Source organism: Streptomyces sp. NBC_01190, from assembly GCF_045039895.1.
Lineage (GTDB): Bacteria > Actinomycetota > Actinomycetes > Streptomycetales > Streptomycetaceae > Actinacidiphila.
Genome location: NZ_CP108580.1, coordinates 1,494,559 through 1,551,830, shown reverse-complemented (window position 1 = coordinate 1,551,830; position 57,272 = coordinate 1,494,559). Strand labels below are relative to the sequence as shown.

The following is a 57,272-nucleotide window of genomic DNA, read 5'->3' as shown; positions in this document are numbered from 1 at the left end:
CAGCCGCGGCAGCACTCCGGTGGCGAGGCGCAGTCGCCTTCGGCACCGGGCGACGGGGACGCGCGCGGGGACGGGTCGCGGCAGGACGGCGGGCACGACGGCGAGGCGGACCCGCGGTCGGGCCGCGCCGCCGGATACGACGGCGGCCGGGACAGTCGTGACGACCGCAATACCCGGGACGGCCGGGACGGTCGTGACACCCCGCCCGCCCCCCGCAGGCAGCAGCTCACCGCGGAACGCGCCGGGGTGCAGTCCGCGGCGGCCGGTGTGCCCACCGTGACCGCCACCGTCACCCCGCAGATCCCGTCCCCCTTGCCGGGCCAGAGCCAGGGCCCGAGCCAGGCCCAGCAGCCTTCCGCCCAGGCGCGGCGCAAGGCGTCCCGGCAGAACCGCCGCCCCAGCGGGCGCGAGCGCCACGACGAGAAGATCACCGTCTACGTCTCGGCCGAAGAGCTGATGGACCTGGAGCACGCCCGCCTCGTCCTGCGCGGCGAGCACGGGCTCGCCATCGACCGGGGCCGTATCGTCCGCGAGGCCGTCGCCGTCGTCCTCGCCGATCTGGAATCGCGCGGCGACGCCAGCATCCTGGTCCGCCGGCTGCGCGGCCGCTGAGCCGGCCGGGTCCCGTCACGCGGTTCCGGGCCGCCGCCCGGGCGCGGGCTCCTCGTTCCGGCGCCACCGGGGCGGATAGCCTGCCGTCCTGACCTCCCGCACCTTGGACCCCGATGCCCAGCACCTCCGACGAACCGGCCCGCCCCCGCCGCCCCCTGGGCCGCGGCACCGCACTGCCACCCGTCACGCCGCCTTCTCCGGCCGAGCCGCCTCTTGAGCCGGCGCTGCCCGAGCCTGAGCCCGATCCTGCGCCAGAGCCAGAGCCCCTGCCCGCGCGAGTGCCGGAGCCGGCGGCTGAGCCAGAGCCGGCGCCCGAGCCGGTTGCGACGCCCACACCGGCGGTAGCGGCGCCCGGGCCGGCCGACGAGGCAGGGCAGGCACCGCCTGTGGCGGCCGGGAAGCCACCGCCGGCGGAGGCCGCCGAGAGCGGGAACCGCTTCACCGTGCGGCTGGCCAACTTCGAGGGGCCGTTCGACCTGCTCCTCCAGCTCATCTCCAAGCACAAGCTGGACGTCACCGAGGTCGCGCTGTCCAAGGTCACCAACGAGTTCATGACCTACATCCACGCCATGGGCCCCGACTGGGACCTCGACCAGACCACCGAGTTTTTGGTGGTCGCCGCCACCCTGCTCGACCTGAAGGCCGCCCGGCTGCTGCCGTCCGCCGAGGTGGAGGACGAAGCCGACCTCGCCCTGCTGGAGGCGCGTGACCTCCTCTTCGCCCGGCTGCTCCAGTACCGCGCGTACAAGCAGATCGCCGCGATCTTCGCCGAACGCCTTGAGCGGGAGGCGCTGCGCCACCCCAGGACCGTCGGCCTGGAACCGCAGCACGCCGAACTCCTGCCCGAGGTCGTGCTGAGCATCGGCCCCGAACGCTTCGCCCGCCTCGCGGTGAAGGCGATGCAGCCCAAGCCGAAGCCGCAGGTGTACGTCGACCACATCCACCCCCCGCTGGTCAGCGTGCGGGAACAGGCCGAGCGGGTGATCGCCCTGCTGCGCGAACTCGGCGCGGTCAGCTTCACCGAGCTGACCCGCGACGCCCCGGACACCCTGACCGTGGTCGCCCGCTTCCTCGCGCTGCTCGAGCTCTACCGGGAGAAGGCGATCGCCCTCGATCAGGAGGAGGCGCTCGGCCTCCTCCAGATCCGCTGGACCGGCGCCGCCGAGGCCGGCGCACCGCTGGTGACCGATGAATTCGACCGGGAGCCCTCGGCGGAGTCCGGGCCCGCGGGCAAGCCCGAGCCCGCGGCGAAAGGAGCACAGTGATGACCGACACAGCCGACCTGGCGGGGCGCGCCACCGAGTTGGACCCGGGCAACCCGGAGGGTACGGCCCCGGCGCCGGCCGGTCTGCTCTCCGCCGACGTGGCCGGTCTCGACCTGAAGCCCGCCCTGGAGGCGGTGCTGATGGTGATCGACGAGCCGGCCACCGAGGAGCACCTGGCGAAGGTGCTCGACCGGCCGCGCCGCACCGTCACCAAGGCGCTGCGTGAACTCTCCGACGACTACACCCGCGAGGGCCGCGGCTTCGACCTGCGGCTGGTGGCCGGCGGCTGGCGTTTCTACACCCGGCCCGCCTTCGCGCCGGCCGTGGAGAAGTTCGTGCTCGACGGCCAGCACGCCCGCCTCACCCAGGCCGCGCTGGAGACGCTGGCGGTCGTCGCCTACCGCCAGCCGGTCAGCCGGTCCCGGGTCTCCGCGGTGCGCGGGGTGAACTGTGACGGCGTGATGCGCACCCTGCTCCAGCGGGGGCTGGTGGCCGAAGGTGGGACGGAACCCGAGACAGGTGCGATCCTGTACAGGACGACCAACTACTTCCTGGAACGTATGGGCCTGCGCAGCCTCGATGAGCTGCCGGAGCTCGCCCCGTTCCTGCCGGAGGCGGACGCGATCGAGGCGGAGTCCCAGGAGGGGCTGCCGTCCTTCGATCCGGACGCCCCGGACGAGACAGTGACCACCTCGATTACGGAAACTTGATGCGAAGCAGCGACAGGAACAGCGGCGGCGGCCGGAACTCCCGCGGCGGCAGCGGCGGCAGCGGCGGCGGCACCGGCGGCGCCGACCGGCGCGGAGGCGGCTCCGACCGCCGGGGCTCCGGCGACCGTTCCGGGGGCCGGGCCGGCGACCAGCGGCGCGGTGACGGCCGGGGGACAGGGCAGGGCTCGGCCCAGGGCCAGGCTCAGTCTCAGGGCCAGTCTCAGGGCCAGGGCCAGCAGCGCCCGAGCAAGCCGCGTCCGGAGGAGCGCCGCTACGACGTCGGCACCACCGGCCAGTCCGGTGCCAACAAGCCCGGCGGCATGCCCCGCACCAAGACCGAGGGCCAGCCGGGCAACCGCGGCAAGCGCGGCGGCAGGAGCCTGCCCGCCCGTCCCCGGGAGCTGGACGCGCAGATCGAGGAGCGCAACCGGGAGCGGCACAGCAAGCCCAAGCTGAACCTGCCCAAGACCTTCCCCGGCGCCGAGCAGGAGGGCGAGCGGTTGCAGAAGGTGCTGGCCAGGGCGGGGATGGGCTCGCGCCGGGCGTGCGAGGAGCTGATCGAGCAGCGGCGCGTCGAGGTGAACGGCAAGATCGTCACCGAGCAGGGCCTGCGGGTGGACACCGACAAGGACGAGGTGAAGGTCGACGGGCTGACCGTCGCGACCCAGACGTATCTCTTCTTCGCCCTCAACAAGCCGGCCGGCGTCGTCTCCACCATGGAGGACCCCGACGGGCGCCAGTGCCTCGGCGACTACGTCACCAACCGCGAGACCCGGCTCTTCCACGTGGGGCGGCTGGACACCGAGACCGAGGGCCTGATCCTGCTCACCAACCACGGCGAGCTGGCGCACCGCCTCACCCACCCCCGGTACGGCGTGCAGAAGACCTATCTGGCCGCGATCCAGGGCCCGCTCCCGCGCGACCTGGGCAAGCAGCTCAAGACCGGCATCGAGCTGGAGGACGGCTGGGCGCGCGCCGACCACTTCCGCATCGTGCAGAACACCGGCAAGAACTACCTGGTCGAGGTCACACTGCACGAGGGCCGCAAGCACATCGTGCGGCGGATGCTGGCCGAGGCCGGCTTCCCGGTCGACAAACTGGTCCGCACCAGCTTCGGCCCGATCCCCCTGGGCGACCAGAAGTCCGGCTGGCTCCGCCGCCTGACCAACACCGAGGTCGGCATGCTGATGCGCGAGGTCGACCTGTAACACCCGCCGCTGACATCCCCCGCCCGCCAACTCGCTGGCGATCCGTCCCCGCGGCGGCTTGGATGATCCCATGCGCATCCAAGCCGCCTTCCGCCCCGCCGCTCCTGTGCCCCAACGCGCGTATGCCGCCTGTTGCGCGGGTGGCACCGGTGACCTCGTCCGCGGGGCCGCGGTGGTGGTCCGATGACCGGCGGGAAGCAGGCGGCGACCGGCGCGATGATCGGGCTGGCGCTCGGGGACGCGCTGGGATTCCCCACCGAGTTCAACACGTTGGCGATGATCGAGGCGAAGTCCGGGCCGTGGCGGGGCATGGAGCTGCCCCGGCCGGCCTTCGTCACCGACGACACCCAGATGACCCTCGCCTTCGGGCGCGCCCTGCGAACCGGGGCGGAGCGGGGGCGGCTGACCCCGCTGCGGCTGCTCAGGCCGTTGCGGGAGGAGTTCGTGGAGTGGTGGCGGTCGCCGGAGAACAACCGGGCGCCCGGCCGTACGTGCCTGATCGCGTGTCAGCTGCTGAGCCTGCCGGACCGGATCTGGCAGCAGGCCAGCCAGATCGGCTCCAAGGGCTGCGGCGCCAATATGCGGGTCGCGCCGGCCGGCCTCGTGCCCGGCCTCGATGAGCCGACGCGGGCCGGGATCGCCCAGTTCCAGGCCGCGCTCACCCATGGGCATCCGACCAGCCTCGCCGCCTCCGACCTGACCGCGTACACGGTACGGGTGCTCGCGGAAGGCGTCCGGCCCGCCGAAATACCCGCGCTGCTGCGGGGGTACGTGGCCGCGAACCGGTCGGTCTACCGGCACGACTGGCTCGGCGACCTCTGGGCGTACTCCCACGACCCGACCCCCACCCACTTCATCGAGCGCGGCTGGGACGAGTGCGCCGACGCGCTCGACCGGCTGGACGCGGCGCTGCGGGAGCGCGACGAGGAGGCGGACCCCTGTCTGGTGACCGGCGCCGGGTGGGTCGCGGAGGAGGCGCTCGCCACCGCGCTGCTGTGCTTCCTGCTCTTCCCCGAGGAGCCGCTCACCGCGCTGCGCCGGGCCGCGTACAGCTCCGGGGACTCCGACTCGCTGGCCTGTCTGACCGGCGCCTTCGCCGGGGCGTACCTCGGTGCCGACGCGTGGCCCGCGCCGTGGGCCGAGCGGATCGAGTACGGGGCGGAGCTACGCGCGCTGGGCGGTCTCTGGGATGCCGGGGCCGGCGCCGAGGTGGGGGCCGGGGACGGCCGGATCGGCTGAGAGGGCGGCCCGGCGCACCCGGAGCAGGAAATCCTCCACCCGGCCCCGGTCCGGCTCGGCCGGCAGCGGGGTCCGGGTGACGGCCGCGTCCACCTCGTCGTGCAGGGTCCGCACCCGGGCCCTGACCTCCTCCCAGCTCCGCTCCCCCCGCTTCACCGCCAGCAGCTCCTCCCGGTGCTCCCCGACCGCCACGGTCAGCTTCCCGGTCCGCAGCAGATCCCGCGCGCTGATCAGCAGCCGCAGCAGATGCATCGCGTGTTTCCAGCGCACCTCCCCGCGCGAGCGCAGCTCCTGCTCCAGCCTGGCGAGCTGCTGGGCCGCGTAACCCCGGAAGCTGCCCTCCACCCGCCGGGACAGGAACGCCTCCCGCAGATCGAGCAGTTCCCGCCCGGTGGCGTCCGCGTACTCGATCAGCGGGGAGTGCAGGCATTCGAGCAGATTGGGGTTGGCCCGCAGCGCGAGCCCGCAGAACCGCTCCAGCTCCCAGGAGAACTGCTCGTCCCCCGGCCCGGTGACATGCGTCGGCGGCTTCTCGAACCGCCAGAACAGCGGCGTCGGCGCCACGAACACCCCGCGCCGATCGGTGTCACTGGCTTCTGTCGCCAGTCCGAAGGCCCGCGAGCCCATCACACAGGCGTAGACCGTGTGGTCCCTGACGAGCCAGTGGCCCAGCGAGTCGCGCATGAGGGCGATTATCGCCATACCGTACGACCGCCGCCGGGAATTGCGCCGCTTCCTCTGATGGGCGCGGGGAGCAAGGGGCCGACGAGGACCCTGAGCCGTACGGTGTCCAGGTAATCAGCGGGGCTCCCGGGGCTCGCAGCATTCCCGGGGTCCGGGGTCCGCCGCGCCCCACCGCGTGATCGACGGGCCGTCCCGCCCCCCGGCTGTGACTTACCCTGGGGACCGATCAGCGGCCAGTCCGGCGGCTGTTCCGGCGCGCGTCCCGGCAGCACGGCTGTGCCGGCCGGCCGGGCGGCACCGTACCCCCGCACATCCGTACTCCCGCAGTGAGGACCACCAAGGTGAGGACCGCGCTCGTCATCGGAACCGGGCTGATGGGCACCTCCGCGGCCCTCGCGCTCACCGCCCGCGATGTCGCGGTGTACCTCGCCGACCACGACGACTCCGCCGCCAGGACCGCCGCGGCGCTCGGCGCCGGCGTCGTGGAGAGCCCGCGGGAACCGGTCGACCTGGTGGTCGTCGCCGTACCCCCGGCCCATGTCGCAGCCACCCTCGCCGACGCCATCGGCCGCGGCCTGGGGCGCGGCTACCTGGACGTCGCCAGCGTCAAGGGCGGCCCCCGCCGCGACCTGGAAGCGCTCGGCTGCGACCTCGGCCGCTACATCGGCACCCATCCGATGGCCGGCCGGGAGCGGTCCGGGCCGCTCGCCGCCACCGCCGACCTGTTCGAGGGCCGCCCCTGGGTGCTCACCCCCACCGCGGGCACCGACACCGCGGTGCTCAACCTCGCCCTCGAACTCGTCGCCCTCTGCCGCGCCGTCCCGGTGGTGATGGACGCCGACGCCCACGACCGCGCGGTCGCCCTGGTCTCGCACACCCCGCAACTGGTCTCCAGCATGGTCGCGGCCCGGCTCGAACACGCGGAGGAGGCCGCCGTCCGCCTGTGCGGGCAGGGCATCCTCGACGTCACCAGGATCGCCGGCTCCGAGCCGGGCATGTGGATGGACATCCTCGCCGCCAACCCCGGCCCGGTCGCCGACGTGCTCGCCGACCTCGCCGCCGACCTCGCCGAGACCGTCACCGCCCTGCGCGCCCTCCAGAGCGCCGACGACGACAAGCGCCGGGGCGGCGCGGCCGGCATCCAGGACATCCTCCGCCGGGGCAACGCGGGCCGCGCCAAGGTTCCCGGCAAGCACGGCACCGCCCCCAAGCCGTACGAGATGCTCGCCGTCCTCATCGGCGACCAACCCGGCGAGCTGGCCCGGCTCTTCGCCGACGCGGGCGCGGCCGGCGTCAACATCGAGGACGTCCGGATCGAGCACTCCACCGGCCAGCAGGCGGGCCTGGTCCAGCTCATGGTCGAGCCCCGCTCCGCCGCCCGCCTCTCGGCGGCCCTGCGCGAGCGTGGCTGGGCCCTGCGGGCCTAGGAAGGGGCTGGTCGCTCGGTGCCGGAGGGCGGCCGGGGGACCTTGGTGGGCGGCGCGGGGCTTGTCGGGCGGCCGGGCGAAGCCCGTGGCACGGTGCCGCCCGTGCGGCCGGTAACCTTGGGGGATGGCAGCCGGCCCCCGCCGGGGAGCCGCGACCCCGCGAACCGCGACCGACGTGCACGAGGAAGGCCCACCCCTGTGGAAAATCCGGTAAGTCCGGTGAACCCGGTGATCGTCGCCATCGACGGCCCCTCCGGCACGGGCAAGTCCAGCACCTCCAGGGCGGTGGCCGCCAAGCTCGGGCTCAGCTATCTGGACACCGGGGCCCAGTACCGGGCGATCACCTGGTGGATGCTGAGCAACGGTGTCGATGTGAACGACCCGGACGCCGTCGCCGACGCCGTTGACAAGCCGGTGATCATCTCCGGCACCGACCCCGGCAACGCCGCGATCAGTGTGGACGGCGTGGACGCCGCCGGACCGATCCGTACCGCCGCCGTCACCGCCGCGGTCAGCGCGGTCAGCGCGGTGCCCGAGGTCCGCTCCCGGATGGTGGCCTACCAGCGTGAGGTGGCCGGCGCCGCGCTCACCGGCATCGTCGTGGAAGGCCGCGACATCGGCACCACCGTGCTGCCGTCCGCCACCGTCAAGATCTTCCTCACCGCCTCCGCCGAGGCCCGCGCGGCCCGCCGCAGCAGCGAGCTGAACGGCGCGCAGAGCGTCGCCGACACCCAGGCCGCGCTGATCCGCCGGGACGCCGCCGACAGCGGCCGCAAGACCTCACCGTTGGCCAAGGCCGACGACGCGATCGAGGTCGACACCACCGAGCTCACCCTCCAGCAGGTCATCGAGCGGGTCGTGGCGCTGGTGGAGGAGAAGCGGGCGATCCGGTGACCCCTTCCTCGCGGTCCACCGCGCCATCCGCGACACTCGCGACACCCGTTCCGCCCGCGACACCCGTTCCCCCCGGCCCGCGCGGCGCCGCCGTCGGACGCGGCATCGGCATCGGGCTGATGAACAGCCTGTGGCGCCCCCGGGTGCTGGGTGCCTGGCGGGTGCCCGCGCAGGGCCCCCTCATCCTGGCCGGCAACCACAGCCACAACGTCGACGGCCCGATGCTGATCGGCACCACTCCGCGTCCGATCCACTTCCTGGTGAAGAAGCAGGCGTTCGTCGGCCCGCTCGACCCCTTCCTGCGCGCCATCGGCCAGATCGAGATCGACCGGGAGAGCGTCGACCGCGCCGCGATCGCCAACGCGCTCGGGGTGCTGGAGCGCGGCGGCGTCCTCGGGATATTTCCCGAAGGCACCCGCGGGGTCGGCGACTTCGCCCAGCTCCGGGCCGGACTCGCGTACTTCGCGGTGCGCTCCGGCGCGCCCGTGCTGCCGGTCGCCGTGCTGGGCAGCGCCCGCAAGGGCCGGGTGGTGGGGGCGCTGCCGCCGCTGCGGAGCCGGATCGACGTCGTCTTCGGCGAGCCCTTCCTGGCCGGGGACGGCAGCGGGCGCCGCACCCGGACCGCCCTCGACGAGGCCACCGCGCGTATCCAGGAGCGGCTCACCGCGCATCTGGCCGAAGCCAGGAAGGCCACCGGCCGCTGAACCCGGGGCCCGCCGGACCGGGGCCCCAGAACCCCCGGCCCTCGGACCCCCGCCCCGAACGCCGGCCGCCGCATCCCGGCGGCCGGACCTCCGGGCCCCGAAGCCCGGGCCCCGGACCCCGGCCGACCGGGCCCACCGGCCGCCGTACCCCAGCGGCCCGCCGCCTCACCGCGGCACCGCACGGGTTGCCGCCACACTGGTTACGGCAGCCACCACTGTTGACCGACGGAGAGAACTTCATGGACCAGCACGACGAGCACGGCGACCTCGGCGACGCCGAATACGCCGAGTTCATGGAGCTTGCCGCCGAAGAGGGCCTCGACCTGGACGAGGTGGCCGGCGACCTCGCCGAGATGGGCCACGGCCCGCTGCCGGTGCTGGCCGTCGTCGGCCGGCCGAACGTCGGCAAGTCGACTCTGGTGAACCGCATCATCGGCCGCCGCGAGGCCGTCGTCGAGGACCGCCCCGGCGTCACCCGTGACCGGGTCACGTACGAGGCCAACTGGAACGGCCGCCGCTTCAAGATCGTGGACACCGGCGGCTGGGAGCAGGACGTGCTCGGCATCGACGCCTCGGTGGCAGCGCAGGCCGAGTTCGCCATCGAGGCGGCCGACGCGGTGGTCTTCGTGGTGGACTCCACGGTCGGCGCCACCGACACCGACGAGGCCGTGGTCAAGCTGCTGAGGCGGGCCGGCAAGCCGGTGGTGCTGGCCGCCAACAAGGTGGACGGGCCTTCCGGCGAGGCGGACGCCGCCGCGCTGTGGAACCTGGGCCTCGGCGAGCCCTTCCCGGTCTCCTCGCTGCACGGGCGCGGCACCGGCGACCTGCTGGACGCCATCTTGGCGGCGCTGCCCGAGGCGCCCTCGATGACCTTCGGCGACCTGGCCGGCGGCCCGCGCCGGATCGCCCTGATCGGCCGCCCCAACGTCGGCAAGTCCTCCCTGCTGAACCGGGTCGCGGGCACCGACCGGGTGGTGGTCAACGAGGTGGCGGGCACCACCCGGGACCCGGTCGACGAACTGATCGAGCTCGGCGGCGTCACCTGGAAGTTCATCGACACCGCGGGCATCCGCCGCCGGGTCCACCTGGCCGAGGGCGCCGACTACTACGCCTCGCTGCGGACGGCGGCGGCGCTGGAGAAGGCGGAGGTCGCGGTCATCCTCATCGACGGCAGCGAGACGCTGGCCGAGCAGGACACCCGGATCATCACCATGGCCGTCGAGGCGGGCCGGGCCGTGGTCATCGCCTACAACAAGTGGGACCTGCTGGACGAGGAGCGCCGCTACTACCTGGAGCGCGAGATCGAACGCGATCTGGTCCAGGTGCAGTGGGCGCCGCGGGTCAATGTCTCGGCCATGACCGGCCGGCACATGGAGAAGCTGGTGCCCGCGATCGAGACCGCGCTGGCCGGCTGGGAGACCCGGGTGCCCACCGGGCGGCTCAACGCCTTCCTCGGCGAACTCGTCGCCGGGCACCCGCACCCCATCCGCGGTGGCAAGCAGCCGCGCATCCTCTTCGGCACCCAGGCCGGCACCCGGCCGCCGCGCTTCGTGCTCTTCTCCTCCGGCTTCCTGGAGGCGGGCTACCGGCGCTTCGTGGAGCGCCGGCTGCGCGAGGAGTTCGGCTTCGCCGGCACCCCGATCCAGGTGTCGGTGCGGGTGCGCGAGAAGCGGGGCCGTAAGAAGTAGTCACCGGCCGGTCCGGGAGCCGGCCGGGGGAGCCTCGCCCGGCGGCTCCGGCCGGCGGCTCAGCGGAGCCGGTTGTCGCCGCGGCCCGGCGGCAGCGCCGCCGGGCCGTTGTTGCCACGGTGCCGACCGCCCGGCGCGAACCCCCGGTACTCGGTGTGCCAGGCCGAGAAGCCGCCCAACTCGACCTGTTCCTCACCGGTGCGGTCGCCCGGCAGCGTCCGGAAGAGCCGTCGGTACTCCGAGCAGAGCGCGTCGTAGATCGGGGTGCCGCTGCCTCCTGCGGAGTCCTGCGCGGTGCGCATGGACGGGATGTAGCGCTGATAGGGGGCCCGGGCGGAGGCGTCAAAGGTGTGCACGTATCTGCCAACGACGTTCCGTGCCTGCGGATGCGGGCCATCCGGCTGAATTGCCGATCTTTGACCCCGTGCGGGCCATGCCTCCCGATATAGGGGGCCCGAAGGGGCGCCCACCGCCCGCAGCGCACACAGAAGGTACCTACACAAGAAGGGGCGTGCACGGCTCACCGTGCACGCCCCTCACTGTTTCGAGCCCCGGGATGCCGGGATGCCGGGATCAAGTACCGGCGAGCGGCATCGTGGCCGCCACCAACTGGCCACGCGAGCAGGCGCGCGCCAGCGCGTCCCGCATCAGGTCCTCGCGCGGCTGCCGCCCGATCGAACCGGCCGGACCGGCGTACACGTACACCTCGTTGCTCCGGCTGCACGCCGCCCGCCAGCCGTCGCTGACCTGGAGCGGCTGATGCGCCTGCCACCACGCGGTGGCCGGCCCACCGGCCGCCCCCGGCTGGAGCACCGCGTGCAGCTTGCCCATCGCCAGCAGCACCGACCAGCCGGCCAGCGGTGTCGGCCGCACCTCCAGGTCGAGCTGCGGTACGAAGCCCTGCTCGATCAGCAGGGGCAGGAAGTCGTCGCCGCCGACGGTCGAGCCCACCCGGGAGACCGGCCCGGTCGGCTCGACCACCAGCGCCGGACAAAGGGTGTCCTCGACGATGATCAGCCCGCAGGTGATGCCGAGCACCGCCTGCCGGGGCGCGGTCTCGACCGGCGGCGGCGCGGTGTGTCCACCGTGCTCCCAGCCGCCGCCGAAGCGCTCCTGGCCCAACGAGACCGTGCGCACGGCGCCCTGCAACTGCTCCTCGGAGACCGGCACCACCTGTGACGGGATACAGGCCGCGTGGGCGAACGCCAGCACCGCCGTCTCGTCGCCGACGAAGAGCACCGTGCTGGTGGGCTCCTGGCCGGTGTCGCCGGGGGTGCGGCAGGAAGTGCAGTCGTAGGTGCCCGGCGCGTTCTCACCGGCGAGGAGTCGTTCGGTCTCCTCGTCGCCGATCTCGGCTCGTACCTCGTCACTCACGTCGAGCATGGGCGCCACGGGAGTCTCCTTGAAGTCCGGTACTGCGGTCACTGAGTGACAACGGCCGGTCTGTGGTGGGAGTCACGGTTTGTGGCGTATCTCATTCCGCCGGCCGTCGCCGTCGGTGAGAATTCCGGCAATCCGCTCACCCAGCGTCGAACGAGCGTATGAGCGAGACCAATTGTCGCTGTGAGGTAACTCACTGTCAGAACCCGGAGTATGCGGACATCACATGATATGTGCATGGTGAGAAGCGCCATTCTCTTGATCCTTACTGCTGGTAACAACCAACTGGCCTGCGGCGAAAGAGAATTGTTTGCCCCTTGGCGCCGGCGCTGCCTAGATTCGCCCGCCGTGTGCAGAGTGCACCGCCCGGGTTCGGACGGGTGCCGCCTCGTGAGGGAGGCGACGCCCGTTCTTGATGCGTGAACGGGGACCCCCGGGTCCGTGGAGAGGGAATCCATGGGTTTGAGCTGCAAGTACCGGCAGACCGCACTGCTCACCGGGGTCGCCGTCCTCGCACCGCTGGCCGTGCTGGCCACCGCGGGCGGGGCATCGGCGGCGGACAGCGCCGTGTGGGACCGCATCGCCCGGTGCGAAAGCGGGGGCAATTGGCACATCAACACAGGCAACGGGTACTACGGCGGGCTCCAGTTCTCCGCCGGCACCTGGCGGGCCTACGGCGGCGGTGCGTACGCCTCGACCGCCGACCGTGCCTCCCGCGAGCAGCAGATCGCCATAGCGACAAAGGTGCAGCACGCCAGTGGTTGGGGCGCCTGGCCGGTGTGCGCCCGCAAGGCCGGCGCCTATGGCTCGGCGCCGGCTGCTTCGAGCCGACCGAGTCATTCCAGCAAGCCGGCCGCCGTCAAGCCGTCGAAGAGCTCGAAGTCCGGGAAGCCGGGCACGTCTTCGACGTCGACCGGGTCCGCCACGCACCGCACGCACCGGTCGAAGACCGGCGTGTCCGCCGAGCGGACGACGGTGCGGCCCGCCAAGCGGCGGCACACCACGGCGTCCCGGCACATCTCCTCGTCCGCCAAGGCCCACCCGGCCACGCCGCGCCCCGCGTCGGCCGGCGCGGTGCGTGGCACGGGCGTCCGCGCGCCGCTCCCGCTGCCGGCCTGGTGGCCCAACTGGTACGCGGTGGCGGGGTGATCCCCCGACGCGACGCGACCGATTGATCGATATGACCATATGACCGTGTGGCGATCAGTTGGATCGTGTGCCCGGCCCGGGTGTGGTCCACCCGGGTGGGGCACACGCCGCGTCGGGCCGCGTTTCCCCGGGACCCGGGCGGGGACGTGCTTAGCGTGGCCCGATGATCGAACCATCGAACTATCGCCAAGGCGACACTGTCGGTGATCGGCCCGTGCAAGACCGTACGACCGGCGGCCGGACGATCGGTGTGCGTGCCGCCGCCACCCTCGCCTCGCTGGGGGCGGCCGTGCTCCTCCCGCTCGCCGCGTCCGCCGCGCAGGCGACCACCCCGCAGCGGGCCCCCACCCGGGACGCGTCGGCATGGGACGACGTCGCGAGGTGCGAGAGCGGCGGCGACTGGCACACCAACACCGGCAACGGCTACTTCGGCGGCCTTCAGTTCCGGCAGAGCACCTGGGAGGCGTTCGGCGGCCTGAAATACGCCCGCCGCGCCGACCTGGCCACCCCGCAGGAGCAGATCACGGTCGCCCAGGCCGTACTACGGTCGCAGGGCCGGAGCGCCTGGCCCGTCTGCGCCGGCCGGGCGGACCTCTCCGGCGCCTCGGGATCCGGCCAGACCGCTCAGTCCGGCCAGACCTCCCAGCCCGCGCAGCCCGCCCCGACCTCCCGACCCGCCGGACCGTCCCAACCATCCGACCCGCCCGGCCTTCCCGACCGCGCGGACTCCTCCGACTCCTCCGACCCGACTGGTGGCACCCAGCAGACCGACCAGGCCGGGCGCGACGTCCACACCGTGCGGGCGGGGGAGACGCTCGACGGCATCGCGCGCGACCTCGGCATCGACGGGGGATGGCCCCGGCTGTACAAGATGAACAAGGAGCTGATCGGCCCGGACCCGGACCTGGTGATCACCGGAGCGGTGCTCACCATCTCCTGACCGAACCCGCTCGCGCCTCGGGACGCCCCTGAAATATGGTGGGCACGTTAAATCTCGATGAACGACGCGTGGTTGCCGGGGTCGGCGGCCTGCCCGCCGACCCTTGGCCCGCTCGGTGACCCGGCACCCGTCCGACGAGGGGTCCGGCACCGCGATGCGCATATCGTTCCTGCTCAACAACGCCTACGGCATTGGTGGCACCATCCGTACCACCTGCAATCTGGCGGCGCGGCTCGCCGTCGAGCACGAGGTCGAGATCGTCTCGGTGTTCCGGGACCGCGCCGATCCGCATTTCGCATACGATCCGCGGATCCGGCTCAGCCATCTCGCCGACCTGCGGCCGGACGCTCCGAAGAGCGTCCACGACGATCCGCGCGGCCGGCGCCCTTCGGCCGTCTTCCCGGCCGCCGACCGGCGGCACGCCGTGTACAGCGCCCTCACCGACGAGCTGATAGGGGGCTGGCTGGCCGCGCTGGACACCGAGGTCGTGGTCGGCACCCGGCCAGGACTCAATGTGCACCTCGCCCGGCAGGCGCCGCGCCGGCTGGTCCGGGTCGCCCAGGAGCACCTGACCCTCGACACCCACTCCACCCGGCTGGTGCTGACCCTGCGGCGCCACTACCCCCGGTTGGACGCGGTGACCACCACCACCGAGGCCGACGCGGCCGTCTACCGCCGCCGGATGCCCGGGGTCCGGGTCACCGCGGTGCCGAACAGCGTGCCGCCCGCCACCACCGCGCCCTCCGACTGCACCGCCCCGGTGGTGGTCGCCGCCGGACGGCTCGCCCCGGCCAAGCGCTTCGACGACCTGATCCGCGCCTTCGCCATCGTCAGGGCCGGCCGACCCGACTGGTCCCTGCGGCTCTACGGCAGCGGTGACCAGCGGGCCGGGCTCGCCGCGCTGATCGGCGAACTCGGTCTCGGCGACCACGTCCGGCTGATGGGCCCGGTCGCCCCGCTGGAGCCCGAACTCGCCAAGGGTTCGCTGCTCGCGGTCACCTCCACCACCGAGTCCTTCGGTATGACCATCGTCGAGGGGATGCGGGCCGGCCTGCCGGTCGTCGCGACCGACTGCCCACTCGGCCCGCGGGAGATCATCAGGGACGGCGAGACCGGGCTGCTGGTGCCGCCGCGCGATGTCCCCGCCATCGCCGCCGCGCTGCTCTCCCTGATCGAGGACGACGGCACCCGCCGGGCCATGGGCCGCGCCGCGCTCGCGTCCGCCGCGCGGTACGACCCGGCGCCGATCGCCGACCGCCATCTCGACCTCTTCCGGTCGCTGCTGGCCGAGCGGGCCCGCGGCGGGCACCAGGTCAGGGCGACCTTGCGGGCCGGCGTGGGCCGGGGGCTCGGCGCCTTCCTCTCCGCGACGGACAGCGCGGGCGCGGCGGCGCGCAGGGCCCGGCGCGCGGCCGCCCCGGCGGACACCGGCTGAACTCGCTCATATTGGTCCGACCGCGCTCATCAGCGCCCAATCCGACCGGGCGATCAGCGCGCGCCCAGGCCGTACACAGGAGAAATCGCGGAGAATCTGTGCGGGAGTTGTGTGCGGGAGAATTCGCCGCTGACGGATTTTCCGGGCGCTCCCGCTGATGGCCGCATACGGTGGCTCTATGGAGTCGCATGCGAACTTTTCCGCCGATGATCCGCAGGACGACCTGGACGCGTATCGGGGCCTTGGGCAGCGCGAGGCCGAGGACCGGGCCCGGGAGCGGGGCTGGACCACGGTCCGCTCGCTGCCGCCCGGTGCGGTGGTGACCATGGAGTACGTGGTCGGCCGGCTCAACTTCACGGTGGACGGCGGCCGGGTGACCCGGACGTGGCTCGGCTGAGCGGCGGCGCGGAGCTGTGACGTGAGCGGCTGACGTGACCGGCTGACGCGGACGGCGACGCCGTCGGCCCGGACCCGTGACGCCGGGCCGGCGCGGTGCGACGGCGGAGCGGGGCGCTGGAGGGGACATGTCCCTCCAGCGATCGCTGTGGTTCAGGTGCTGCGGGTGGTGCGGGTTCGGTCGGGTCCGGCCGGACCCGCCGCGGCCGGCCTCAGCCAGCCGCGGCGGCCTCAGCCGACGGTGCCCCGGCCGCCGCGTCCCGGCTGGTGCAGGAGCGGAGCCGGGGCCCGGGGCGGCCGGTCGGCCGGCGGCCTGCGGCTGCCGGCCGGGGTGAGCGGGGTCCGCTCGTTGCGGCCGGTCGGCGGACGCCCCGGCGCGTAGGGGTTGTTCGCGGCGCCGTTCTGGCCGCCGGCCGCCGGCGTGCCCCCGAGCGGGATCCCCGCGCTCGGTACGCCCCCGGTTCGCGCGCCACCGGCCGGCGGCGCGGCGGACTGCGGGGTGACCGGCTGTTGGACGGTCGATGCCGTGGCCGGTGCCGTGACCGGTGTCGCGGGCAGTGCCGTGGCCGGCGCCACGCCCGCCGGTGACACGCCGGCCGGCACCGCACCTGACGGCGACGCACCGGCCTGAGCGCCGGTCACCGGCGGCTGCCCGGCGGACGCCTGGACCACGGCGCCGCCGAGACTGCCCGCGCCGACGGGCTCGCGGCTCGGTTCCTCGATCTCCGGGAACCGCGGGCCCACCATCGGCGGACCGGCCGGCGGATCGGCCGCCGCGGCGCGCCCGCGGGCCCGCCACCGCGCCCAGGCACCGACCAGAAGCTCCTCGGCACGGGCCATCGCCGGCTCGAACCAGGGCAGCGCCAGCAGGATCAGCAGTCCCGCGGCCCAGCCGAGCAGGACGTCGCTGACCCAGTGCGTACCGAGGTAGACGGTGGTGGCACCGACGCCGAGAGCCAGCAGCGCGCTGATGACCGAGCCCAGCCGCTGAGCCCGCTGAGTCGTCGCCAGGTAGGCCAGCACGCCCCAGGTCACCACCGCGTTGGCGGTGTGTCCGGACGGAAATATATCCCCGCCGGCGAACATCTCCGCGGAGCCGACGGTCGTCGCGTAATGCGGGCCGAGCCGTCCGAGGCCGTATTTCACGGCGCCCACGGTGACGTTGAGCAAGAGAAGGGAGGTGCCGAGTACGAGCAGCGGATGCAGGGTGCGGTGGCGCCATGAACGCCAGCCGAGCCATGCGAGCACCATCACCGCCGTGGGACCACGCTGACCGAGCACCACGAAATAGTCCAAAAATGCGTGGATCTGCGGCCATTGTTTGTAGGGACGCCAGAGCATGACCTGCCAGTCGAGCGTCACCAGTTTGGATGTGGTCCAAACGCCCACGACGATGGCCACGTAGACCGCGAGCGTCAAGCCGAACAACCACACGCGTGTTCGGCTCATCCGCGGCAGGTCCCGTTTGGTCGGGTGCTCCGCCAGGCGGTGGAGCGTCTCATCGGTACGCACTCAATCGACGTTACAGCGTGTGACGGCACAGAACGGCGCTGCGGCCCGCTTTGTAATGACGATGTGATGTGGAGTGGGTCTCGTCAGCCCTTTGGCGGTACGCGTTTGGGGCGAATGCGGGAACCTTCTGGAGTTTATGTTCGGGTGTTGATACTCACATCGGCGTCTTCTTATTTATCGCTTATTTCCCCGCACTTTCTCCGCCGTTTCCCCGCCGATAGCCGGACCGCCGGGGGTCGGCGGCGGCCGGCCGCCGGCTCCACCGGGTCCGGACCGGGGTCAACTGTGGCCGGAGAGCGACCGGACGGTGTCCCGGCGGTGTCGGCCGGGTGGCCGGTCCTGGCCCGCGGACGGCGCGCCGCGGCGCCCCGGGCAGGTGGGAGGGTCGGAATGGATGCTTCCGGTTCGCGTACGCTGTCGAACCACTCGCTCCTGGAGGTGGGCCTATGGCACGCCCGGTCAGCCGGTGGACCGTCCTGGTCGTGCTGTGCGCCAGCCTGTTGATCGTCGCGCTGGACGCGACCGTTCTCCAGGTGGCCGTGCCCGCCATCACCGAGGACCTCCGCCCGGGTGGGCAGGCGCTGCTCTGGATCGTCGACGCGTACCCGCTCGTCGCCGCCTCCCTGTTGATCCTCTTCGGCACCCTGGGAGACCGTATCGGTCGGCGCCGGGTGCTCCTCATGGGGTACGCCCTCTTCGGTGCCGCGTCCGCCGTCGGCGCCTTCGCGCCCGGCCCCCATGTGCTGATCGCGGCCCGCGCGCTGCTCGGCGCCGGCGGCGCCATGATCATGCCCGCCACCTTGTCGATTCTCCGGCAGGTCTTCCCCGACCGGCGCGAGCGGGCGATGGCGATCGGGCTGTGGAGCGCGGTGGCCGCCGTCGGCGCGGCGATCGGCCCGGTGCTCGGCGGCTTCCTGGTCGAACACTTCTGGTGGGGCTCGGTCTTCCTCGTCAACATCCCGCTGATGGCCCTGATGCTGCCGCTCGGCCGGCTGCTGCTGCCGGAGTCCCGCGGTGCGTGCGAAGGACCCTGGGACGTCCTCGGCGCGGTGACCGCCGCCGCCGGCATCCTCGGCGTGGTCTTCGGGGTCAAGCGGCTCGGCGTCGGCGCCGGCCCGCTGGACGCCTCGGTGTATCTGCCGCTGCTGGCCGGGGCGACCGCCCTGGTGCTCTTCGTACGCCGCCAGCGCCGCCGGGCGCATCCGCTGGTCGACGTGCGGATGTTCGCGCGGGCGGCTTTCTCCACCTCGGTGGGCTGCATCGTGCTGGCCATGCTCGCGCTGGTCGGGCTGGAACTGATCGCCGTGCAGTACCTCCAACTGGTACTCGGGCTCAGCCCGATGCAGACCGGTCTGCGGCTGCTGCCGCTCACCTTCGCGGCGATGGCGGCCGGCCTGGTCGGCGCCCGCCTGCTCCAGCGCTTCGGGCCGCGCCGGATGGTCTGCGCCGGCTTCCTGGCCACCGCGCTCGCCGTGCTCGGACTGACCGCGATGGGGCAGACCGACCGTCCCGTGCTGCTCACGGCCGGCTTCGTGCTGCTCGGCCTGGGCCTGGAGACCACGCTGTTCGGCGCCTATGAGTCGATGCTGAGCGAGGCCCCGGCGCATCAGGCGGGCGGCGCGGCGGCGATCGGCGAGACCGCGTACCAACTCGGCGCGGGCATGGGCATCGCGCTGCTCGGCAGTGTGATGAACCTCGTCTACGCGCCGCACGCCGCCGGGGTGAGCGGCGCCGACACGACGGCCGCCGGTCAGTCGCTCGGTGAGGCGTACGACGTGGCCGACCGGCTCGGCGGCGGTTCCGGGGCCGCGCTCCGGCAGGCCGCACGTCACTCTTTCGTGCAAGGCATGCATCTGACGCTGGTGGTCAGCGCCGCGTTGCTGGTCGGCGGTGCGTGCGCGGCGCTGCGGCTGCCGATGGTGATGGAGTGCGCGCCGCTGGACGGCGCGGCGGACCCGGCGGAAGGCGCGGGGGCGTTGGCGGGGGCCGCCGGGGGCGAGCGGGGCAGCGGGACGGCCTCGGCGGACAAGGCGGCCGGGGATCAGGACCGGTCCACGGGCCGGCCGCCCACCGGGCCCGTACGCTCTGGACGCACGCGGGAGTGAGCCGTAACGTCGGCGCCGAGCCGTTGATTACCGCTGCTAGTTTTCGGGCCGGAGGTCCAGTCATGTCCGCCACACCCGGTACACCCGGCGCACCCGCGGCGCGCGCCGCCAGGCCGCCCTTCGACCCGTACGACCCGCTGGACCTGGACGACCTGCTCACCGCCGAGGACCTGGCGATCCGCGACACCGTACGGAACTGGGCCGCAGACCGGGTGCTGCCGCACATCGCCGACTGGTACGAGCGCGGTGAACTGTCGCCCATCCGCGAACTCGCCCGTGAGCTCGGCGCCATCGGCGCGCTCGGCATGCCGCTGACCGGCTACGGCTGCGCGGGCGCCTCGGCCGTGCAGTACGGCCTGGCCTGCCTGGAACTGGAGGCCGCCGACTCCGGTATCCGCTCGCTGGTCTCGGTCCAGGGCTCGCTGGCGATGTACGCCATCCACCGCTACGGATCGGCCGAGCAGAAGGAGCGCTGGCTGCCGTCGATGGCGGCCGGCGAGGTGATCGGCTGCTTCGGGCTGACCGAGCCAGACCACGGCTCCGACCCGGCCGGCATGCGCACCCACGCCAAGCGCGAGGGCGCCGACTGGGTGCTCAACGGGCGCAAGATGTGGATCACCAACGGCTCGGTGGCCGGCGTCGCGGTGGTGTGGGCCGGGACGGACGAAGGCGTCCGCGGTTTCCTGGTCCCGGCCGGCACCCCTGGTTTCGCGGCGCCGGAGATCCACCACAAGTGGAGCCTGCGCGCCTCCGTCACCAGCGAACTGGTCCTCGACGACGTCCGGCTGCCCGCCGACGCGGTGCTTCCCGAGGTCAGCGGCCTGCGCGGCCCGTTGAGCTGCCTCAACCACGCGCGCTACGGCATCGTGTGGGGCGCGATGGGCGCGGCCCGCGCCTGCTTCGAGGCGGCGCTGGAATACGCCAAGGGCCGCGAGCAGTTCGGCCGGGCCATCGCCGGCTTCCAGCTCACCCAGGCCAAACTCGCCGATATGGCGGTCGAACTGCACAAGGGGATCCTGCTCGCCCACCATCTCGGGCGGCGGATGGACGCGGGGCGGCTGCGCCCGGAGCAGGTCAGCTTCGGCAAGCTCAACAACGTCCGCGAGGCGATCGGGATCTGCCGCACCGCCCGCACCGTCCTGGGCGCCAACGGGATCTCGCTGGAGTACCCGGTGATGCGGCACGCGACCAATCTGGAGTCCGTGCTCACCTATGAGGGCACGGTCGAGATGCACCAGCTCGTCCTGGGCAAGGCACTCACCGGACTCGACGCGTTCCGCGGCTGAAGCGCCGCCACGCCGCCGTCCGGCGAGAGACCTCGCCGTCAGGACTGATTGAAGAAGCGGTCGCCGCCGTGCCGGCTGTCGGCGTTCATGACCGAGTAGTCGACCGGGGTCAGCAGGAAGACCCGGGTGGCGACCCGCTCGATGGAGCCGCGCAGGCCGAAGGTGAGGCCGGCCGCGAAGTCGACCACGCGCTTGGCGTCGGCCGGCTCCATGCCGGTGAGGTTGACGATCACCGGTACGCCGTCCCGGAAGAGCTCACCGATGCCGCGTGCGTCCCGGAAGCTGTCCGGGGTGACCGTGGCGATCCGGTGGCCCTGCTCCTCGGCCGACTCGCTCGCCACCCGCACCCGCGGGTCGGTCACCCAGGTGTCGGCACGCTCGGAGCCCTCGCCGTAGTCGGCGTACTCCTCGTCGTAGTAACCCTCGCCGCCGTTGTCGTCGACGAGGCCCAGCCAGGCGCTCGCCCGTCGTACCGAACCCATGGACGCCTCCTCTCTCACACGCAGTCGTACCGTCCGCTGTTCCTATGGTCGTCCATGATGCGGAGGATGTGCCAAGCGGATTGCCGCCATGCAGGCGACTTGTGACGGTACTGGCACACACGATAGTGGCGCATCGTCAAGCCGCGGCAGGGGTAAGCGAGGTGACCGTTCGATGGGAACTTCCTCCACGGGCGGGTGAATACGAGGGCCGTACGGCCCTACCTGCCCCGAGAACGCAGGCCTATAACCTGACCGCCGCTCGAAGTGACGAGGTCAGCGGGGTTATCCGGACGTTTGTGATCATCAGCTCATCTCGACCGGGCCGATCGGAGGCCGCGGCGGCGGCCGGTCCTGACTGAGGCTCAGTCCGCGTTCGTGTCTACGCCGGACGACGGCCGACGGCGTACCGCGGTCCCCGCGCCCGGGTGTCGGCGGTCCCCGCCCGGGTGCCGGCGGTCGGTGTGCCGTGCGGTGGCTCAGATGTGCCGTGGGGTGGCTGGGGCGCGTTGGGCGGATGGGTTTCGATCCTAAGTGCCTCTTGTGTGTTTCCTGTGCGGCCTGAATACTCCCTTGAGTACCCGTCAGGCGCACAAGGCGTTCGGTTATCGGTATGGGTATGACAGTCCACCGACAAGTGCGCCGGTCTCATCCCCCCTCCCGCCCCTCCACCCCCACAGGAGGAACGAGTGAAGTCCACCCGCCGCATACAGTTGATCGCGATCACCTCCGGAATGATCGCCGCGACCGCCTTCGCCCTGCCGGCCGCCAGCGCGGCGCCCACCGCCAAGGCCACCCCGGAGGCCGCCGCGTCGGTGGCCGCCCAGCTCGGCGCCGACGCCACAGCCGGCACCTACTACGACAGCGCGAGCAAAACCACGGTCGTCAACGTCACCACCCGGGCCGCGGCCGACGCCGTCCGCAGTGCCGGCGCCACCCCTCGCCTCGTCAGCCACAGCGCCGCCCAGCTCACCCAGGCCGGCGTCGCCGCCAAGACCGCCGACATCGCGGGTTCCGCCTGGTCGGTCGACCCGCGTTCCAACACCCTTGAGATCAACGTCGACAGCCGGGTCACCGCCACCCAGCTCGCCCGGCTCCGGCAGTCGACCGCGAGCTTCGGTGACGCGGTCCACGTCACCCGGGTCTCCGGCACCTTCAGCAAGCTGCTCTCCGGCGGCGACGCCGTACAGACCACCCAGTGGCGCTGCTCGGTCGGCTTCAACGTCCGCAGCGGCAGCACGTACTACTTCCTGACCGCCGGCCACTGCACCGAGGGCCTGCCGGCGTACTACACCACCTCAGGCACGTACATCGGCCCCACGGTCGCCAGCAGCTTCCCCGGCAACGACTACGGCATCGTCCGCTACGACTCCACCGTCGCCCACGACGGCACCGTCGGCTCCCAGGACATCACCAGCGCGGCGAACGCCTTCGTCGGTGAGGCCGTCAAGCGGCGCGGCTCCACCACCGGTATCCACAGCGGAACGGTCCAGGCGCTCAACTCCACCGTCAACTACGGCGGCGGGGACGTCGTCTCCGGTCTGATCAAGACCAATGTGTGTGCCGAGCCCGGCGACAGCGGCGGCTCCCTGTACGACGGCGCGAAGGCCATCGGCCTGACCTCCGGCGGCAGCGGCAACTGCTCGTCCGGCGGTACCACGTACTTCCAGCCGGTGACCGAGGCGCTCAGCGCGTACGGCGTCAGCGTCTTCTGATCTGGTTTCTGACCCGGTTGCTGATCCGGTCTCTGAGCCGGTGACCGCCGGTGCCCCCGCCGCGCGCAGGTCCGCGGCGGGGGCAGCGGTGTGTCCGGGGGTTCCGCAGGCGTGGCCGCTGCCCGGTCTGACCGGTCGGCCTGGTCTGCCCGGTCCGCCCGGTCGCGTTTCCGTGCCGGCTGTCAGTCGACCGGGCCGCTCGCGCTTCCGTGCGCACTGCCCCAGCCGTACGCCCGGTTCGCCCGCAGTCTGATGACCAGCCGGCGATCCGCGACCATCGCCGCCCGGTACTCGTCCCAGTCCGGGTGCTCGCCCCCGATCCGGCGGTAGACGTCGATCAGCTCCTCCACCGTCGCGTCATGCGGGTCCGCGGCCGGCGGGGTGACCTCGGCGTCGCCCTCCGCGACCAGATAGGCGCCGAGGTCAGGGGTGGAGACGTAGAAGCTGGCGCGCGGATCCCGGCGCAGGTTGCGGGTCTTGGCCCGGTCGTCGGTCGCCGAGATGCGGATGGTCCTGGTGGCCTCGTCGTAGGTGTACGACACGTTGGAGAGCTGCGGCCTGCCGTCCCTCTTGAGAGTGACGAGCACTCCGGTGCTGCGCTCCTTGAGAAGTTCGAACAGCGGGCTGGTGGGGGACGGCTGACTCATGGTCGCTCCGGAGTCCTCTCGGTGGTACGACGGCGGTACGGCAGCGCTGTCACAGCGGATGACACGGGCGTTCCCACTGTGTGGAGAGGGCAACGCGGCTCGCACACCTCTTGTTCCGCGCCGCGCCCAAGGCGCTCTGCCGGCTTGGTTTTTCACCCGTTCGGCGGGTGCGGCGCGACTTTTTACCCGCACGTAACTAGGCACCTCTTCCTACTCGCGCGTAACTTGTGATGAGCCCCCGTCATAGTGATCCGGATCACAGGGCGTGTGCCGTCGACACGTTCGTCCCGACCCGCGAGGAGATCACATGAGGCTGCCCTGGAAACGGCTTGTGGCCACGTTCTCACTGGCCACGGCGCTGGCGATCGCCCCCGCCGCCGTCGCCGGCGCCAACTCCGCACCGACCAGCGGCTGGAACGACTTCTCCTGCCACCCCTCGGCCCAGCACCCCCGCGCGGTCGTGCTCGTACACGGCACCTTCGCCAACGGCACCGACAACTGGCTCGACTTCGCGCCCTACCTGGTCGCCCGCGGCTACTGCGTCTTCTCCTTCGACTACGGCATGCTGCCCGGTGAGTCGCTGATCGGCGGCCTGGGACCGATCGCCGACTCGGCGCGGCAGCTCTCGGACTTCACCGACCGGGTGCTCGCCGCCACCCACACCGCCAAGGTCGACATCGTCGGACACTCCCAGGGCGGCATGATGCCGCGCTACTACCTGAAGTTCCTCGGCGGCGCGGCCAAGGTGAACGCCCTGGTCGCGCTGGCCCCCGACAACCACGGCACGACCCTGGACGGACTGACCGCGATCCTGCCCTACTTCCCGGGAGCCGCCGACTTCCTGCGGTCCAACCTCCCCGGACTCACCGACCAGGTGGCCGGCTCCGCCTTCCAGCAGCAGCTCAACGCCGGCGGCGACACGGTGCCCGGCGTGCACTACACGGTGATCTCGACCGTCTATGACGAGGTGGTCACCCCTTATACGACCCAGGCGCTGTCCGGTCCCGACGTCCACAACGTGGTGCTGCAGAACCTCTGCCCGGCGGATCTGTCCGAACACGTCGCCATCGGCCTGACCGACCACATCGCCTTCCACGAGGCGGCGAACGCGCTCGACCCCGCGCACGCCAGCCCCACCACCTGCCTGTCGGTGTTCGGTTAGCCCCGGCCCCGGACGCCCCAGCCGGTCCCAGGCGGCTCCCGGTCGTACTCGCTGACGGATCCCCGGGCCCGACGGCCGATTGTCGGTGGTGGATGGCAGGCTTGCGCCATGAACACCGAGAGTGACGACCGTCGGTTCTGGGACGCGGCGGCCGACCGGTTCGACGAGGCAGCCGACCACGGTCTGCGTGACCCGGGGGTCCGGGCTGCGTGGGCGGCCCGGCTGCGGACCTGGCTGCCCGCCGGGCCGTCCGACGTGCTCGATCTGGGCTGCGGCACCGGAAGCCTGGCGCTGCTCGCGACCGAGCAGGGGCACCGGGTGGTCGGCGTCGACAGGTCGCCGCCCATGGTGCGGCTGGCCCGGGAAAAGCTGTTCGGCACCGGTGCGCGGGTGCTCGTCGGTGACGCCTCCCGGGCACCGGTCGCGGCGGACGCCTTTGACACCGTGCTGGTCCGCCATGTGCTGTGGTCGCTGCCGGATCCGGCGGCCGCGCTGCGGGACTGGACCCGATTGCTCAGGCCCGGCGGCCGGCTGGTGCTGGTCGAAGGCCGCTGGGGCAGCTCCCAGCCGGTCGGGATCACCGCCGACCTCCTCGCTGAGCTCGCCGCGCCGCTCGGCGGCTCGATCCGGATCGAACAGCTCGGCCACGACACGGCGTTGTGGGGCCGTCCGGTCGACGACGAGCGGTACGCGGCCGTGGTCCGGCCCACGCTGACCACCCGGGGTATCGGCGCGGGGACCGGTACCGACGCGGACACGGGCCCGGGCGGAGGAAGCGGCACCGGCACCGTGGCGGGTGCGGGCCCGGGCTCCGACATCGGCTCCGGTGCCGAGGCGGGCCCACGCCCGGACCCCGGCGCCGGCGTCCGCGCCCGCCGACATACCGAGATCGTCGACGTCCACCTCCTGCTGCTGCGCGGCGAGGAGGTCCTGCTCTCCCGCCGGGCCGGCACCGGCTACGCGGACGGACTGCTGCACGCCCCCTCCGGACATGTCGAGGCCGGCGAGGACGTCAGGAGCGCCATGATCCGTGAGGCGCGGGAGGAGATCGGTGTCGAGTTGGCGCCGGACGATCTGGAGGCGGTGCTGGTGATGCAGCACGCCGCCCCGGACGGCGACGCCAGGATCGGCTGGTTCTTCCTGTCGCGCCTGTCGGCCGACGCCCGCCCGGTCAACCGGGAGCCCGACAAGTGCTCGGAGATCGGCTGGTACCTCCTGGCCGCGCTGCCCGACGACATGGTGGCGTACTGCAGGGCGGGTCTGGCCGGCTGGCTCGCCGGGCAGCGCTTTCTGCTGCACCGGCACGAGCCCGGGGACTCCATCGCCTACGATCCGGCCGGACCGGGGCGAGCGGTGCCACTGGCCCCGGCGGCTGTGCCAGGATCGCTCATATGAGCCTGAAGATCGTCATCGATCAGACCGCGGCCGCCGCCCCGTACGAGCAGCTCCGCGGCCGGATCGCGGAGGAGGCCCGGGCCGGCCGGCTCCCCGTCGGCTACAAGCTGCCCACCGTAAGGGGCCTCGCGGAAGAGCTGGGCCTCGCACCCAACACCGTCGCCAAGGCGTATCGCGCGCTGGAGACGGATGGGGTGATCGAGACCCGGGGCCGCCACGGCACGTTCATCGCGGCAGGGGACAGCGGTGCCCGGGAGGCCGCCGCCGCGGCGACGGCGTATGTGGAGCGGACCCGCCGCCTCGGTCTGGACCGGGCGGCGGCCGGCGCCGCGATCGAGGAGGCGCTGCGCGCCGCCTACGGCGACTGAGCCCTTGCCCGGCCGCCTGGCCGCCCAGCCAGGTACCGGCGAGTCGGGCGCTTCCCCGGGGGGTCGCCCGCCGTTTTGCTTACTTCCGCAGGTCGCGGGCATGCGTGACGTAGTCCCGCCCTCCGGCGCCCGGACGCGAAGGGCTGCGGCGGAACGCCGGGAGACACCAGGGGACACCGAGGGGACACACCCAGGGACGCTACCGACCAAGGACAGGGAAGAGGCTGGTGATGAACCGTGTCGAACGCCGCTGACCGCCCGCGCCGCGTCAATGTCGACCGCGATGGACCGATTCTGATCGAGGGTCCGGTGGAGATCGTCGCTGCCGACGGTTCGGTCGCCTCCTCCGACCGATTCGTCGTGGCCCTGTGCACCTGCCGTCGCAGCCGTTCCTATCCGTGGTGCGACACCAGTCACCGGGCCCACAAGCGGCCGTCCGCCGAGCGGCACGCGCCCCAGGCGTCCCACGCGCCCCAGCCCTCCGAGGTGTCCCAGGCGCCTGAGGCAACCGACGCGCCCAGGAACGGGGCACCCGGGAACGAGGCATCCCAGGACGAGGCGAGCCCGTCGAGTGATCCGGGGGTAGGCCATGACGGCGACCATCACTGACCGGCGCCGCACCGGACCGGCCCTCCCCGCGCCCCGCGGGCCGCTGTCGGCCGGCCTCATCGCCGCGCTCACCGCACCGCACCTGCCCCCGCCGGACCCGCGGGCGGCCACGGTCGCGGACCCGTACGGCGACGATCTGCAACTCGCCCTCTACCTGCTCTACGAACTCCACTACCGCGGTTTCGCCGGGGTGGACGACGAGCGGGAGTGGGATCCGCGGCTCCTCGGGCTGCGCGGAGCGCTCGAAGACCGCTTCCTCGGGGCGCTGCGGGCCGATGTGCCCGCCGGCCGGGGCAGCGAGGAGGCCCTCGCGGAACTGCTGGTGGAGTCCGGCGGCCACGAAGGAAGCATGACGCACTACCTCGCGCGCCACGGCGAGCTGTGGCAGCTACGGGAGTACGCCGTTCTGCGTTCTCCCTACCATCTGAAAGAAGCCGACCCCCACGTCTGGGTGATCCCCCGGCTGCGCGGCCGTGCCAAGGCCGCCATGGTCGCGATCGAGTACGACGAGTTCGGCGCCGGCCGCGCGCCGGACATGCACGCCCAGCTCTTCGCGGATCTCATGACCGACCTGGGCCTCGACCCCGCGTACGGCCACTACCTCGATGTCGCGCCCGCCGCCGCGCTCGCCACGGTCAATGTGATGACGCTGTTCGCGCTGCGGCGGGCGCTGCGCGGCATGCTGGTCGGCCACTTCGCGTGCGTCGAGGTCACCTCGTCGCCCGGTTCGCGCCGCCTCGCCGAGGCCATGCGGCGCGCCGGGGCCGGGCCGGCGGCGGTGCGCTTCTACGCCGAGCATGTGGAGGCCGACGCCGTACACGAACAGGTGGTGAGGCACGAGGTGATCGGCGGCCTGCTCGCCGACGAGCCGCACCTGGACGCCGATGTCGCCTTCGGCGCCGACGCCACGGTGTTCCTCGAGGACCGGCTGGCGGCCCACGTGCTCCGTACCTGGCCGGACGGCGGTAGCGCCCTCCGCCCGGGCCCGGAACTCTAGGAGGGGCGGGCCGCCCGCCGTCCGCTCAGCGGGATCCGCTCACAGATACAGGCCCTCCGCGGGCTGGGCGGGCGCCGGCAGGATGGGCCGGTGGCCGCGGCGCATGGCGTACAGCTCGGCGAGGGTGGCGCCGTCACGGCCGATGCCCTCGCTGGTGCCCAGCCAGTCGACCGCCTCGGGCCGGGTCAGCGGGCCGACCTCGATCCGCGCCAGGCAGCGCCCGGGGCGTACCACCGCCGGATGCAGCCGCTCCAGATCCTCGTTGGTGGTGATGCCGACGAGCACATTGCGGCCCTGGCCGAGCAGTCCGTCGGTGAGGTTCAGCAGCCGGGACAGCGCCTGCCCGGTCTGGTGCTTGGCCTGGCCCCTGATCAGCTCGTCGCAGTCCTCGAGGAGCAGCAGCCGCCAGCGGCCACCGGTCGCGTCGTCCTCACCGATGGCGATGGACATCAGATAACCGACGTCGTTGAAGAGGCGCTCGGGGTCGAGTACGCAGTCCACCTGGCACCAGTCGCGCCAGGCGCGGGCCAGGGTGCGCAGCGCGGAGGTCTTGCCGGTGCCGGGCGGGCCGTGCAGGAGCAGCAGCCGTCCGGCCACGTCGTCGGCGGTGAGCTTCATCAGCCCGTCCATCGCGTCGGCGACCGGCGCGGTGTAGTTGACCCGCAGTTCCTCCCAGGTGGCGGCGGCGATCCGCCGGGTGGTGCGGTGCGGGCCGCGGCTCGGCACGATGTACCAGAAGCCCATCGTCACGTCGTCGGGCTGCGGTTCCGGCTCGTCCTCGGCGTCCGCCACCGAGGACTTCAGCACTTCCTCGGCGAGTTCATCGGTGACCGCGGCCACGGTGACGTCGGCGCCGCGGTTCCAGCGGGAGATGAGGACGGTCCAGCCCTCGCCCTCGGCCAGGGTCGCGCTCCGGTCCTTGTCGCGTGCCTGGCGCAGGATGACGGCGTCCGGCGGCAGCAGGGTCAGGCCCGACTTGACGTTTTCCACCGAGGCCCCGCGGGCGAACGGCTGCTGACCGGAGGTGAAGCGGCCGAGGAAGAGGGCGTCCACGACGTCCGACGGCGAGTCACTGTCGTCCAGCCGCAAGTGAATGGGCAGCGCTTGGTGCGGCGCCGCGGCGGACCCGGTGTCGCTCTTTTCCGGCTTGTCCTGCTGCTCCGGCTGCTGCGGCTCTGTGGGCTTCCGCTCCTTCTGGGGCTTCAGGACCCTGCCGGTCTTCTCGGGCCCCTGGGCCTTCGCGGGCCTGGCGGCCTTCTTGGGCTTCGCCGCGTTCGTGGACTTACCGGCTCCGGTGGACGGCACTTGCCTCCTCGGTTCACGGGGGGTGGCGGACATGCGGCCCATGATCCGCCCTCCCGGGCCGTTCCGCCCAGTGCTTTTCGTCACGGGCCCGGCGAATCCACCGGTGGCGTCACCCGGTTGGCGGAACGTGCGCGGTCAAACGGACGTCCGAAACCTCCGTATCGACCGGGGATCGGTGTTCGCGCCCGGTACCCACGACGTCGGGCCGCTTCACCAGCGGAGGTCATCACCGGACCAACCCCCTTCATCAGAAGGCGAATCGGGCTTTCCGGAGGAACGGCGGATGCGCACGTGACGTGGCGGGGCGATAGGGTTAATCTGCCCGAGCCGGGTGCCCTCGACAGGGTGGGGAGAGTCATGGAACAGATAGCGATGCACAGCAGGCCGAGAGTGCCTGCCATCAACTGCGGTACCAGCGCGTCGAGTGCGCGGCTGGATCGGCACCTGGCGATATTGGCCGGGCCCGCCGCACCGCAGCGCGACACCGACGACGCGACCGTGCTCATGCGCGAGCTGACCTCGCGCGACAGCGTGCACACCGGTAACAGCCGGGGCGCCCGCGTATCGCTCTTCGCACCGCTGCGACGGCTGCGCAGATCGCTGTTCGGAAACCGGAGTTGACCCCGGTCACGGCGCCCCCGCGGTAGCCCTTCAGCTCTCTCCCGGACTCGGCTCATCTCCCGGACCGTCCCGACGGCCACACCGTCCCGGCTCGGCGCCGCCCAAAGCGGTGCTTCGGTGTGTGCCCGTCGAGGCCGCCTTCCCCAGCGGTTGTCCCGGTCTGTCCCCGTTTGCTCTCCTGCTGCGCGCTCGCGGGCTCTCCCCGGCCCTCGGCCCCGGGCTCACAGCAGGGTGAACTGACCATCCGGCCCCTCTTCGTGATGGGTCAGCACGGACGCGGGTCCGCGCCGTGCCGCCGGCACCGGCAGAATCCCCGCCGCCCGCAACTCCGCGACCTGGCCGGCCGTCCGTCCGTGCTCGGACCGCTCCCGCGCCGCCAGTCGCTCCGCGAAGCCGGCGAGTTCCCGGCGCAGTCCGGCCAGCAGCGTCAGCCGGCTGATCAGCTCCAGCAGTTCCGAAGTGGTGGCGCGGGTCCAGGCGGCCGGCCGCAACCCTTCGAGCGAACCCGGTTCGCCCGGCGCGGTGCGCCGTTCGTACCACTGCTCGAGCGCCCCTACCCCGCCGCCCGTCAGCTCCCATGCGTCGGGAGACACCGGCGAGATCAGGCCGTCGCCGATCCGCAGCGCCGACTCATCCGGGTCGTACGACAGCTCGCCGGGGCCCGGCGCGGCCGGCAACGGAGCCCGTACGTAGGGACGGGCGCCCCCCGGCAGCCGCAGCCGTTCGGGGTCGCGGCCGGCCGCCGGATCGGCGTACCGGGCGCCCCCGGTGTGCAGCCACACCGATCCCCGGCCCAGCGCCAGACCTTCGCGCCAGGTCGCGCCGTCGCGGGGGAGCGGCACCGAGGCGCCGCCAGGGCCCGGGCGGGCCGCCGCCGCGATCCACGCCAGCACATCCTCGGCGGAGACCTCCGTGTCCAGCTCGGCGGCAAGCCACTCGGTCAGGCCTGGCGCCAGGTTGGGCTCGACGCCGCCCGGACGCCGGAAGGCCGGCCGGATCCGCGACGGCTTCCCGGCGGGCGAACGGCCGTCCGGCAGCAGCGCGGAGAACTCCACCGCCGGCTCCGCCGCCTCCGGCAGATACCCCTGCTCGATCACGAACACCTGGTGATCGTCGGCGACCCGCCACAACTCCGGCCGGGCCACGTCGATCAGCCGGTGATCGGGTATCAGCCACTGCTGGTCGAAGGGCCCGTGCTGGACCCGTACCGGCTCCGGGCAGGGGCCGTCCTCACGGGCCAGCGCGGTGGTCGGAGTGCGGTGACCCGGCAACTGCGCGACCGCTGTGTAGAGCCCCCTGGCCCGGCTGGGGCGCAGCAGCGCGGCCCGGGCGACGGCGTCCGGCTCGCCGGTGAGCAGCGCCCAGCGGGCCCGCAGACAGGCGGCGTCCGGAGCCAGCGGCCAGCCGCGGCCGATCCGCAGCGGGCGCACGGACCAGGGCATCAGATCATGCAGTGCGGGCGCGTCGCTCACCGTACGCATGCTACTGACGCTCCTCAGGGTGCCTCCACGGTCACGGCGAAGGAGAACCGGTCCCCCCGATAGTGGATCCGCACCACGTCCACCGCCTCGCCCGAGTCGTCGTAGGTCACCCCGGTGTAGTGCAGGATCGGGCTGAGCAGCGGTATGCGCAGCAGCTCCGCCGTCTCCGGGTCGGCCAGCCGTGCCTGCACGGTGTCGGTGATCCGGCTTATCCGCACCCCCAGCACATCACGCAGCACCTTCGTCATCGGCCAGCGCTCCAGGTCGTGGAGGTCCAGCCGCGCCGCCAGCTCGGGCCGGAGGTGGTTCTCCGCCCAGTTGGTCGGCTCTCCCGAGTCGTCGCAGCGCAGCCGCCGGTAGGCGACCGTCTCGCGCAGGCCCGGGAAGTGCTCGGCGAGTTCCGGCGGCAGCGGCACCGGGCCGTGCCGGAGCACGCTGGTGCGCCCGCCGGACTGCTGGGCCACGATCGCGTCCACCGACCCGAGCAGCTTCACCGGCGCGCCCCGCAGCGCCGTGGGTTCGATGAAGGTGCCGCGTCTTCGGTGCCGGCTGATCAGGCCCTCCTCTTCCAGTTCCTTGAGGGCCTGCCGCATGGTCACCACGCTCACGCCGTAGTGCGCGGCCAGCCCGTCCTCCGTGGGCAGGCGCAGCGGGGCTTCGGCCGGCCGGCCCAGTATCGAGGCCCGCAGCGACTGGGAGACCTGATACCACAGCGGCAGCTTGCCGGTGAGGACGAGGGAGTCAGGAGCGAAGACGGTCACGGGCGGAAGTTTCTCTCAATCCCCTCCCAGACACGGTCGTACCCCTGCTGGCGATGCCCCGCGCTCAGCGCGCTCTCGGTCACCAGTACCGGCCAGCGGGTCTCGAACATGAACGCCAGGCCGTCATCGACCCGTTGCGGGACGAGCTCGGCGCCGCTCGCCCGGTCAAAGGTGGTCCGGTCCGGGCCGTGCGCGGACATCATGTTGTGCAGCGAGGCGCCGCCCGGCACGAATCCCGCCGCCTTCGCGTCATAGGCCCCCTCGATCAGGCCCATGAACTCCGACATCACATTGCGGTGGAAGTACGGCGGCCGGAAGGTGTCCTCGCCGACCAGCCAGCGCGGCGCGAACACCACGAAGTCGACGCCGGCCAGTCCGGGCGTGTCGGACGGCGAGGTCAGCACCGTGAAGATGGACGGGTCCGGATGGTCGTAACTGATGGATCCCAGCACGTTGAAGCGCCGCAGATCGTAGACATACGGCACATGGTTGCCGTGCCAGGCCACCACGTCCAGCGGCGAGTGGTCGTAGTCGGCGGCCCACAGATTGCCGCCGAACTTGTTGACCACCTGGGTGGTCCCGTCTCTCCCGTGGCCGTCGTCCTCGAAGAAGGCGACCGGAGCCATGAAGTCCCGGGCGTTGGCCAGACCATTGGCGCCGATGGGACCGAGCTCGGGCAGTTCGAAGGGCCGGCCGTAGTTCTCGCAGACATACCCCCGGGCGGACTCCTCCAGCAGCTCGACCCGGAAGCGCATCCCACGTGGGACCAGGGCGATATGGCCTGGTTCGGCGCGCAGCAGACCCAGCTCGGTCCGCAGCAGCAGGGCGCCCTGCTGGGGAACGATCAGGAACTCGCCGTCCGCCGACGAGAAGACCCGGGCGTCCATCGAACGGTTGGCGGCATACCAGTGGATACCGATGCCGTCACGGCGCAGCACGTCTCCGTTGCCGCCGATGGTGACAAGCCCCTGGAGGAAGTCGGTCGGCTCTTCCGGCAGTGGCTGCGGACCCCAGCGCAGCCGGTTGGGGTCGGGCTCCACATCGTGGAACGGCGCGCTGCGGAGCGCCCCGTTGGCGATGCGGCGGAAGGGTGGGTGAGCCGCCGACGGCCGGATCCGATAGAGCCAGCTTCGGCGATTGTGGGCCCGGGGCTCCGTGAACGCGGTACCGCTCAACTGCTCGGCGTACAGCCCGAGGGGGGCCCGCTGCGGTGCGTTCCGCCCCAGGGGGAGGGCCCCTGCCACGGCCTCGCTGCTGTGCTCGTTGCCGAACCCGGGCGAATAGCCGAGATCCTTGCTGTCGTCGCTTCGGCTGCCTTCGCCGACCGTGTCCGAGTGACCGGTGATCTGACTGACCTGGGTGGTCTGTGTGACGTCCATCGTGCGCTCCCCGCGTTCGCTCTCCGTGCAGCCGTGGTTCTGATTCCTCTGCTTGAGCATAGGAATCAGGAAGGGGGGACGGCAACCATCCGTTCGCGGCCTGTGGAAAACTCGCGGCGGTCCTCGGCCGGCCGCTTCGGGGACATGCGTACCGGCGGTAAATTCGTCGTCGGGTGCCGTCCACCGTCTTGTCCCGGAGCTGGGACGGCGGTCGGCGACGAATGGGGGAGCGGGCCGTGTCGCCCACCGACAACGACGAGAGCGGACTTCGGCGGGCGCCGGTGCAGCGGCGCAGCACCGAACGTCTGGAGCGGATCCTCGACGCGTGCGCGCGCGAGTTGGACGAGGGCGGCTACGGGCGGCTGAGCACGCGGGCGGTCGCGGCGCGTGCGGGCGTGCCGATCGGCTCGGTCTACCGCTTCTTCGCCGACAAGCGGGCCATGGCCGACGCGCTCGCCCACCGCAATCTCGACGAGTTCCTGGACCGGGCCGCCACCCGGCTGGCCGGCCCTGACCTCGGATCGGACTGGCGGACGGCGGTGGACGTGCTGGTGGACGAGTACACCGCGATGAAGCGGACGGCCGCGGGGTTCGCGCTGGTGGATTTCGGGATTCCCGGCGAGACCAACCACGATCTCGCCGACCGGCTGCCGGCGCTGCTCGGCGACCGAATCGCCGTCGACCCCGCCGACGCCCGGCTGCGGCTGGCGCTGGTCGTCGCGGTCGAGGCGGCCGACGCCGCGCTCCAACTGGCCTTCCGGAACGACTCGTCGGGTGACGCGGCCGTGATCGCCGAGACCAAGCGGCTGCTCCGGGCCTACCTCGCGACGGTTCTCGACTGAGCGCGGCGGCTCGTCGCCGATCGGCCGACCAGGGCCGACTCGACCCAACCGGGGCCGGCCGGACTCGACTTGCTCGGGCAAAAGTTATCCACAGGCGGGAGAGCGGATCCCGACGCGATGTCGGCGTGCGGGGCTACTGTCGTTCTCAGTCCCGGCGGGTTGCGCTCACCGGCGCATCACCGCCATGCGAGCGCCCGCCGGATCGGCACCGTCAGAAACCGGATCGGCACCGTCAGAAAAGGGGGAAACACCGATGTCCCGTACCGCTCTGCGTATCTGTCCGCTCTGCGAGGCCACCTGCGGCCTCACCTTGACCATCGACGGCAGCCGGGTCACCCATGCCCGCGGCGACGGTGACGATGTCTTCAGCGCGGGCTTCATCTGTCCAAAGGGAGCCTCTTTCGGAGCCCTGGACGCCGATCCGGACCGGCTGCGCCGCCCACTGGTGCGACGTGCGGGAAGACTGGTCGAGACCGGGTGGGAGGAGGCGTTCGCCGCGGTGGCCGCCGGAATCGGGGCCGTCACCGGCGCCCACGGCGGTGAGGCGGTCGGTGTCTTTCTCGGCAATCCCAATGTCCATACGGTGGCCGGGGGCCTCTACCCGGTCCAACTGGTCGGCGCGTTGGGCACGCGCAGCCTCTTCACCGCCAGCACGCTCGACCAGATGCCCAAGCACGTCTCGTGCGGTCATATGTACGGCGATCCCAACGCCATCCCGGTGCCGGACCTGGACCGCACCGACCACCTCGTGCTGATCGGCGCCAATCCGCTGGTGTCCAACGGCAGCCTGGCCACCGCCGCCGACTTTCCCGGCAAGCTCAAGGCGCTGCGACGGCGGGGCGGCCGGCTGGTCGTGGTCGACCCGCACCGCACCAGGACCGCCCGCGCCGCCGACCGGCATGTGGCACCCCGCCCCGGCACCGACGCGGCGCTGCTCTTCGCCATGGTCCATGTGCTCTTCGCCGAGAAACTGACGGCGCCCGGCGAACCGGCTGCACACCTGAGTGGAATCGAGGAGGTCAGCGCGCTGGCCGCGGACTTCCCGCCCGAGCTGGTCGCCCCCTACTGCGATGTGTCGGCTGAGGAGATCCGCACCCTCGCCCGTGAACTGGCCGCGGCGGAAAAGGCGGTCGTCTACGGCCGGCTGGGCAGCACCGCGGTGGAGTTCGGCACCCTGGCGAGCTGGCTGGTGGACGTGCTCAACGCGCTGACCGGCAATCTGGACCGTCCCGGCGGCGCGATGTTCCCGCTCGCCGCCACCGCGCGGGCGCCCCGGCCGCCGGGCCCCGGCCGGGGGTTCACCGTCGGCCGCCGGCGCAGCCGCGTCTCGGGTCATCCCGAGGTGAAGGGCGAACTGCCGGCGGCCGCCCTCGCCGAGGAGATCGACACCCCGGGCGAGGGCAGGCTGCGCGCGCTGATCGTGGTGGCAGGCAACCCCGTGCTGTCGGCGCCCGACGGACTGCGCCTTGACCGCGCACTGGCCGGCCTCGACTTCATGATCAGCGTCGACCCCTACCTCAACGAGACCTCGCGCCACGCCCACGTGGTCCTGCCGCCGCCCCCGCCGGCCCAGAGCGCGCATTACGACTTCGCCTTCTCCACCCTCGCGGTGCGCAACACGGTCCGCTACAGCCCGCCCGCAGTGCCGCTGGAGGAGGACCGGATGGCGGAGCCGGAGATCCTGGCCCGGCTGGTGCTCGCCGTCCTCGGTCAAGGCGGCCCGGACGCGGACCCCGCGCTGGTCGACGACCAGGCGATCGGGCACCGGCTCGGCCGCGAGACCGAGGACCCGCACTCGCAGGTCCACGGCCGCGACGCCGCCGAGTTGGCCGCCGCGCTCACCGGAGGGACGGGATACGAACGGCGGCTCGATCTCCAGTTGCGGCTCGGCCCCTACGGCGACGGGTTCGGCGCCGAGCCGGACGGCCTCACCCTGGACCGGGTCCTCGGCCATCCGCACGGGATAGACCTGGGCCCACTGCGGCCGCGGCTCCCAGAAGTGCTGCGCACGCCGTCCGGCCTGGTGGAGCTGGCCCCGGCGCCGATCGCGGCGGACGTCCCCCGGCTGCGGGCCGCGGTGGCCGGCGGCGCGGAAGGACCGGAGCTGGTGCTGATCGGCCGCCGCCATCTGCGGTCCAACAACAGTTGGATGCACAACGTCCCGGCCCTCACCGGCGGAAGCAACCGCTGCACGGCCCAACTCCACCCGGCGGACGCCGCCAGACTCGGCCTGGCCGACGGCGACCTCGCCACGATCAAGGGCGACGGCGGTGAGATCACCGCGCCCGTCGAGATAACCGACAACCTGCGCCGGGGCGTGGTCTGCCTGCCGCACGGCTGGGGCCACGACCGGGAGGGCACACGGCTGACCGCCGCTGCCCGGGAGCCGGGGGCCAACGTCAACCAGCTCCTTGACGGCAGCAGGCTGGACCCGCTCTCCGGGACCGCTGTGCTCAACGGCTTCCCGGTCCGGATGGAACCGGCGGGCCCGGGCCCGGCGGATGTCCTGCCCCTGGCCACCAAAAACTAACGGCGCTAGTTTGGGCGTCGGACGCAGCGTTGAGAGCCGGTCGAGACCAGAGGAGTACGGCAGCGTGGACGGCACAGCGGCAGAAACAGGGGCTTTGGCCGGGACCGGGCCGCAAGCGGCGTCGGAGCGGACAGCGGCCGCGGCGGCAGCGGCGGGGCCGGGAAGGGGCTCGGCCGCAGCGCCCGAAGCCGCGCGGGGAGAGGCGGCCGGGCGGGCCGACAGCGCCGGCGAGCAAGGAGCGGCGGAAGGGGCGCGGGTGGCGCGGGTGTTCCGGGCCCGCGCGGAGCAGTACATCGGCGGGCGGTGGCGGAAGTCGGCGGCGGACGCGCTGATCGATGTGGTGGATCCGGCGACCGAGCGGGTCATCGGCCAGGTGCCGGCCGGTGACGCCCGGGACGTGGCCGCCGCCGTGGCGGCCGCCCGCGCCGCGCTGCCGGGCTGGGCGGCCACCGCGCCGGCCGAGCGGGCCGCCGTACTCGCCGCCGCCCGGGATCTGATGGCGGCTAGGCGGGAGGAGATCGCCGCCACGGTCAGTGCGGAACTCGGCGCGCCTCCCGCCTTCGCGATGGCGGTCCACGCCGACCTGCCCACCACCGTCATGGGCACCTTCGCCGCCCTCGCCGCTGAGCACTCCTTCGAGGAACGGGTGGGCAACTCCCGGGTCTTCCAGGAACCCGTCGGTGTGGTCGGGGCGATCACGCCCTGGAACTACCCGCTGCACCAGGTCGTCGCCAAGGCCGCCCCGGCGCTCGCCGCGGGCTGCACCGTGGTGCTCAAGCCGGCTGAGGACACCCCGCTGGTCGCGCAGCTTCTCGCGGTCATCCTGGACGAGGCGGGGCTGCCCGAGGGGGTGTTCAACCTGGTGACCGGGCTCGGGCCGGTCGCCGGGCAGGCCCTGGCCGAGCACCCGGACGTGGATCTGGTCTCGTTCACCGGTTCCACCGCGGTCGGCCGGCGGATCGGGGCGGCGGCGGGCGGCGCCGTCAAGCGGGTCGCCCTCGAACTCGGGGGCAAGTCCGCCAATGTGATCCTCCCCGGCGCCGACCTGGCGCGGGCGGTCAATGTCGGGATCGCCAATGTCTTCGCCAACTCGGGCCAGACATGCAGCGCGTGGACCCGGATGCTGATCGACGCCGAGCGCTACGACGAGGCGGTGGAGATCGCCGCGGCGGCCGCCGCCAAGTACGTGCCCGGTGAGCGGTTGGGCCCGGTCGTCAACGCCAAGCAACACGAGCGGGTGCGCGGCTACATAAGGCGGGGCGTGGCGGAAGGCGCGCGGATCGTGGCGGGTGGCCCCGAGACGCCGGAGGGCATGGAGACCGGCTACTTCATACGGCCCACCGTCTTCGCCGATGTGCGGCCGGAGATGGCCATCGCCCAGGAGGAGATCTTCGGCCCGGTCGTCGTCCTCATCCGCTACGAGGACGAGGAGGACGCGCTGCGGATCGCCAACGGCACCGTCTACGGACTCGCCGGCGCGGTCTGGGGCGCTGACGAGGAAGGGGCCGTCGCCTTCGCCCGCCGGATGGACACCGGCCAGGTGGACATCAACGGGGGCCGGTTCAACCCGCGGGCACCCTTCGGCGGCTACAAGCAGTCCGGCGTCGGGCGGGAGCTGGGGGCGCACGGGCTGGCGGAGTACCTCCAGACGAAGTCCCTCCAGTTCTGACCCCGGTTCCGCCGGTGCGGCCGATGCACCGCCTCATCCATTGATTGGTCAACCAACCGATCTGTCGACACATCGCCCGGGAGTGATCGTGGTCCGCGCCGCCTTCCTGTCCGCACTGAACGCTCCGCTGACCGTTGAGGACATCGAGCTGCCGGAACCCGGTCCCGGGCAGGTGCGGGTGCGGCTCGCCGCCGCCGGTGTCTGCCGTTCCGACCTGTCCCTGTCCAACGGCACCCTGCGGCAGCCGGTGCCCGCGGTGCTGGGGCACGAGGGCGCGGGGACCGTGGTGGCGGTCGGGGAGGGCGTCGGCCATGTCGCGCCAGGGGACCCGGTGGTGCTCAACTGGGCGCCCGCCTGCGGCTCCTGCCACTTCTGCGGACTCGGCGAGCCCTGGCTCTGCGCCAACTCGGGGGCGGCGGCGACCACTCCGTATGCCAGGCTCGCCTCCGACGGCGGCGATCTCTATCCGGGGCTCGGTACCGCCGCCTTCGCCGAGGAGACGGTGGTCGCCGCGGGCGCGGTGCTGCCGTTGCCCGACGGGGTGCCGCTCGTCGACGCGGCGCTGCTGGGGTGCGCGATGCTCACCGGGTACGGGGCGGTGCACCACGCGGCGGCGATCCGTACCGGGGAGACGCTGGCGGTCTTCGGGATCGGCGGGGTCGGTCTGGCCGTGCTGCAATCGGCGAGGATCGCGGGGGCCGCACGGATCATCGCGGTGGATGCGTCGGCCGCCAAGGAGGAGTTGGCGAGGGCGGCGGGCGCCACCGACTTCCTGGTCGCGGGGGAGGGCACCGCCAAGGAGATCCGCGGACTCACCGGCGGATACGGCACCGACGCGGCGATCGAGTGCGTGGGCCGGGCGGACACCATCCGGGCCGCCTGGTCGTCGACCCGCCGGGGCGGCCGCACCACGGTCGTCGGCATCGGCGGCCAGGACCAGAAGGTCACCTTCACGGCGCTGGAGATCTTCTACTTCGGCCGTACCTTGTCGGGCTGTGTGTACGGCAACTGCGACCCGGTGAAGGACCTGCCCGTCCTCGCCGAGCACATCCGGGCCGGCCGGCTGGACCTGTCGGGTATGGTCACCGACCGGATCGGGCTCGATGGCATATCGACGGCCTTCGAGGCGATGACCGCGGGTCGGGGTGGCCGGACGCTGGTCGTCTTCTGAGTCCGGTCAGCTCTCCCCAGGCCTGAGTCCCCGTGCCTCCCGAGTCCCCGTGCCTCCCGAGTCCCCGGGCCCCCGGGCCACTGAGTCCCCCGTGCTCACCGAGCCGCCCAAGCCCCTCAAGGCGCTCACGCCTCACCGGCCCATGGACCCCTCACCTCGGTCGGCGCCGTCCACCATCGCCAGCCACCGCTCGTGCGCCCCGCCGAACGGACCGGCGCGGTCCGTGACCGCCGCCATCAGCCATTCCGCCGAGCCCCGCGCGGCGGAGATCACCTCGGGCGGGTAGCCGTACCGCAGCTGGTGCTCGGCGAACTCGTCCTCGTCCACCAGGATCGGGCGGTCCGCGCCGCGCTTGCGGAGCAAGTCGAGATCGAGGTCGACCATGGTGACCCGCGCCGGTGAGGGCCACTCGGGGGGTGTGGTGATGTCGCAGTAGATCTCGGTGCTGCGCGGCGCCGCGTTGAAGACGGCGGTCCACCAGGCGGCCCGGGGAAAGAGGATGACGTGGGCCTCGGGGAGCGCCACGGTCGGGTTGTGGCCCTTGCGCATCACGCTGTCCGCAGGCAGGCCCAGCCAGACCCCGTGCTCGTCCTCGCCGAGCCGCCGCATCCGCAGATTCCAGTGCAGCGTCCCGTCGTACTTCCGGTAGTCGACCTGGACCAGTCCGTCTCCGAGAGGTGGCATGGGCGCCATCCTGTCAGCCGGCGCCGGCGGCCAACCTCCCAAATTGCAGGGCCAGTCCGTCGATCAGCGCGCGCAGGCCGGTATCGAAGGCACCCTGGTCCACCTGTTCGCGGTGGCCGGCCAGCAGATGGGCCTGTCCCAGGTGCGGATAGTCGGCGGGGTCGTATGCCGACGCGTCCCCGACGAAGCCGCCGGCGAAGGAGCCGAGCGCGGAGCCGGTGACGAAGTAGCGCATCAGGGCGCCGATCCGGGTCGCGTGGGCGGGCGGCCAGCCGGCGTCCACCATGCCGCCGAAGACCGCGTCCGCCATCCGCAGCCCGGCCGGCCGGAGCCCGGGCCCCGTCGCCAGGAACGGCACGATGTGCGGATGGTCGGTGAGCGCGGCCCGGTAGGAGCGCCCCCACTCCAGCAGCGCGGCCCGCCAGTCGCCGCCGTCCGCGCGCGCCCCGCCGTCCGCGGGCTCAAGGCGCCCGAACATCGACACGTCGACCTGCGCGATGACGCTGTCGGCCGCCGCGTCGAGGATCGCCTCCTTGGTGGCGAAGTGGTTGTAGAGGGAGGGCCCGCTGACGCCGAGTTCCGCCGCGAGCCGCCGGGTGGAGAGCGCGGCGAGACCCTCGGCGTCGATGAGGGCGAGCGCTGCCTTCGTGATCCGTTCGCGGCTCAGCAGGGGCTTGCGGGGGCGGGCCATGCGGCACATAGTAGAGGCTGCCGACCAAAAACTAGCGCTGGTAGTTTCCGGCCGCTGACCGGCGACCGGAGGACCGGGGACCGAGGATGCGAAAGGGCCGGGTGCCGCAGTGAATCTTGAGCTGTCCGAGGAGCAGACCGCCGTCAGGGAGCTGGCCAGGGACTTCGCCGACCGTGAGATCACCCCGCATGTCATCGCCTGGGACCGGGCGGAGAGCGTGGACCGGGCGATCGTCAAGAAGCTCGGCGCGGTCGGCTTCCTCGGGCTGACCGTCGACGAGCGGTACGGCGGCTCCGGTGGCGACCACCTCGCGTACTGCCTGGTCACCGAGGAGCTGGGCCGCGCCGACTCCTCGGTGCGCGGCATCGTCTCGGTGTCGCTCGGGCTCGTCGCCAAGTCGATAGCCCACTGGGGGAGCGAGGAGCAGAAGCGGAGCTGGCTGCCCCGGCTCACCTCCGGCGAGGCGGTCGGCAGCTTCGGCCTCACCGAACCCGGCACCGGCTCCGACGCCGCCGGCCTCACCACCCGCGCCGTCCGCGACGGCGACACCTATCTGATCACCGGCAGCAAGATGTTCATCACCAACGGCACCTGGGCCGATGTGGTGCTGCTCTTCGCCCGCACCGGCGGCCCGGGCCACCGCGGGGTGAGCGCTTTTCTGCTGCCGACCGACACCCCCGGGCTGACCCGCCGCGAGATCCACGGCAAGCTGGGGCTGCGCGGACAGGCGACCGCCGAACTCGTCCTCGACGAGGTCCGCGTCCCCGCCGCCGCCATGATCGGGCCCGAGGGCAAGGGCTTCTCGGTGGCCATGTCGGCGCTGGCCAAGGGCCGGATGTCGGTGGCGGCGGGCTGCGTCGGAATCGCCCAGGCGTGTCTGGACGCGGCGGTGGGGTACGCCGGGCAGCGCGAGCAGTTCGGGTCGCCGATCGCCGGGCGCCAGCTCGTCCAGGAGTTGCTCGCCGACATCGCGGTGGACGTGGACGCCGCGCGGCTGCTCACCTGGCGGGTCGCCGACCTCATCGACCGCGGCCTGCCCTTCGCCACCGAGTCCTCGACCGCCAAGCTCTACGCGAGCGAGGCCGCGGTGCGCTGCGCCAACAACGCGCTCCAGGTCTTCGGCGGTTATGGCTATATCGACGAGTACCCAGTGGGCAAGCTGCTGCGCGACGCCCGCGTCATGACGCTCTACGAAGGCACCAGCCAGATCCAGAAGCTGCTGATCGGGCGGGCGCTGACCGGGGTCTCGGCCTTCTGACCCGGCGGCGACCGTCCCGAACCCGCCGACCCCGTTCGACCCGGGCCGTCGGACCGCCTGTCCGCTAAGCGCTTGCTCACCCGCCAGGTAGGGTGGGGTCCTGGCAACCGGCAGGGCAGGGTCGGGCGGGACGGGGCAGGAGGAGCGGCGATGAGTGCGGAAGCGGCAACCGACGGCGAACCGTCCGGCGGCGGGCTGGACCAGGGTGAGCCGGGCAGACAAGCGGGTGGCGAACCAGGTGCCGCCGCGTCCCTGGCCGGCGCGTCCTGGGCCGACGTCACCCCCGACGCCGCCCGCCGGCTGGTGGTCGCCGCCGTCCAGGCCTTCGCCGAACGCGGCTACCACGCCACCACCACCCGGGACATCGCCGGCCGGGCCGGCATGAGCCCCGCCGCGCTCTACATCCACTACAAGACCAAGGAAGAGCTGCTCTACCAGATCAGCAAGGTCGGCCACCAACGCTCACTGGCGCTGCTCGGCGAGGCCAGGGACAGCTCGGGCACCGCCGCCGAGCGGCTGGCGTTCGCGGTGCGGGTCTTCGTCCGCTGGCACGCCGAACACCACACCACCGGACGGGTGGTGCAGTACGAACTGGGCGCGCTCGGCCCCGACCACTACACGGAGATCGTGGCGCTGCGGCGGCGCAGCGAGGACGCGATCCGGTCGATCATCGAGGACGGCGTGACGGCCGGCGAGTTCGACGTGCCCGACATCTCCGGGACCACCCTCGCGGTGCTTTCGCTCTGCATCGACGTCGCCCGCTGGTTCAATCCGGGCGGCCGGCGTACACCCGACGAGGTCGGCGCGCTCTACGCCGACCTCGTCCTGCGGATGGTCCGGCAGGCCTGAGAGGTCGACGCCCCGCCGTCCGCCCAGCCGCCGGCGGCACCGTCCGCCGCAACCGCCGCCCCGCCCGCCGCCGCTCAGAAATAGAAGCGCGACACCGTCTCCGCCACGCACACCGGCTTCTCGCCGCCCTCGCGCTCGATCGTCACCCGGGTCACCAACTGCGCCCCGCCACCGACTTCGGTCAGCTCGGCCACCACGGCGGTGGCGCGCAGCCGCGAGCCCACCGGCACCGGAGCGGGGAAACGGACCTTGTTCACGCCGTAGTTGACGCCCATCTTCACGCCCTCCACCCGGAAGAGCCGCGGGGTCAGCGAGGGGATCAGCGCGAGGGTGAGAAAGCCGTGCGCGATCGTCGAACCGAAAGGCCCGTCGGCCGCCCGCTCCGGATCGATGTGGATCCACTGGTGGTCCCCGGTGGCGTCGGCGAACTGGTCGATCCGCTTCTGCTCGATCTCCAGCCAGTCGGTCCAGCCGAGCTGTTCGCCTACGGCGGCGCGCAACTCGTCGATCGAGGCGAAGACGCGGGGCTGCTGCGACATGGTGGTGGCCTCCTGGGATCCGGATTACTAAGCGCTTGCTTAGCATGGGTTCGAGCGGTCCCGCGTGTCAACGCGCGCCGCCCCGACCCGCCGCCCCGACCCACCACCCCTCCCGCCACCCCGACCCGCCGCCAGGCGCCCCACGCCGCTACCCCCATACCTCCGGGTGCCGCCCCGCCCACGGCCGGGCCCGTTCGAGCTGGCCGGACAGCGAGATCAGCGTCGCCTCGTCCCCGTAGCGCCCGCCCAGCATCACCCCGATCGGCAGCCCCTCCCCGGTCCAGTGCAGCGGTACGTTGACGGCCGGCTGGCCGGTCGCGTTGTAGAGCGGGGTGTACGGCGTGAAGTGAGCCAGAGCCGCGAACTCCGCCGCCGGGTCTGCGTCGTCGCGCAGCCCGCCGACCTCCATCGGCGGCTGGGCGAGCGTCGGGGTGAGGATCACGTCATACGTCGACAGGATCGTGTCCGCGATCAGTTGGCCGAGCACCCGGAACCCGTAGAGCGCCTCGGCGAAGGCCTGGCCGCTGACCCGCTCCGCCCTGGCCCGCAGCTGCCGGGTCAGCGGCATCAGCCCCGCCTCGTCGCCCGGCGCCACCGGATACATCGTCGCCATCACCGCCCACACGTCCTCGAACGCGGCCCTGATCGACTCGTCCACCGGCAGCGCCAACTCGTCCACCTCGTGGCCGAGGTCGCGCAGCAGTGACGCTGCGGCGTCGTGCGCGGCCCGGCAGTCGGGGTGGAGCTCCGCCCCGGCGACCGGCGGCTCCGGCAGCGCCGCCACCCGCAGCTTGCCGGGGTCCCGGCCGGCGCAGGCGGCGAAGGTCTCGCCGGGGGCGGGGGACGGAGCGCCGTACGGGATGCCCGGCATCGGGCCGGCCATGACGTCGAGCAGGGTCGCCGCGTCGGCTACGGTGCGGGCGATCGGTCCTGGCACGCTCAGCCCGCTCACATCGTGCTGTACCGGCCCCGAGCTGACCCGGCCCCGGCTCGGCTTGATCCCGAACAGGCCGCACACGGCGGCCGGGATCCGGATGGAGCCGCCGCCGTCGCTGCCCTGGGCGACAGGTGCGAGGCCGCCGGAGACCGCCGCCGCGGCCCCGCCGCTCGAACCGCCCGCCGAGCGGGTCAGGTCCCAGGGGGTGCGGGCGGGCGGCGCGAGCCGGTTCTCGGTGTAGCAGGGGAGTCCGAACTCGGGGGTGTTGGTCTTGCCGAGCAGTACGGTGCCGGCGTCGCGCAGCCGGGTCACCACGTGGTCGTCGATGGTGGGTACGTGCTCCGTGTAGGCCGAACTGCCCAGGGTGCAGCGCACGCCGGCCACGAAGTTGAGGTCCTTGACCGGGACGGGCACGCCGTAGAGCGCCGGCAGTCCGCGGCCCTCCCGGCGGGCGGCGACCGCCACCATCTCCGCCGCCGCGGCCTGTTCGCGGGCGATCTCCGGGGTGGTGGTGATGAAGGCGCCGAGGGTGGCGTCCAGCCGTTCGATCCTGGCCAGGTAGTGCTCGGTCAGTTCGACCGGCGACAGCGAGCCGTCGCGGATCGCGGCCGCCTGTTCCACCGCCGTCAGATCGTGCAACTCGCCCATGGCTCGTCCCTTCGCCCGATGTCGCGCCGCGCGGCGTCCGGCGTTCGATCCTCGCACCGCCCATGGGCCACGGCCAGCCTCCGGAGCCCGCGCGCCGCGACCCGCGTGCCTTATCGGCTGGCACATCGCCCGCCCCATCAGGCACCATGCCCCGACCGGGCCGACCCGGACCAGACCCGGCCGCGCCGCCGACCGACAGCACCCGCCCCCGACCGACAGCACCCGGCACCACCTGCCAGGACCCGGCACCCCACCACTACCCCCGTAAGGCAACCGTATGAGCCTGCGCCACCACGAGATCGCCGAATCCGGCCATCGCATCCTCAACCCGTACACCGAGGAGAAGCTGATGCTCCTCGGCGAGGTCTGCCGGCTGCGGGAGGGGCAGCGGCAGCTCGATCTGGCCTGCGGGAAGGGCGAGATGCTCACCCGATGGGCGGAGCGCTACGGGACCATCGGGGTCGGGATCGACATCAGCGAGGTGTTCCTGACGGCGGCCCGCGACCGGGCGGCCGAACTCGGTGTCGCCGATCGGGTGAGATTCGAGCGGGAGGACGCGGCGGCGTACCGGGCCGAGGAAGGCGCCTTCGACGTGGTCTCCTGTGTCGGCGCCACCTGGATCGGGGACGGACTGGCCGGGACCATCGAGCTGTTGCGGCCCGCCCTGCGGCCGGGCGGGCTGATGCTGATCGGCGAGCCGTACTGGACCGAGCCCGCGCCGCCCGAGGCGCTTGAGGCGCTGGAGGGGACCGACTCCGAGCCGGACACCTTCGCCTCGCTGGCCGGCACCCTTGACCGGTTCGAGGCGGCGGGCATGGAACTGGTCGAGATGGTGCTGGCGGACGGCGACAGCTGGGACCGGTACGCGGCCGAGCAGTGGTTCACCATCTCCGAGTGGCTGCGGTCGGTGCCGGCCGACCACCCGGACGCGGCTGACATGCGGCAGTTCCTCGATCACGCCCGCCGCGCCCATCTGACGTGGAACCGGCGGTACTTGGGGTGGGGTGTGTTCGTCCTGCGGGACCAGCGGGGACCGGCCACCGCGGATCGGGACAGCCAAAAAAGATGACGTATGTTCATCTTCCGGGGCGGGAGTACCGGCGGTAACCTCCGGCGAACCCGCATCCGGAAGGAGCAGACATGCCGCTACGGACCCTGCGACGGATCGGCACGCTGAGAACGGCGACGGCGGCCGCGCTACTGGCGCTGGCCGCCACCCTGGTGGCGCCGCTGCCACTCGCCCGCGCGGCCGACCCCGTCACCGACTACTGCGCCGGGCAGTGCGCGGACATCCTGCCGCCCGGCGAGAACGGCAACGCGACGGTCGCCGACATCCTCGCCAACAAGGTGTTCGGGACACGCCCCGCGCACACCATGGACCAGCTCGGCCCCTACGCCTCCCTCGCGGACGGGTACCAGAACCTCACCGACTCCACCATCACCAGCTTCTTCAACGACTCGTCCTTCGGCGTGCCGTCCGGCCAGGTCGCCTCGGTGGCCAGCCCGCGCTCCGACGTCACGATCACCCGCGACAAGAAGACCGGCGTCCCGCACATCAAGGGCACCACCCGCGCCGGCACCGAGTTCGGGGCCGGATACGCCGCCGCCCAGGACCGGTTGTGGCTGATGGACCTCTTCCGGCACGTGGGACGCGGCGAGTTGTCGTCTTTCGCCGGCGGCGCCGCCGCCAACCGCGGTCTCGAGCAGGAGTTCTGGCGGCAGGCCCCGTACACCGAGGCCGATCTCCAGGCCCAGATCGACTGGCTCGCCACCAACGGCGGGCCGCGCGGCCAACAGGCGCTCGCCGACGCCCAGTCGTACATCGACGGCATCAACGCCTACATCACGGCGTCCAAGAACGGCCGCTACTTCCCTGGCGAATACGTGCTCACCGGCCATATCGACGCGATCACCAACGCCGGGACGATCGATCCCTTCCAGCTCACCGACCTGATCGCGCTCGCCTCGGTGGTGGGTGCCCTCTTCGGCACCGGCGGCGGCGGAGAGGTGCAGTCCGCGCTGTCGCTGCTGGCCGCGCAGCAGAAATACGGCGTCCAACAGGGCACCCAGGTCTGGGAGTCGTTCCGCGAGCGCGACGACCCCGAGGCGACCTCGACCGTGCACGACGGCACCAGCTTCCCGTACGCGGGCAAGCCGGCCAGTCCGCAGGGCGAGGCGCTGCCCGACCCCGGCTCGGTGGTCCCCGAACCGCTGGTCTACGACGCGACCGGCGGCGCCACCCAGGCCACCACCCGGAGCAAGGGCGTGCTCCCCGCCGATCTGCTCAGCAACCCCAAGAAGGGCATGTCCAACGCCCTCGTGGTCAGCGGCGCGCACACCGCGAGCGGCCACCCGGTCGCCGTCTTCGGCCCGCAGACCGGTTACTTCGCGCCGCAGTTGCTGATGCTCCAGGAGCTCCAGGGGCCGGGTATCAGCGCTCGTGGCGCCTCCTTCGCCGGCCTCGGCATGTACATAGAACTCGGCCGCGGCCAGGACTACGCCTGGAGCGCCACCTCCGCCTCCCAGGACGTGACCGACACGTACGCGGTCGAACTCTGCCAGGACGCCACCCACTACCTCTTCCACGGCCAGTGCGTCCCGATGGAGAAGCTGGAGCGCGTCAACTCCTGGTCGCCCACGGTCGCCGACTCCACGCCGGCCGGCTCCTACCGGATGCAGGTGTGGCGGACCGCGTACGGACCGGTCGAGTACCGGGCCACGGTCGGCGGCAAGGCCGTCGCGTACACCCAACTGCGCAGCTCCTACCGGCACGAGGCCGACTCCATCATCGGCTTCCAGGAGCTGAACGACCCGGGCGTCGTGCACGACGCCGCCTCCTTCCAGACGGCGGCGCACGACATCAACTACACCTTCAACTGGTTCTACGCCGACTCCCGGCAGACCGCGTACTACAACAGCGGCACCAATCCGGTGCGGGCGGCCGGCGTCGACGCCTCCTTCCCGGTGTGGGCGCGGGCGGCGTACGACTGGCAGGGCTGGGACCCGACCGCCAACACCGCGACCTACACCCCGCCCGCGCAGCATCCCCAGTCCGTCGACCAGGACTACTACGTCTCCTGGAACAACAAGCAGGCCCCGGGCTACACCTCGGCCGGCTTCGGCAACGGCTCGGTGCACCGCGCCGATCTGCTGAACTCCCGGGTGAAGGCGCTCGTCCAGGCGGGCGGGGTGACCCGCTCGGCGCTGGCCAAGGCGATGGAGGACGCGGCGCTCACCGACCTGCGCGGTGAGGACGTCCTGCCGGAACTGCTCCAGGTGATCAACTCCGCTCCGGTGACCGATCCGCAGGAGGCCACCGCCGTGCAGCAGTTGACGGCCTGGCGGGCCGCGGGCGCCAAACGCCGGGCCGTGTCGGCGGGTTCGCAGACCTACGCCAATCCGGACGCGGTACGGGTGATGGACGCCTGGTGGCCGCTGCTGATCCAGGGCGAGTTCCAGCCGGGGCTCGGCGGCGACCTCTACAACGCGCTGGCGGCCTCCCTCACCATCGACGAGTCGCCGTCCGCCGGGCACGGGCCGACCGGTTCGCACGCCGGCAGCTCGTTCCAGTACGGCTGGTGGTCGTACGCGGACAAGGACCTCCGGCGGGTGCTCGGCCGGCCCGTACAGGGGGCGCTGGCCCAGCCGTACTGCGGTGGCGGGGTGCTGTCCGCCTGCCGTGACATGCTGCTGTCCACCCTGAAGCAGGCGGCGGCCACCCCGGCGACGACCGTCTACCCGGGCGACGACGGCGGCTGCGCGGCCGGTGACCAGTGGTGCGCCGACTCGATCGTGCAGCGACCGCTCGGCGGTATCGGGGACGACCGGATCGCCTGGCAGAACCGGCCGACGTTCCAGCAGGTGGTGGAGTTCCCCGCCCACCGCTGAGGAAAGCGGGGCCGGCCGTTTCCCGGCCGGCCCCGACCCGTCGGTGCGCGGTCGGTGAACCGCCGCCCCGCATGCTCGGCCCGCGGGCCGGGTCCCGTAGCGTTCGGGACCCGGCCCGCTCTTCCGTATCAGATGACCGACCGCTTAGTATGCGACCGGGTCGGACCGTCGAGTCGAAGGAGACACGTCGTGGTCGTGGAAGCGCTGCGCGGCGCCCGCGTGGTCGTCACCGGGGCGGGCGGCGGTATCGGTGCCGCCCTCGCCCGCAGATTCGCCGCCGAGGGCGCCCGGGTGGCCGTCAACGACCTCGACGCCGACGCCGTCCGGGCGGTGGCCGCCGAGATCGGCGCCGCGGCCGTACCCGGCGACGCCTCCACCGTGGTGCCTGCCGCCCGCGCCGCGCTCGGCGGCGGTATCGACGTCTTCTGCGCCAATGCCGGGGTCGGCACCGGCGGCGGCCCCGAAGCCGACGACGCCGCCTGGGAACTGGCCTGGGACGTCAATGTGATGAGTCACGTCCGGGCCGCCCGGGCGCTGCTGCCGGAATGGCTGGAGCGCGGCGAGGGCCGTTTCGTCTCCACCGTCTCCGCCGCCGGACTGCTGACGATGATCGGCGCGGCACCGTACTCGGTCACCAAGCACGGCGCGCTCGCCTTCGCCGAGTGGCTCTCGCTCACCTACCGGCACCGCGGCATCCGGGTGCACGCCGTCTGTCCGCAGGGCGTCCGCACCGCGATGCTCCGCTCCACTGGCGTGGCGGGCGATCTGGTCCTCGCGCCGAACGCCATCGAGCCCGAGGAGTTGGCGCGGGCGGTGCTCGACGGCATCGCGGCCGAGCGCTTCCTGATCCTGCCGCACCCCGAGGTGGCCGAGTACTACGCGGCCCGCGCCGCCGAACCCGAGCGCTGGATGCGCGGTATGAACAAGATCCAGCGTACGTTCGAGGAACGCCTCGCCGAGGCCAAGGAGTAATCGGTATGACCCGCTACGCCGACCAGCCCTGGCTCAAGCACTTCACCGAGGAGCAGCGCGCGGACGTCGAATATCCGCCGTCGCTGCTGCACGCCTTCCTCGCCGTCGCCGAGCGAAACCCCGGCCACCGCGCCCTTCTCTACTTCGACGGCGCGCTCAGCTACGGCGAACTCGACGCCCTTTCCGACGGGTTGGCCCGCCATCTGGCCGACCGCGGCTTCCTGCCGGGGGACCGGCTCGCGATCATGCTCCAGAACGTGCCGCAGTTCGCCGTCGCGCTGCTCGCCGCCTGGAAAGCGGGCGGCGCGGTCGTCCCGGTCAACCCGATGTACAAGCAGCAGGAGCTGGCGCACATCCTGGCGGACGCCGGGGTCGCGGCGATCGTCTGCGCCGAGCGGGCCTGGCACGACCTCGTCCGTACGGCTGCGGCCGGCTCATCGGTGCGGATCGCCCTCACCGCGAACGAGCGCGACCTCCAGACCCGTGACGACGCCCGGGTGCTGCCCGAGCCGCTGCCGGCGGAACCCGTAAAGGCCGAGAAGCACCAGCAAACCCGGCAAACCCGGCAAGCCGAGAACGCCGCCGGGGACGCCCAGGACGTGCTGGCCGCCGCCCGCGCCGCCGCCGGACCCCGGCCCGATGTGCCGCTGCCGCGGCCGGACGACGCCGCGCTGATCAGCTACACCTCCGGCACCAGCGGCAAGCCCAAGGGCGCGGTCAACACCCACCGGAACATCTCCTTCAACGCCCACCGCCAGGTCCGGGTCCAGGCGCTGCCCGCCGACGCGGTGCTCTTCGCGCTCGCCCCGCTCTTCCACATCACCGGGATGGTGTGCCAGCTCTCGGCGGGCCTGGCCGGCGGCCACACGATCGCGCTTGCCTACCGTTTCGAGGCCGGTGCCGTGCTCGACGCCTTCCGTGAGCACCGCCCGGTCTACACCGTCGGCCCGTCCACCGCGTTCATGGCGCTGCTGGCCCGGCCGGACGCCACCGCCGAGGACTTCGCCTCCTTCCAGCTGGTCTCCTCCGGCGGCGCCCCGCTGCCACCGGCCGTCGTGGAGGCGTTCCGGGCCCGGTCGGGCGGGATCTATCTCGCCAACGGCTACGGGCTCACCGAGTGCACCGCGCCGTGTGCCAGCGTGCCGCCCGGCGCCGAGGCCCCGGTGGACCCGGCGTCCGGCACCCTCGCGGTCGGGGTGCCCGGGCCGGGCAGCATGGTCCGTATCCTCGACGAGCGCGGCGCCGAGGTGCCGTTCGGCGAATCCGGCGAGATAGCAGTCAGTGGTCCGATGGTCATACCGGGCTATTGGAACCGGCCCGAGGAGTCCAAGGCGGCGCTGCCCGGCGGCGAACTGCTCACCGGCGACATCGGCTTCATGGACGAGGACGGCTGGCTCTATGTCATCGACCGCAAGAAGGACATGATCAACGCCTCCGGCTTCAAGGTCTGGCCCCGCGAGGTCGAGGACGTCCTCTACACCCACACCGCGGTCCGCGAGGCGGCCGTCGTCGGCGTGCCCGACGCGTACCGGGGCGAGAGCGTCAAGGCGTACGTCAGCCTGCGCCCCGGCGCCGCCGCGGAACCGGCCGAGCTGATCGCCTGGTGCCGGGAGCGGCTGGCGGCCTACAAGTACCCGCGGGCGATCGAGGTGCTGACGGAGCTGCCCAAGACGATGACCGGCAAGATCCTCAGACGAGAGCTCAGGAGCCGGGCCGGATAGGCTCCCTACCAGTGGGAATGCCGGTTGTCTCACCGGTCGGGACGCGGGTCGGGACGCCGGTCGGCGTGGACGGGCGGCCCGGCCGGGGGCCGGCGGCGGCAGCCGGTGGGTACGGAGAGAGGGCAGGTCATGGCGCGCAACGCGACGAGCGGCACCAGCAGCGGCACCAGCACCGGAACAGCCGGCGGCGCCGCCACCGGATCGAGCGGCGGCACCCCCGGCGGCGCGGGCGCCGGAAGCGGCGCCGCCGTGCCCGAGCGGCTGCTCGCCGAGGCCACCCGGCTCTTCGCCGAACGCGGCTACGATCGCACCTCCGTCCAGGAGATCGTGGAGGCGGCCGGCGTCACCAAGGGCGCCCTCTACCACTACTTCGGCTCCAAGGACGATCTGCTGCACGAGATCTACGCCCGGGTGCTGCGGCTCCAGACCGAACGCCTCGACGCCATCGTCGCCCGCACCACGGACGTACCGGAACGGCTCGCCGAGGCCGCCGCCGACGTCGTGGTCACCAGTATCCAGAACCTGGACGACACCAAGATCTTCTTCCGCTCCATGCACCAGCTCACCCCCGAGAAGCAGAAGGCGGTACGGGCCGAACGGCGCCGCTATCACGAGACGTTCCGCTCGCTCATCGAGGAGGGGCAGCGCGACGGCCACTTCCGTACCGAGCTGCGCCCCGACCTCGTGGTCGACTTCTTCTTCGGCTCCGTGCACCACCTCGGCACCTGGTACCACACCGAAGGCCCGCTCGCCGCGGAAGCCGTCGCCGCCGAGTTCTCCGACCTGCTGCTGCACTCGGTGCGGCGGCCCTGAACCCACCGGGAGTACCACGTGAAGGCATGGCGCGTGCACGAGATCGGTGAGCCGCGCGAGGTGCTGCGCCTCGACGAGGTGGCCACCCCGGAACCCGGCCCTGGAGAGGTGCTGCTGCGGGTCCGCGCGGCCGACGTCAACTTCCCCGACGCGCTGCTCTGCCGCGGCGCGTACCAGATCAAGCCGCCGCTGCCCTTCACCCCCGGCGTCGAGATGTGCGGCGAGGTGGTCGCGCTCGGCGCGGACGTCACCGGCGTGGACCTGGGCGCCCGGGTGATCACCCCGGCGCTGCTGCCCCGCGGCGCCTTCGCCGAGTACGCCGTGGTGTCGGCCGCCGGCGTCTTTCCGGCGCCCGAGGCGCTGGACGACGCGGAAGCCGCCGCGCTGCACATCGGCTACCAGACCGGCTGGTTCGGCCTCCACCGCAGGGCGGCGCTCCGCCCCGGCGAGACACTGCTGGTGCACGCCGCGGCCGGCGGGGTGGGCAGCGCCGCCGTGCAGCTCGGCAAGGCGGCGGGCGCGACCGTGATCGGTGTCGTCGGCGGCGCCGCCAAGGCCGAGGTGGCCCGTGAACTCGGCGCGGACATCGTGGTGGACCGTCACCGGGAGGACTTCGTCGCCGTCGTCAAGGAAGCCACCGCGGGCCGCGGCGCCAACGTCGTCTTCGACCCGGTGGGCGGCGACGCCTACACCCGCTCGACCAAGTGCGTCGCCTTCGAGGGCCGCATCGTCGTGGTCGGCTTCGCCGGCGGTACGGTCCCGGCGCCCGGCCTCAACCACGCCCTCGTCAAGAACTACTCGATCCTCGGGCTGCACTGGGGCCTGTACAACGTGCAGGACCCGGTCGCCGTCCACCAGGCCCACGAGGAGCTCAGCCGGCTGGCCGCCGAGGGCACGGTGAAGCCGCTGGTCTCCGAGCGGATCCCCTTCGACGCCGTCGCCGACGCGGTCCAGCGCGTCGCCGACGGTACGACGGTCGGCCGCCTGGTGGTCCTGCCCTGATCCGCGGCGCCGGGCGGGCCGGAGGGTTCCGGTCCGCCCGGCGTTTCCGGGCGCCGGCCTGGATCAGGCGTAACGCCGCAGCTCGCGGCGGGCCAGCGAGCGCTTGTGCACCTCGTCCGGGCCGTCGGCGAGCCGGAGGGTGCGGGCCGCCGCCCAGAGCTGGGCCAGCGGGAAGTCCTGGCTCACGCCGCCCGCGCCATGGGCCTGGATGGCGCGGTCGATGATGCGCTGGACCGCGACCGGAGTGGCGATCTTGATGGCCTGGATCTCGGTGTGGGCGCCCTGGTTGCCCACGGTGTCCATCAGCCAGGCGGTCTTCAGCACGAGCAGCCGCAACTGCTCGATCTCCACCCGCGCCTCGGCGATCCACTCCTGGATCACCCCCTGCGCCGCGATCGGCTTGCCGAAGGCGACGCGCGCGGTGGTCCGCCGGCACATCAGCTCAAGGGCCCGCTCCGCCATGCCGATCAGCCGCATGCAGTGGTGGATCCGGCCGGGCCCGAGCCGGGCCTGGGCGATGGCGAAACCGCCGCCCTCCTCCCCGACGATGTTCCCGACCGGAACCCGTACGTTGTCGAAGACCACCTCGGCGTGGCCCCCGTGATCCGCGTCGTCGAAGCCGAACACCGTCATACCGCGCCGGACTTCGACCCCCGGGGTGTCGCGCGGTACCAGGATCTGGCTCTGCTGGCGGTGCCGGTCGGCGGTCGGATCGGTCTTGCCCATCACGATGAGGATCCGGCAGTCGGGGTTCATAGCGCCGGAGATGTACCACTTGCGGCCGTTGATGACGTACGAGTCGCCGTCGCGCTGGATCAGCGTCTCGATGTTGGTGGCGTCCGAGGAGGCGACATCGGGCTCGGTCATGGCGAACGCGGATCTGATCTCACCGGCCAGCAGCGGCTCCAGCCACTCCTTGCGCTGCTCAGGGGTGCCGAACTCGGCGAGCACCTCCATGTTTCCGGTGTCGGGCGCCGCGCAGTTGACCGCGGGCGGGGCCAAGTGCGGGCTGCGGCCGCTGAGTTCGGCGAGCGGCGCGTACTGGAGGTTGGTCAGCCCGGCGCCGAGTTCGCCCGGCAGGAAGAGATTCCACAGGCCCTGCCGCTTGGCCTCCTCCTTGAGCTGCCGGACGACCGGCGGCGTGGACCAGCGCGCCTCCCCGGTGATCTGCTCGCTCTGCTCGGCGAAGACGGCCTCGGCCGGATACACATGCTCGTCGAGGAAGGCGCCCAGCCGGGCACGCAACTCCTCGGTACGGGTGTCGTGGGCGAAATCCATGGGATCAGTCCTCGCTGCCGTCGGGGCGGGTTTCGTGCTGCCGGAGGGTGCGCAGACCCCGTTCGATGAAGCCGGGCACGACGTCGCCGATCCGGTCGAAACCGGCGCCGAGTGTCCGGCCGAGGGTCCAGCGGTAGTGGATGCCTTCGAGGATCACGGCGAGCTTGAAGTAGGCGAAAGCGGTGTACCACTTGATCGCCGACACATCGCGGCCCGAGCCTCGCGCGTACCGCTCGATGAGTTCGCCGGGGGAGGGATGGCCGGGCGCGCCGCCGGTCGTGGGCGTGGGCATCGCGTCGTCGGCCCGCAGTTCGCTGTACATCAGCAGCAGGCCGAGGTCGGTGAGCGGATCGCCCAGGGTGGACATCTCCCAGTCGAGCACCGCGGTGAGCCGTCCGTCGTCATCGATGAGGACGTTGTCCAGGCGGTAGTCGCCGTGCACGATCGTGGGCGCGGGGGAGGACGGCAGCGCCGCGCCGAGTCCGGCGTGCAGCTCGTCGACGCCGGGGAGTTCGCGGCTGCGCGAGGCGTCGAGCTGTTTGCCCCAGCGGCGGAGCTGGCGGTCGAGGAAGCCCTCGGGCCGCCCGAAGTCGGCCAGGCCGACCGCGTCGGGATCCACCGCGTGCAGCCCGACCAGGGTGTCGGTGAGGGTGAGCACGGCCGCCCTGGTCCGCTCCGGCCCGATCTCCAGGAGCTGCCGCAGGTCCCGGTACGGGGTGCCGGGCATGAACTCCATCACGTAGAAGGGAGCGCCGATGACCTCGGGGTCCTCGCAGAGCAGCATGGTTCCGGGGACGGGTACGGGGGTGGTGGCGAGGGCGCTGATCACCCGGTGCTCGCGGGTCATGTCGTGCGCGGTGGCCAGTACATGGCCGAGCGGTGGCCGGCGGACCACCCAGGTGGAGATGCCGTCGGTGACGCGGTAGGTGAGGTTGGACCGGCCGCCCTCGATCAGCCGGGCCCGCAGCGCGCCCGCCACCAGCCCCGGGACTTCCCTGTCGAGATGGCCGCGCAGCCGGTCGAGGTCTAGACCCGGGGGGTCGTCGGTGTCGGTCATGCGTCGTCTCTCCTTGTCGTCCAGGGTCGTCCAGGGTCGTCCGGGGGCGTCCGGGGGCGTCCGGGGGCACCCAGCGGGCCGGCCGGGCTCGGCCGGGCTCATCCGGAGGACCGCCGGGATCGTCGGCTCGCGGCGGTCCGGTGGACATCTGGGATCGTACCGACTGGTCGGTATGCCGTCCAGATTCCCGAGCGGCCCGGATGGTCCTTTCCGGGCCGGGGTGCGCCACCGTCGGTGCCGGCCGCGTTGACGGCCGCCCGCGTCCGCGCCTACGCTCTGGACTTATGGGTGAACGGTATTCACATATGCGGACTGCGGGCGGACTCGACGAGACCGGGGGCCTCACGGTCGCCCAAGTCCGGCTTACCCCCATCCTCATCACCGACCCGCCGCTGCTCAACACCCAGGGCGTCCACCAGCCGTACACCCCGCGACTCATCATCGAGGTCGTCACCGCCGACGGTACGACCGGGGTCGGTGAGACCTACGGGGACACGCGGTATCTCGACCTCGCCGCACCGCTGGCCACAGCACTGCCGGGCCACGCGGTCAGCGATCTGAACGGACTCTTCGCCCTCGCCGAGCAGGTCTGCGGCGACCCGGCCGAGGTCTCCGACTCGGTGGACGTCGGCGGCCTGCGCGGCGTCCAGACCGCCGACAAGCTGCGCCTCTCGGTCATCTCCGGCTTCGAGGTGGCCTGCCTCGACGCCCTCGGCAAGGCGCTCGGCCTGCCGGTGCACGCGCTGCTCGGCGGCAAGGTCCGCGACAGCGTCGACTACAGCGCCTACCTCTTCTACCGGCTCGCCGCCCACCCCCAGGGCCTGGGCGAGTCCGACGACTGGGGCGCCGCCCTCGACCCGGCGGGTGTGGTCGCCCAGGCCCGCCGATTCGCCGACACCTACGGCTTCGCCTCCTTCAAGCTCAAGGGCGGCGTCTTCCCGCCCGAGGAGGAGATCGCCGCCGTACGCGCGCTCGCCGAGGCGTTCCCCGGGCAGCCGGTGCGGCTCGACCCCAACGGGGCCTGGTCGGTGGAGACCTCGCTCGCGGTGGCCCGCGAGATCGGCGACATCCTGGAGTACCTGGAGGACCCCGCCAGCGGCACCGACCGGATGGCGCGGGTCGCGGCCGGCAGTGGCGTACCCCTGGCCACCAACATGTGCGTGACGACCT

The 57,272-nt window shown here is 72.5% G+C and carries 50 protein-coding genes and 1 pseudogene (2 of these 51 only partly in view); 35 read left to right on the top strand and 16 right to left on the bottom strand.

What is annotated here, in order from left to right:
* The 5 genes from OG519_RS06590 to OG519_RS06570 all read left to right on the top strand — a co-directional run.
* Window positions 1–612: the 3' portion of a hypothetical protein gene (locus OG519_RS06590; protein WP_405579874.1), read on the top strand. It extends 75 nt beyond the left edge of the window; 612 of the gene's 687 nt are visible here — the last part of the coding sequence; the start codon falls outside the window, past its left edge; its stop codon occupies window positions 610–612.
* Window positions 613–725: 113 nt separating this feature from the next.
* Window positions 726–1,877, top strand: a complete 1,152-nt coding sequence (locus tag OG519_RS06585) for a segregation and condensation protein A (protein ID WP_405579871.1) — start codon at window positions 726–728, stop codon at window positions 1,875–1,877.
* On the top strand, window positions 1,877–2,587 hold the full coding sequence (scpB, locus tag OG519_RS06580) for an SMC-Scp complex subunit ScpB (protein WP_405579868.1): 711 nt from the start codon (window positions 1,877–1,879) through the stop codon (window positions 2,585–2,587). Before OG519_RS06585 ends, scpB begins: the two co-directional genes overlap by 1 nt.
* Complete coding sequence (locus OG519_RS06575; RefSeq protein WP_405579865.1) at window positions 2,587–3,795, top strand: pseudouridine synthase; 1,209 nt, start codon at window positions 2,587–2,589, stop codon at window positions 3,793–3,795. The genes scpB and OG519_RS06575 overlap by 1 nt, the downstream gene beginning before the upstream one ends.
* A gap of 183 nt (window positions 3,796–3,978) precedes the next feature.
* Entirely contained in the window at window positions 3,979–5,034 is a 1,056-nt protein-coding gene (locus tag OG519_RS06570) for an ADP-ribosylglycohydrolase family protein (protein WP_405579862.1), read from the top strand.
* Here OG519_RS06570 and OG519_RS06565 read toward each other — a convergent pair.
* The gene (locus tag OG519_RS06565) at window positions 4,960–5,718 is read right to left on the bottom strand and encodes a DNA polymerase beta superfamily protein (protein ID WP_405579859.1); all 759 of its coding nucleotides are present in this window, start codon (window positions 5,716–5,718) and stop codon (window positions 4,960–4,962) included. The genes OG519_RS06570 and OG519_RS06565 overlap by 75 nt on opposite strands.
* 341 nt (window positions 5,719–6,059) lie before the next feature.
* On the opposite strand from OG519_RS06565, the gene OG519_RS06560 reads away from it, so the two are divergent.
* The 4 genes from OG519_RS06560 to der all read left to right on the top strand — a co-directional run bounded on the left by OG519_RS06560 (window position 6,060) and on the right by der (window position 10,431).
* A complete protein-coding gene (locus OG519_RS06560; RefSeq protein WP_405579856.1) occupies window positions 6,060–7,145 on the top strand; it encodes a prephenate dehydrogenase in 1,086 nt (361 codons plus the stop codon).
* Window positions 7,146–7,343: 198 nt separating this feature from the next.
* A complete protein-coding gene (gene cmk / locus OG519_RS06555; RefSeq protein WP_405579853.1) occupies window positions 7,344–8,039 on the top strand; it encodes a (d)CMP kinase in 696 nt (231 codons plus the stop codon).
* A 119-nt stretch (window positions 8,040–8,158) separates the two neighbouring features.
* Window positions 8,159–8,743: a lysophospholipid acyltransferase family protein gene (locus OG519_RS06550; protein ID WP_405592511.1), complete on the top strand. Its 585-nt coding sequence runs from the start codon at window positions 8,159–8,161 to the stop codon at window positions 8,741–8,743.
* Between the two features lie 239 nt (window positions 8,744–8,982).
* Complete coding sequence (gene der / locus OG519_RS06545) at window positions 8,983–10,431, top strand: ribosome biogenesis GTPase Der (RefSeq protein ID WP_405579850.1); 1,449 nt, start codon at window positions 8,983–8,985, stop codon at window positions 10,429–10,431.
* Between the two features lie 59 nt (window positions 10,432–10,490).
* Here the strand turns inward: der and OG519_RS06540 are convergent, their stop codons facing one another.
* Both OG519_RS06540 and OG519_RS06535 read right to left on the bottom strand, forming a co-directional pair.
* Window positions 10,491–10,787: a hypothetical protein gene (locus tag OG519_RS06540; protein ID WP_405579847.1), complete on the bottom strand. Its 297-nt coding sequence runs from the start codon at window positions 10,785–10,787 to the stop codon at window positions 10,491–10,493.
* A gap of 217 nt (window positions 10,788–11,004) precedes the next feature.
* Window positions 11,005–11,823, bottom strand: a complete 819-nt coding sequence (locus OG519_RS06535; protein ID WP_405579845.1) for a hypothetical protein — start codon at window positions 11,821–11,823, stop codon at window positions 11,005–11,007.
* Between the two features lie 444 nt (window positions 11,824–12,267).
* On the opposite strand from OG519_RS06535, the gene OG519_RS06530 reads away from it, so the two are divergent.
* The 4 genes from OG519_RS06530 to OG519_RS06515 all read left to right on the top strand — a co-directional run bounded on the left by OG519_RS06530 (window position 12,268) and on the right by OG519_RS06515 (window position 15,732).
* On the top strand, window positions 12,268–12,960 hold the full coding sequence (locus OG519_RS06530; protein ID WP_405579842.1) for a transglycosylase family protein: 693 nt from the start codon (window positions 12,268–12,270) through the stop codon (window positions 12,958–12,960).
* A gap of 214 nt (window positions 12,961–13,174) precedes the next feature.
* Window positions 13,175–13,900 (top strand): transglycosylase family protein, encoded by a 726-nt coding sequence (locus OG519_RS06525; RefSeq protein WP_405579839.1) that lies wholly within the window; start codon window positions 13,175–13,177, stop codon window positions 13,898–13,900.
* Between the two features lie 154 nt (window positions 13,901–14,054).
* Window positions 14,055–15,335 (top strand): glycosyltransferase family 4 protein, encoded by a 1,281-nt coding sequence (locus tag OG519_RS06520; protein WP_405579836.1) that lies wholly within the window; start codon window positions 14,055–14,057, stop codon window positions 15,333–15,335.
* Between the two features lie 178 nt (window positions 15,336–15,513).
* Window positions 15,514–15,732 carry an I78 family peptidase inhibitor gene (locus OG519_RS06515; RefSeq protein WP_405579833.1) on the top strand — a complete coding sequence of 73 codons (219 nt, stop codon included), beginning with the start codon at window positions 15,514–15,516 and terminating at the stop codon, window positions 15,730–15,732.
* A 437-nt stretch (window positions 15,733–16,169) separates the two neighbouring features.
* Here OG519_RS06515 and OG519_RS06510 read toward each other — a convergent pair.
* Window positions 16,170–17,243, bottom strand: a pseudogene (locus OG519_RS06510) (phosphatase PAP2 family protein); the annotation flags it as partial.
* A 446-nt stretch (window positions 17,244–17,689) separates the two neighbouring features.
* On the opposite strand from OG519_RS06510, the gene OG519_RS06505 reads away from it, so the two are divergent.
* Window positions 17,690–19,348 carry an MFS transporter gene (locus OG519_RS06505; RefSeq protein WP_405579830.1) on the top strand — a complete coding sequence of 553 codons (1,659 nt, stop codon included), beginning with the start codon at window positions 17,690–17,692 and terminating at the stop codon, window positions 19,346–19,348.
* 62 nt (window positions 19,349–19,410) lie between these two features.
* The gene (locus OG519_RS06500) at window positions 19,411–20,634 is read left to right on the top strand and encodes an acyl-CoA dehydrogenase family protein (protein ID WP_405579827.1); all 1,224 of its coding nucleotides are present in this window, start codon (window positions 19,411–19,413) and stop codon (window positions 20,632–20,634) included.
* A 38-nt stretch (window positions 20,635–20,672) separates the two neighbouring features.
* Here OG519_RS06500 and OG519_RS06495 read toward each other — a convergent pair whose 3' ends face one another.
* Complete coding sequence (locus tag OG519_RS06495) at window positions 20,673–21,116, bottom strand: cell division protein SepF (RefSeq protein ID WP_405579824.1); 444 nt, start codon at window positions 21,114–21,116, stop codon at window positions 20,673–20,675.
* A gap of 686 nt (window positions 21,117–21,802) precedes the next feature.
* Here OG519_RS06495 and OG519_RS06490 point away from each other — a divergent pair.
* Window positions 21,803–22,828: a S1 family peptidase gene (locus tag OG519_RS06490; protein ID WP_405579822.1), complete on the top strand. Its 1,026-nt coding sequence runs from the start codon at window positions 21,803–21,805 to the stop codon at window positions 22,826–22,828.
* Between the two features lie 182 nt (window positions 22,829–23,010).
* Here OG519_RS06490 and OG519_RS06485 read toward each other — a convergent pair whose 3' ends face one another.
* Window positions 23,011–23,475, bottom strand: a complete 465-nt coding sequence (locus OG519_RS06485) for a PPOX class F420-dependent oxidoreductase (protein WP_405579819.1) — start codon at window positions 23,473–23,475, stop codon at window positions 23,011–23,013.
* Window positions 23,476–23,782: 307 nt separating this feature from the next.
* Here OG519_RS06485 and OG519_RS06480 point away from each other — a divergent pair, with 307 nt between their 5' ends.
* From OG519_RS06480 to OG519_RS06460, 5 genes are all read left to right on the top strand, one after another.
* Window positions 23,783–24,637 (top strand): esterase/lipase family protein, encoded by an 855-nt coding sequence (locus tag OG519_RS06480; protein ID WP_405579816.1) that lies wholly within the window; start codon window positions 23,783–23,785, stop codon window positions 24,635–24,637.
* A 108-nt stretch (window positions 24,638–24,745) separates the two neighbouring features.
* On the top strand, window positions 24,746–26,032 hold the full coding sequence (locus OG519_RS06475; RefSeq protein WP_405579815.1) for a methyltransferase domain-containing protein: 1,287 nt from the start codon (window positions 24,746–24,748) through the stop codon (window positions 26,030–26,032).
* Window positions 26,029–26,400 carry a GntR family transcriptional regulator gene (locus tag OG519_RS06470; RefSeq protein ID WP_405579812.1) on the top strand — a complete coding sequence of 124 codons (372 nt, stop codon included), beginning with the start codon at window positions 26,029–26,031 and terminating at the stop codon, window positions 26,398–26,400. The genes OG519_RS06475 and OG519_RS06470 overlap by 4 nt, the downstream gene beginning before the upstream one ends.
* Before the next feature lie 237 nt (window positions 26,401–26,637).
* The gene (locus OG519_RS06465; RefSeq protein ID WP_405579809.1) at window positions 26,638–27,009 is read left to right on the top strand and encodes a CDGSH iron-sulfur domain-containing protein; all 372 of its coding nucleotides are present in this window, start codon (window positions 26,638–26,640) and stop codon (window positions 27,007–27,009) included.
* Window positions 26,990–28,006: an iron-containing redox enzyme family protein gene (locus OG519_RS06460; protein WP_405579807.1), complete on the top strand. Its 1,017-nt coding sequence runs from the start codon at window positions 26,990–26,992 to the stop codon at window positions 28,004–28,006. The genes OG519_RS06465 and OG519_RS06460 overlap by 20 nt, the downstream gene beginning before the upstream one ends.
* 39 nt (window positions 28,007–28,045) lie before the next feature.
* Here OG519_RS06460 and OG519_RS06455 read toward each other — a convergent pair whose 3' ends face one another.
* Window positions 28,046–29,344, bottom strand: coding sequence for a DUF5925 domain-containing protein (locus OG519_RS06455; RefSeq protein ID WP_405579805.1), 1,299 nt, complete (start codon window positions 29,342–29,344; stop codon window positions 28,046–28,048).
* A gap of 324 nt (window positions 29,345–29,668) precedes the next feature.
* Between OG519_RS06455 and OG519_RS06450 the strand changes: the two genes are divergently transcribed.
* Window positions 29,669–29,932, top strand: coding sequence for a hypothetical protein (locus tag OG519_RS06450; protein ID WP_405579803.1), 264 nt, complete (start codon window positions 29,669–29,671; stop codon window positions 29,930–29,932).
* A 221-nt stretch (window positions 29,933–30,153) separates the two neighbouring features.
* On the opposite strand, the gene OG519_RS06445 is transcribed toward OG519_RS06450, so the two are convergent.
* The 3 genes from OG519_RS06445 to hmgA are packed head-to-tail and all read right to left on the bottom strand — an operon-like array spanning window position 30,154 to window position 33,553.
* Window positions 30,154–31,413: a type ISP restriction/modification enzyme gene (locus OG519_RS06445; RefSeq protein WP_405579801.1), complete on the bottom strand. Its 1,260-nt coding sequence runs from the start codon at window positions 31,411–31,413 to the stop codon at window positions 30,154–30,156.
* A 14-nt stretch (window positions 31,414–31,427) separates the two neighbouring features.
* A complete protein-coding gene (locus OG519_RS06440; protein WP_405579798.1) occupies window positions 31,428–32,174 on the bottom strand; it encodes a GntR family transcriptional regulator in 747 nt (248 codons plus the stop codon).
* Entirely contained in the window at window positions 32,171–33,553 is a 1,383-nt protein-coding gene (gene hmgA / locus OG519_RS06435; protein WP_405579795.1) for a homogentisate 1,2-dioxygenase, read from the bottom strand. Before hmgA ends, OG519_RS06440 begins: the two co-directional genes overlap by 4 nt.
* Before the next feature lie 236 nt (window positions 33,554–33,789).
* On the opposite strand from hmgA, the gene OG519_RS06430 reads away from it, so the two are divergent.
* The 4 genes from OG519_RS06430 (at window position 33,790) to OG519_RS06415 (ending at window position 39,765) form a co-directional block, all read left to right on the top strand.
* Entirely contained in the window at window positions 33,790–34,395 is a 606-nt protein-coding gene (locus OG519_RS06430; protein WP_405579792.1) for a TetR family transcriptional regulator, read from the top strand.
* A gap of 253 nt (window positions 34,396–34,648) precedes the next feature.
* Window positions 34,649–36,925 carry a molybdopterin oxidoreductase family protein gene (locus OG519_RS06425; RefSeq protein WP_405579789.1) on the top strand — a complete coding sequence of 759 codons (2,277 nt, stop codon included), beginning with the start codon at window positions 34,649–34,651 and terminating at the stop codon, window positions 36,923–36,925.
* A gap of 265 nt (window positions 36,926–37,190) precedes the next feature.
* Complete coding sequence (locus OG519_RS06420; protein WP_405592510.1) at window positions 37,191–38,594, top strand: aldehyde dehydrogenase family protein; 1,404 nt, start codon at window positions 37,191–37,193, stop codon at window positions 38,592–38,594.
* 88 nt (window positions 38,595–38,682) lie between these two features.
* Window positions 38,683–39,765, top strand: coding sequence for a Zn-dependent alcohol dehydrogenase (locus OG519_RS06415; RefSeq protein ID WP_405579787.1), 1,083 nt, complete (start codon window positions 38,683–38,685; stop codon window positions 39,763–39,765).
* A 132-nt stretch (window positions 39,766–39,897) separates the two neighbouring features.
* Here OG519_RS06415 and OG519_RS06410 read toward each other — a convergent pair whose 3' ends face one another.
* Together OG519_RS06410 and OG519_RS06405 are read right to left on the bottom strand one after the other, a co-directional pair.
* Window positions 39,898–40,449, bottom strand: coding sequence for a DUF402 domain-containing protein (locus OG519_RS06410; protein WP_405579784.1), 552 nt, complete (start codon window positions 40,447–40,449; stop codon window positions 39,898–39,900).
* Window positions 40,450–40,462: 13 nt separating this feature from the next.
* Window positions 40,463–41,140, bottom strand: coding sequence for a TetR/AcrR family transcriptional regulator (locus OG519_RS06405; RefSeq protein ID WP_405579781.1), 678 nt, complete (start codon window positions 41,138–41,140; stop codon window positions 40,463–40,465).
* Window positions 41,141–41,249: 109 nt separating this feature from the next.
* Here OG519_RS06405 and OG519_RS06400 point away from each other — a divergent pair, with 109 nt between their 5' ends.
* A complete protein-coding gene (locus tag OG519_RS06400) occupies window positions 41,250–42,398 on the top strand; it encodes an acyl-CoA dehydrogenase family protein (protein ID WP_405579779.1) in 1,149 nt (382 codons plus the stop codon).
* Between the two features lie 150 nt (window positions 42,399–42,548).
* Entirely contained in the window at window positions 42,549–43,247 is a 699-nt protein-coding gene (locus tag OG519_RS06395) for a TetR/AcrR family transcriptional regulator (RefSeq protein ID WP_405579776.1), read from the top strand.
* 74 nt (window positions 43,248–43,321) lie between these two features.
* On the opposite strand, the gene OG519_RS06390 is transcribed toward OG519_RS06395, so the two are convergent.
* On the bottom strand, window positions 43,322–43,786 hold the full coding sequence (locus OG519_RS06390) for a MaoC family dehydratase (protein ID WP_405579773.1): 465 nt from the start codon (window positions 43,784–43,786) through the stop codon (window positions 43,322–43,324).
* A 148-nt stretch (window positions 43,787–43,934) separates the two neighbouring features.
* Window positions 43,935–45,371, bottom strand: coding sequence for an amidase (locus tag OG519_RS06385; protein ID WP_405579771.1), 1,437 nt, complete (start codon window positions 45,369–45,371; stop codon window positions 43,935–43,937).
* A gap of 277 nt (window positions 45,372–45,648) precedes the next feature.
* On the opposite strand from OG519_RS06385, the gene OG519_RS06380 reads away from it, so the two are divergent.
* The 6 genes from OG519_RS06380 (at window position 45,649) to OG519_RS06355 (ending at window position 53,767) form a co-directional block, all read left to right on the top strand.
* Window positions 45,649–46,440: an SAM-dependent methyltransferase gene (locus OG519_RS06380; RefSeq protein ID WP_405579768.1), complete on the top strand. Its 792-nt coding sequence runs from the start codon at window positions 45,649–45,651 to the stop codon at window positions 46,438–46,440.
* 71 nt (window positions 46,441–46,511) lie between these two features.
* Entirely contained in the window at window positions 46,512–49,259 is a 2,748-nt protein-coding gene (locus OG519_RS06375) for a penicillin acylase family protein (protein WP_405579766.1), read from the top strand.
* 195 nt (window positions 49,260–49,454) lie between these two features.
* Window positions 49,455–50,231 (top strand): SDR family NAD(P)-dependent oxidoreductase, encoded by a 777-nt coding sequence (locus OG519_RS06370; RefSeq protein WP_405592508.1) that lies wholly within the window; start codon window positions 49,455–49,457, stop codon window positions 50,229–50,231.
* A 5-nt stretch (window positions 50,232–50,236) separates the two neighbouring features.
* A complete protein-coding gene (locus OG519_RS06365; protein WP_405579763.1) occupies window positions 50,237–51,952 on the top strand; it encodes an AMP-binding protein in 1,716 nt (571 codons plus the stop codon).
* 129 nt (window positions 51,953–52,081) lie between these two features.
* A complete protein-coding gene (locus OG519_RS06360; protein WP_405579761.1) occupies window positions 52,082–52,765 on the top strand; it encodes a TetR/AcrR family transcriptional regulator in 684 nt (227 codons plus the stop codon).
* 18 nt (window positions 52,766–52,783) lie between these two features.
* Complete coding sequence (locus tag OG519_RS06355) at window positions 52,784–53,767, top strand: NADPH:quinone oxidoreductase family protein (protein ID WP_405579759.1); 984 nt, start codon at window positions 52,784–52,786, stop codon at window positions 53,765–53,767.
* Between the two features lie 63 nt (window positions 53,768–53,830).
* On the opposite strand, the gene OG519_RS06350 is transcribed toward OG519_RS06355, so the two are convergent.
* Window positions 53,831–55,045 carry an acyl-CoA dehydrogenase family protein gene (locus OG519_RS06350; protein WP_405579756.1) on the bottom strand — a complete coding sequence of 405 codons (1,215 nt, stop codon included), beginning with the start codon at window positions 55,043–55,045 and terminating at the stop codon, window positions 53,831–53,833.
* A gap of 4 nt (window positions 55,046–55,049) precedes the next feature.
* Window positions 55,050–56,102 (bottom strand): phosphotransferase family protein, encoded by a 1,053-nt coding sequence (locus tag OG519_RS06345; RefSeq protein WP_405579753.1) that lies wholly within the window; start codon window positions 56,100–56,102, stop codon window positions 55,050–55,052.
* 305 nt (window positions 56,103–56,407) lie between these two features.
* Between OG519_RS06345 and OG519_RS06340 the strand changes: the two genes are divergently transcribed.
* Window positions 56,408–57,272: the 5' portion of a glucarate dehydratase family protein gene (locus tag OG519_RS06340; RefSeq protein WP_405579750.1), read on the top strand. 452 nt of this gene lie beyond the right edge of the window; 865 of the gene's 1,317 nt are visible here — the first part of the coding sequence; the start codon lies at window positions 56,408–56,410; its stop codon lies off the right edge, out of view.

Excerpts from the sequence above, each read along its gene's own strand:
- OG519_RS06365 (WP_405579763.1), top strand. The coding sequence starts at position 50,237 with ATGACCCGCTACGCCGACCAGCCCTGGCTCAAGCACTTCACCGAGGAG.
- OG519_RS06450 (WP_405579803.1), top strand. The coding sequence starts at position 29,669 with ATGGAACAGATAGCGATGCACAGCAGGCCGAGAGTGCCTGCCATCAAC.
- OG519_RS06480 (WP_405579816.1), top strand. The coding sequence starts at position 23,783 with ATGAGGCTGCCCTGGAAACGGCTTGTGGCCACGTTCTCACTGGCCACG.
- OG519_RS06405 (WP_405579781.1), bottom strand. The coding sequence starts at position 41,140 with ATGGCCCGCCCCCGCAAGCCCCTGCTGAGCCGCGAACGGATCACGAAG.
- OG519_RS06475 (WP_405579815.1), top strand. The coding sequence starts at position 24,746 with ATGAACACCGAGAGTGACGACCGTCGGTTCTGGGACGCGGCGGCCGAC.
- OG519_RS06375 (WP_405579766.1), top strand. The coding sequence starts at position 46,512 with ATGCCGCTACGGACCCTGCGACGGATCGGCACGCTGAGAACGGCGACG.
- OG519_RS06425 (WP_405579789.1), top strand. The coding sequence starts at position 34,649 with ATGTCCCGTACCGCTCTGCGTATCTGTCCGCTCTGCGAGGCCACCTGC.
- der (WP_405579850.1), top strand. The coding sequence starts at position 8,983 with ATGGACCAGCACGACGAGCACGGCGACCTCGGCGACGCCGAATACGCC.
- OG519_RS06550 (WP_405592511.1), top strand. The coding sequence starts at position 8,159 with ATGAACAGCCTGTGGCGCCCCCGGGTGCTGGGTGCCTGGCGGGTGCCC.
- OG519_RS06410 (WP_405579784.1), bottom strand. The coding sequence starts at position 40,449 with ATGCCACCTCTCGGAGACGGACTGGTCCAGGTCGACTACCGGAAGTAC.
- OG519_RS06455 (WP_405579805.1), bottom strand. The coding sequence starts at position 29,344 with ATGTCCGCCACCCCCCGTGAACCGAGGAGGCAAGTGCCGTCCACCGGA.
- hmgA (WP_405579795.1), bottom strand. The coding sequence starts at position 33,553 with ATGGACGTCACACAGACCACCCAGGTCAGTCAGATCACCGGTCACTCG.
- OG519_RS06385 (WP_405579771.1), bottom strand. The coding sequence starts at position 45,371 with ATGGGCGAGTTGCACGATCTGACGGCGGTGGAACAGGCGGCCGCGATC.
- OG519_RS06360 (WP_405579761.1), top strand. The coding sequence starts at position 52,082 with ATGGCGCGCAACGCGACGAGCGGCACCAGCAGCGGCACCAGCACCGGA.
- OG519_RS06565 (WP_405579859.1), bottom strand. The coding sequence starts at position 5,718 with ATGCGCGACTCGCTGGGCCACTGGCTCGTCAGGGACCACACGGTCTAC.
- OG519_RS06575 (WP_405579865.1), top strand. The coding sequence starts at position 2,587 with ATGCGAAGCAGCGACAGGAACAGCGGCGGCGGCCGGAACTCCCGCGGC.
- OG519_RS06520 (WP_405579836.1), top strand. The coding sequence starts at position 14,055 with ATGCGCATATCGTTCCTGCTCAACAACGCCTACGGCATTGGTGGCACC.
- OG519_RS06460 (WP_405579807.1), top strand. The coding sequence starts at position 26,990 with ATGACGGCGACCATCACTGACCGGCGCCGCACCGGACCGGCCCTCCCC.
- OG519_RS06445 (WP_405579801.1), bottom strand. The coding sequence starts at position 31,413 with ATGCGTACGGTGAGCGACGCGCCCGCACTGCATGATCTGATGCCCTGG.
- OG519_RS06485 (WP_405579819.1), bottom strand. The coding sequence starts at position 23,475 with ATGAGTCAGCCGTCCCCCACCAGCCCGCTGTTCGAACTTCTCAAGGAG.
- OG519_RS06515 (WP_405579833.1), top strand. The coding sequence starts at position 15,514 with ATGGAGTCGCATGCGAACTTTTCCGCCGATGATCCGCAGGACGACCTG.
- OG519_RS06470 (WP_405579812.1), top strand. The coding sequence starts at position 26,029 with ATGAGCCTGAAGATCGTCATCGATCAGACCGCGGCCGCCGCCCCGTAC.
- OG519_RS06395 (WP_405579776.1), top strand. The coding sequence starts at position 42,549 with ATGAGTGCGGAAGCGGCAACCGACGGCGAACCGTCCGGCGGCGGGCTG.
- OG519_RS06585 (WP_405579871.1), top strand. The coding sequence starts at position 726 with ATGCCCAGCACCTCCGACGAACCGGCCCGCCCCCGCCGCCCCCTGGGC.
- OG519_RS06390 (WP_405579773.1), bottom strand. The coding sequence starts at position 43,786 with ATGTCGCAGCAGCCCCGCGTCTTCGCCTCGATCGACGAGTTGCGCGCC.
- OG519_RS06380 (WP_405579768.1), top strand. The coding sequence starts at position 45,649 with ATGAGCCTGCGCCACCACGAGATCGCCGAATCCGGCCATCGCATCCTC.
- OG519_RS06530 (WP_405579842.1), top strand. The coding sequence starts at position 12,268 with ATGGGTTTGAGCTGCAAGTACCGGCAGACCGCACTGCTCACCGGGGTC.
- OG519_RS06500 (WP_405579827.1), top strand. The coding sequence starts at position 19,411 with ATGTCCGCCACACCCGGTACACCCGGCGCACCCGCGGCGCGCGCCGCC.
- OG519_RS06505 (WP_405579830.1), top strand. The coding sequence starts at position 17,690 with ATGGCACGCCCGGTCAGCCGGTGGACCGTCCTGGTCGTGCTGTGCGCC.
- OG519_RS06570 (WP_405579862.1), top strand. The coding sequence starts at position 3,979 with ATGACCGGCGGGAAGCAGGCGGCGACCGGCGCGATGATCGGGCTGGCG.
- OG519_RS06495 (WP_405579824.1), bottom strand. The coding sequence starts at position 21,116 with ATGGGTTCGGTACGACGGGCGAGCGCCTGGCTGGGCCTCGTCGACGAC.
- OG519_RS06345 (WP_405579753.1), bottom strand. The coding sequence starts at position 56,102 with ATGACCGACACCGACGACCCCCCGGGTCTAGACCTCGACCGGCTGCGC.
- scpB (WP_405579868.1), top strand. The coding sequence starts at position 1,877 with ATGACCGACACAGCCGACCTGGCGGGGCGCGCCACCGAGTTGGACCCG.
- OG519_RS06350 (WP_405579756.1), bottom strand. The coding sequence starts at position 55,045 with ATGGATTTCGCCCACGACACCCGTACCGAGGAGTTGCGTGCCCGGCTG.